Annotated in this window: 32 protein-coding genes and 1 pseudogene; 28 read left to right on the forward strand and 5 right to left on the reverse strand. The window is 72.1% G+C overall.

What is annotated here, in order from left to right; all coding sequences use genetic code 11:
• Positions 1–104: 104 nt before the first annotated feature.
• The 8 genes and pseudogenes from CSR00_RS18095 to CSR00_RS18130 form a co-directional block, all read left to right on the forward strand.
• A pseudogene (locus CSR00_RS18095) lies at positions 105–2,738 on the forward strand (non-ribosomal peptide synthetase); the annotation flags it as partial.
• Positions 2,735–3,496, forward strand: coding sequence for a thioesterase II family protein (locus CSR00_RS31820; protein ID WP_099023813.1), 762 nt, complete (start codon positions 2,735–2,737; stop codon positions 3,494–3,496). The pseudogene CSR00_RS18095 and the gene CSR00_RS31820, both read left to right, overlap by 4 nt.
• Positions 3,486–4,823: a beta-ketoacyl [acyl carrier protein] synthase domain-containing protein gene (locus CSR00_RS18105; RefSeq protein ID WP_099023814.1), complete on the forward strand. Its 1,338-nt coding sequence runs from the start codon at positions 3,486–3,488 to the stop codon at positions 4,821–4,823. The genes CSR00_RS31820 and CSR00_RS18105 overlap by 11 nt, the downstream gene beginning before the upstream one ends.
• A complete protein-coding gene (mbtD, locus tag CSR00_RS18110) occupies positions 4,820–7,969 on the forward strand; it encodes a mycobactin polyketide synthase MbtD (protein ID WP_099023815.1) in 3,150 nt (1,049 codons plus the stop codon). The genes CSR00_RS18105 and mbtD overlap by 4 nt, the downstream gene beginning before the upstream one ends.
• A gap of 64 nt (positions 7,970–8,033) precedes the next feature.
• A complete protein-coding gene (locus tag CSR00_RS18115) occupies positions 8,034–13,259 on the forward strand; it encodes a non-ribosomal peptide synthetase (protein ID WP_099023838.1) in 5,226 nt (1,741 codons plus the stop codon).
• A complete protein-coding gene (locus CSR00_RS18120; protein WP_328514730.1) occupies positions 13,256–17,983 on the forward strand; it encodes a non-ribosomal peptide synthetase in 4,728 nt (1,575 codons plus the stop codon). Before CSR00_RS18115 ends, CSR00_RS18120 begins: the two co-directional genes overlap by 4 nt.
• On the forward strand, positions 17,980–19,326 hold the full coding sequence (gene mbtG / locus CSR00_RS18125) for an NADPH-dependent L-lysine N(6)-monooxygenase MbtG (RefSeq protein WP_099023816.1): 1,347 nt from the start codon (positions 17,980–17,982) through the stop codon (positions 19,324–19,326). The genes CSR00_RS18120 and mbtG overlap by 4 nt, the downstream gene beginning before the upstream one ends.
• Positions 19,304–19,519 (forward strand): MbtH family protein, encoded by a 216-nt coding sequence (locus CSR00_RS18130; RefSeq protein ID WP_099023817.1) that lies wholly within the window; start codon positions 19,304–19,306, stop codon positions 19,517–19,519. The genes mbtG and CSR00_RS18130 overlap by 23 nt, the downstream gene beginning before the upstream one ends.
• A 131-nt stretch (positions 19,520–19,650) precedes the next feature.
• On the opposite strand, the gene CSR00_RS18135 is transcribed toward CSR00_RS18130, so the two are convergent.
• Complete coding sequence (locus CSR00_RS18135) at positions 19,651–19,959, reverse strand: type II toxin-antitoxin system VapB family antitoxin (RefSeq protein ID WP_099023818.1); 309 nt, start codon at positions 19,957–19,959, stop codon at positions 19,651–19,653.
• A 532-nt stretch (positions 19,960–20,491) separates the two neighbouring features.
• On the opposite strand from CSR00_RS18135, the gene hrcA reads away from it, so the two are divergent.
• From hrcA to era, 8 genes are all read left to right on the forward strand, one after another.
• Positions 20,492–21,538, forward strand: a complete 1,047-nt coding sequence (hrcA, locus tag CSR00_RS18140) for a heat-inducible transcriptional repressor HrcA (protein ID WP_099023819.1) — start codon at positions 20,492–20,494, stop codon at positions 21,536–21,538.
• Positions 21,539–21,571: 33 nt separating this feature from the next.
• Entirely contained in the window at positions 21,572–22,726 is a 1,155-nt protein-coding gene (dnaJ, locus tag CSR00_RS18145) for a molecular chaperone DnaJ (protein WP_099023820.1), read from the forward strand.
• Between the two features lie 25 nt (positions 22,727–22,751).
• Positions 22,752–23,504 (forward strand): 16S rRNA (uracil(1498)-N(3))-methyltransferase, encoded by a 753-nt coding sequence (locus CSR00_RS18150; protein WP_099023821.1) that lies wholly within the window; start codon positions 22,752–22,754, stop codon positions 23,502–23,504.
• A gap of 206 nt (positions 23,505–23,710) precedes the next feature.
• Complete coding sequence (locus tag CSR00_RS31640; RefSeq protein WP_176562132.1) at positions 23,711–25,765, forward strand: PhoH family protein; 2,055 nt, start codon at positions 23,711–23,713, stop codon at positions 25,763–25,765.
• 10 nt (positions 25,766–25,775) lie between these two features.
• Positions 25,776–26,312, forward strand: coding sequence for an rRNA maturation RNase YbeY (gene ybeY / locus CSR00_RS18160; protein ID WP_099023822.1), 537 nt, complete (start codon positions 25,776–25,778; stop codon positions 26,310–26,312).
• A 66-nt stretch (positions 26,313–26,378) separates the two neighbouring features.
• A complete protein-coding gene (locus tag CSR00_RS18165) occupies positions 26,379–27,764 on the forward strand; it encodes a hemolysin family protein (RefSeq protein ID WP_099023823.1) in 1,386 nt (461 codons plus the stop codon).
• Positions 27,757–28,077: a cytidine deaminase-like protein gene (locus tag CSR00_RS18170; protein WP_099023824.1), complete on the forward strand. Its 321-nt coding sequence runs from the start codon at positions 27,757–27,759 to the stop codon at positions 28,075–28,077. The genes CSR00_RS18165 and CSR00_RS18170 overlap by 8 nt, the downstream gene beginning before the upstream one ends.
• The gene (gene era / locus CSR00_RS18175; RefSeq protein ID WP_099023825.1) at positions 28,074–29,006 is read left to right on the forward strand and encodes a GTPase Era; all 933 of its coding nucleotides are present in this window, start codon (positions 28,074–28,076) and stop codon (positions 29,004–29,006) included. The genes CSR00_RS18170 and era overlap by 4 nt, the downstream gene beginning before the upstream one ends.
• A gap of 250 nt (positions 29,007–29,256) precedes the next feature.
• Here era and CSR00_RS18180 read toward each other — a convergent pair whose 3' ends face one another.
• Positions 29,257–29,805: a CAP domain-containing protein gene (locus CSR00_RS18180; protein ID WP_245906218.1), complete on the reverse strand. Its 549-nt coding sequence runs from the start codon at positions 29,803–29,805 to the stop codon at positions 29,257–29,259.
• A gap of 47 nt (positions 29,806–29,852) precedes the next feature.
• On the reverse strand, positions 29,853–31,289 hold the full coding sequence (locus CSR00_RS18185; protein ID WP_099023826.1) for an amidase: 1,437 nt from the start codon (positions 31,287–31,289) through the stop codon (positions 29,853–29,855).
• A 318-nt stretch (positions 31,290–31,607) separates the two neighbouring features.
• On the opposite strand from CSR00_RS18185, the gene CSR00_RS18190 reads away from it, so the two are divergent.
• From CSR00_RS18190 to CSR00_RS18245, 12 genes are read left to right on the forward strand one after another with little or no spacing between them, the layout of a single operon-like run.
• A complete protein-coding gene (locus CSR00_RS18190; RefSeq protein ID WP_099023842.1) occupies positions 31,608–32,321 on the forward strand; it encodes an MlaE family ABC transporter permease in 714 nt (237 codons plus the stop codon).
• 43 nt (positions 32,322–32,364) lie between these two features.
• Positions 32,365–33,219: an ABC transporter permease gene (locus CSR00_RS18195; protein WP_099023827.1), complete on the forward strand. Its 855-nt coding sequence runs from the start codon at positions 32,365–32,367 to the stop codon at positions 33,217–33,219.
• A gap of 1 nt (position 33,220) precedes the next feature.
• The gene (locus CSR00_RS18200; protein ID WP_099023828.1) at positions 33,221–34,573 is read left to right on the forward strand and encodes an MCE family protein; all 1,353 of its coding nucleotides are present in this window, start codon (positions 33,221–33,223) and stop codon (positions 34,571–34,573) included.
• On the forward strand, positions 34,570–35,598 hold the full coding sequence (locus CSR00_RS18205) for an MCE family protein (RefSeq protein ID WP_099023843.1): 1,029 nt from the start codon (positions 34,570–34,572) through the stop codon (positions 35,596–35,598). The genes CSR00_RS18200 and CSR00_RS18205 overlap by 4 nt, the downstream gene beginning before the upstream one ends.
• The gene (locus CSR00_RS18210; RefSeq protein WP_099023844.1) at positions 35,595–36,887 is read left to right on the forward strand and encodes an MCE family protein; all 1,293 of its coding nucleotides are present in this window, start codon (positions 35,595–35,597) and stop codon (positions 36,885–36,887) included. Before CSR00_RS18205 ends, CSR00_RS18210 begins: the two co-directional genes overlap by 4 nt.
• The gene (locus CSR00_RS18215) at positions 36,884–38,146 is read left to right on the forward strand and encodes an MCE family protein (RefSeq protein ID WP_099023829.1); all 1,263 of its coding nucleotides are present in this window, start codon (positions 36,884–36,886) and stop codon (positions 38,144–38,146) included. Before CSR00_RS18210 ends, CSR00_RS18215 begins: the two co-directional genes overlap by 4 nt.
• A gap of 53 nt (positions 38,147–38,199) precedes the next feature.
• On the forward strand, positions 38,200–39,330 hold the full coding sequence (locus CSR00_RS18220) for an MCE family protein (RefSeq protein WP_281259735.1): 1,131 nt from the start codon (positions 38,200–38,202) through the stop codon (positions 39,328–39,330).
• Positions 39,331–40,773, forward strand: a complete 1,443-nt coding sequence (locus CSR00_RS18225; RefSeq protein ID WP_099023830.1) for an MCE family protein — start codon at positions 39,331–39,333, stop codon at positions 40,771–40,773.
• A gap of 59 nt (positions 40,774–40,832) precedes the next feature.
• Positions 40,833–41,708 (forward strand): DNA repair protein RecO, encoded by an 876-nt coding sequence (gene recO / locus CSR00_RS18230; protein WP_099023831.1) that lies wholly within the window; start codon positions 40,833–40,835, stop codon positions 41,706–41,708.
• Complete coding sequence (locus CSR00_RS18235; RefSeq protein ID WP_099023832.1) at positions 41,653–42,537, forward strand: decaprenyl diphosphate synthase; 885 nt, start codon at positions 41,653–41,655, stop codon at positions 42,535–42,537. The genes recO and CSR00_RS18235 overlap by 56 nt, the downstream gene beginning before the upstream one ends.
• Complete coding sequence (locus CSR00_RS18240) at positions 42,537–42,992, forward strand: hypothetical protein (RefSeq protein ID WP_099023833.1); 456 nt, start codon at positions 42,537–42,539, stop codon at positions 42,990–42,992. The genes CSR00_RS18235 and CSR00_RS18240 overlap by 1 nt, the downstream gene beginning before the upstream one ends.
• Positions 42,993–43,007: 15 nt before the next feature.
• On the forward strand, positions 43,008–43,967 hold the full coding sequence (locus tag CSR00_RS18245; protein ID WP_099023834.1) for a GGDEF domain-containing protein: 960 nt from the start codon (positions 43,008–43,010) through the stop codon (positions 43,965–43,967).
• A 14-nt stretch (positions 43,968–43,981) separates the two neighbouring features.
• On the opposite strand, the gene CSR00_RS18250 is transcribed toward CSR00_RS18245, so the two are convergent.
• On the reverse strand, positions 43,982–44,374 hold the full coding sequence (locus CSR00_RS18250; protein WP_099023835.1) for a Fur family transcriptional regulator: 393 nt from the start codon (positions 44,372–44,374) through the stop codon (positions 43,982–43,984).
• A complete protein-coding gene (locus CSR00_RS18255) occupies positions 44,371–44,736 on the reverse strand; it encodes an ArsR/SmtB family transcription factor (RefSeq protein WP_099023836.1) in 366 nt (121 codons plus the stop codon). The genes CSR00_RS18250 and CSR00_RS18255 overlap by 4 nt, the downstream gene beginning before the upstream one ends.
• Positions 44,737–44,863 lie beyond the last annotated feature (127 nt).

The raw sequence follows: 44,863 nt of genomic DNA on the forward strand, positions 1-44,863 counted from the left end.
TCGGATACTTGTTTTTATCAATTACCACGCGGGAACCGAGATCTAGGCACGGAGTATCGTCGGCAGCGTCAGATGTGTATCAGCGACCGCGGCACGGTGGGCAGGGCCGGGGGGCCGGGCAGCCCGACCCCCGGCGCAGCACCCGGCACTGGCACTGGCTGGACCCCGCGACCCGCGACGCGGTGTTCGCCGCGGCGCACCGTCGCTCCATCACCCCCGCGATGGCGGTGGCCGCCTCGTTCGCCGGGGTGCTGGCCCGCTGGTCGGGCACGCCGCGGTTTCTGCTCAACCTGCCCCTGTTCGCGCGTGAGCCGCTGCACCCCGACGTCGAGCACCTCGTCGGCGACTTCAGCTCGTCGCTGCTGCTCGACGTCGATCTGCGCGACGCCCGCACCCCCGCAGACCGGGCCCGCGCCGTGCAGGAGAGCCTGCACACCACGGCCGCCCACGCCAGCTACCCGGGACTGTCGGTACTGCGCGACCTCGGCCGCGACCGCGGCCGCCAGGTCCTGGCGCCGGTGGTGTTCACCAGCGCCCTGGGCCTGGGCGAACTGTTCGACGCCGAGGTCACCGAACAGTTCGGCACGCCCGTCTGGATCCTGTCGCAGGGACCGCAGGTGCTGTTGGACGCGCAGGTGACCGAGTTCGACGGCGGCGTCCTGATCAACTGGGACGTGCGCGCCGACGCGTTCCGGCCCGGCGTGGTGGAGGCGATGTTCGCCCACCACATCGCCGAACTGCGACGCCTGGCCGACGACGCCGCCTGGGACACCGCCTGGGACACCGCCGACCCGTCACCGGTACCCGAGGCGCAACGCGCGGTGCGCGAGGCCCTGAACTCCCGCACCGCGCCACCGAGCGGAGAAGCGCTGCACGACGGCTTCTTCCGCACCGCCGAACGCCAACCCGACGCGCCGGCGGTGTTCAGCAGCCTCGGTGACCTGACCTACGCGCAGCTGCGCGAGCAGGTGCTCGCGGTGTGTGCCACCCTGCGCCGCACCGGGGTCCGCCCCGGGGACACCGTCGCGGTGCTGGGACCCAAGACCGCCGAACAGATTCCGGCGCTGCTGGGCATCCACGCGGCCGGGGCGGCCTATCTGCCCGTCGGAATCGACCAACCCGCCGGCCGGGCCCGCCGGATCCTGGAAAGCGCCGGGGTGCGCGCGGCGCTGGTCTGCGGAACCGAACTAGGGGAGCTCGCGGTGCCCGCCGTCACCGTCGCCGAGGCGATCCGCTCGGGTCGCCCCGACGCCGCGCGGACACGGGCCTGCGTCACCGATCCCGGCGAACTGGCCTACGTCCTGTTCACCTCCGGATCGACCGGCGAACCCAAGGGCGTCGAACTGAGCCACGACGCGGCGATGAACACCGTGGAATTCATCAACGGGCACTTCGACATCGGCGCCGGGGACCGCTGCCTGGCGCTGTCCACGCTGGAATGCGATCTCTCGGTGCTCGACATCTTCGGCATGCTGCGCGCCGGCGGCGCGATCGTCGTCGTCGACGAGGCACAGCGCCGCGACCCCGACGCCTGGGCGCGGCTGATCGCCGAGCACACGGTGACCGTCCTGCACTTCATGCCCGGCTGGCTGGAAATGCTCGCCGAGGTGGGCGCGGGCCGGCTGGGCTCGGTGCGGGTGATCCCCACCGGCGGAGACTGGGTGCGCACCGAGCTGGTCCGCGCCCTGCGCGAGCTCGCACCCCGGGCGCGCATCGCCGGTCTCGGGGGTGCCACCGAGACCGCCACCCACAACACCATCTGCGAACCGGGCGAGCTGCCCGAGCACTGGACCGCGATCCCGTTCGGGATCCCGCTGCCCAACAACGCCTGCCGCGTCGTGGCGGACTGGGGGGCCGGGTGGGGGGTCGACTGTCCCGACTGGGTTCCCGGCGAACTGTGGGTGACCGGCCGCGGCATCGCCCGCGGCTACCGGGGCCGCCCGGACCTGACCGCCGAACGCTTCGTCACCCACGCCGGACGGACCTGGTACCGCACCGGTGACCTGGTGCGCTACCGTCCCGACGGCGCGATCGAATTCGTCGGCCGCGCCGATCACCGCGTCAAGATCAGCGGCTACCGGGTGGAACTCGGCGAGGTCGAGGGCGCACTGAGCCGGGTCCCCGGGGTCGCGCACGCCGTGGCCGCGGCGCTGCCGGGTCCCGCCGGGCGCGACGCGCTGCTGGCGGCGCTGGTGCGCCTCGACGACCCGCGGATCACCACGGCGCAGATCGCCTCCGCGCTGACCGATCTCGTTCCGCCGCACATGGTTCCACAGCATCTCGGCATCGCCGAGACGATCCCGTTCACCCCGGGTGGCAAGATCGACCGCCGCGCCGTGGCGGAGCTGCTCACCGCGTCACTGGCCGCGGCCGGCGAGGCCGCCGACGCCGGCCGCGCCCCGGCGACGCCGCTGGAGGCCGCCCTCGCCCAGATTCTGGAGGGTCTGCTGAACCGCGACGGCGCCGGTATCGGTGCCGACGAGGACTTCTTCGCGCTGGGCGGCGACTCGGTGCTGGCCACCGCCGCGGTGGCGCGGATCCGGGAATGGCTCGACGCCCCGACGGTGACGGTCACCGACATCTTCGCCGCGCGCACCGTGTCCGCGCTGGCCCGCGTGTTGACCGAACAGGAATCCGGAGACGAGCGCCTGACGGCGGTCGCCGAGCTGTACCTGGAGATCGCGCACATGGACAACGCCGACGTCGCCGCCGAACTCGACGCGCCGCGGATCCGATGACCGGCCGGCCATCGCCCTCGGACTTCCCCGCCTGGATCAAGAGATTCCCCGGTGCGGACGCCGACACCGCCGACGGGGCGGTCCTGGTGTTCCCGCACGCCGGCGGCGCGGCGGCCGCCTACCGCACGCTGGCCGGCACGCTGGCCGAGCGTGGCCTGAACGCCTACATCCTGCAGTACCCGCAGCGCGCCGAGCGGCTGACCGACCCGGCCCCCGACACCGTCGAGGAGCTGGCCGCCGAGCTGTTCGCCGCCGGGCCGTGGGCGCAGCTGGGTCCGCTGCGGCTGTTCGGGCACTGCCTGGGATCCCTGGTGGCCTTCGAGTTCGCCCGGATCGCCGAGGACCGCGGGATCGCGGTGCGCGGGCTGTGGGCCTCGGCCGGGCAGGCCCCGTCGACGGTGGCCGAGGGACCGGCGGTGCCCACCACCGACGCCGAGATGCTCGCCGACATCGTCGATCTGGGCGGCACCGACCCGCGGCTGCTGGCCGACGAGGACTTCGTCGACCTGCTGCTGCCCGCCGTGCGCGCCGACTACCGGGCGTTCAACCGCTACACCTGTGGCCCCGAGGTGCGCATCCGCGCCGACATCCACGCCGTGGGCGGACGCGCGGACCACCGCACCGACACCGGCCACCTGCGCCGCTGGGCCGGGCACACCGGCGGCGGATTCTCCTTCCGGCAGTTCGACGGGGGACACTTCTACCTCGACGACCATCTCGACGCGGTCGCGCACCTGGTGAGCGCCGATGACGCCTAGCGACACCCACGTCCCCGAGGCCGACCCGGTCGTGATCGTGGGGATGGCCGTCGAGGCGCCCGGCGGCGTCGACAGTGCCGAGGGGTATTGGACGCTGCTGGCCGAACAGCGTGACGCGCTGGGCCCGTTCCCCGAGGACCGCGGCTGGTCACTGCGCGAACTGTTCGACGGCTCCCGCCGCGACGGCTTCACACCGATCCGCAACCTCGGCGGATTCCTCGACAGTGCAGGGACGTTCGACGCCGAGTTCTTCGGGATCTCCCCGCGGGAGGCGCTCGCCATGGACCCCCAGCAGCGGGTGGCGCTGCGGCTGGCGTGGCGGGCCTGCGAGGACAGCGGGATCAACCCCGACGACCTGGCCGGCCACGACGTGGGCTGCTACGTCGGGGCTTCCACCCTGGAGTACGGGCCCCCGCTGTCGCAGTTCTCCCACCACAGCGGGCATCTGATCACCGGCACCGCGTTGGGGGTGATCTCCGGACGCATCGCCTACACGCTGGATCTGGCCGGCCCGGCACTGACCGTCGACACGTCCTGCTCCTCGGCGCTGGCCGCGCTGCACACCGCCGTGGCCGCGCTGCGGGCCGGTGACTGCGACCTGGCGTTGGCCGGGGGTGTGTGCGTGATGGGATCACCCGGCTACTTCGTGGAGTTCTCCCGCCAGCACGCGCTGTCCGAGGACGGCCACTGCCGGCCCTACAGCGCGCACGCCAGCGGCACCGTGTGGGCCGAGGGCGCGGGAATGTTCCTGCTGCAGCGCCGTTCACGCGCCCGCGCCGACGGCCGCCGCATCCTGGCCGAGGTGCTGGCCAGCTGCCTGAACTCCGACGGCCGCAGCGCCGGGCTGACCGCGCCGCGCGAGCAGGCCCAGACCCGGCTGTTCACCCGCGCGCTGCGCAGCGCCGGACTGCGTCCCGGCGAGGTCGGCATGATCGAGGGCCACGGCACCGGAACCCGGCTCGGCGACCGCACCGAACTGCGCTCACTGGCCGCCACCTACGGCGCCGGCACGGCCGGCGAGGGCCCGTGGCTGGGCTCGGTGAAGTCGAACGTCGGCCACGCCCAGGCCGCGGCCGGGGCACTGGGCCTGGCGAAGGTGCTGCTGGCGGCCGAGCGTGCCAACATCCCGCCCACCCTGCACGTCGACGATCCCAGCCACGAGATCGCCTGGCGGGAAACCGGGTTGCGGCTCGCCCGGAAGATGACACCGTGGCCCGCCGAGGGCGGCCGGCGGGTGGGCGCGGTGTCGGCATTCGGGATGAGCGGCACCAACACCCACCTGGTGGTGTCGGTGCCCGACGGACACACCGCCGGGGCCGGCCGATGACCCTGACCCCCTGGCCCGACGGCCGGGCCCCGGTGCTGCTCAGCGCGCACGCCGTGGAGCTGCTCGGCGAGGACGCGCGGGCGCTGCTGGACTACCTGCACCGCAACCCCGGCCCGGACGTGCCAGAGATCGCCGCCCACCTCCTGGCGACCCGGCGGACCCGCCGGCACCGCGCGGTCATCAGGGCCGGTGACCGCGCCGACCTGCGCGCGGCGCTGACCGCGCTGGAGACCGGGGGCGACCACCCCCTGCTGTCGCGGCCCGACCCGCTCGGCGCCGCCCGCATCGCATTCGTGTTCCCCGGACAGGGCACCCAGTGGCCGGGCATGGGGGAGCAGGCCTACCGGCTGCCTCGGTACCGCTCCAGTGCCCAGCGCTGCGCCGAGGCGTTCACCGCCGCCGGTCTGCCGTCACCGCTGACCTACCTGACCACGGCCGCCGACCCCGACCAGTTCGGCGAGATCGAGGTCGAGGGAGCACAATTCGTGCATGCCGTCGCGCTGGCCGACGTGTGGCGCGGCTGCGGTGTGGTGCCCGACCTGACGGTCGGCCACAGCCTCGGGGAGGTCGCGGCGAGCCATATCGCCGGCGCCATCACACTGCCGGACGCGGTCGCGGTCATCGCCGCCCGCGCCGCGGTGGTCGACCGGTTCGCCGGCCACTACGCGGTGGCCGCCCTGGGCATCGGTGCCGACGCCGCGGCGGAGCTGATCGCCGCAACCGACGGCTGGCTGGAACTGTCGGTCATCAACGCGCCCAACTCGGTCGCCGTCTCCGGGGACCGCGAGGCCGTGCGCGCCGCGGTGCGGGCCGTGCGGTCCGGCGGCGGGTTCGCCCGGGAGATCACCGTCAACTTCCCGGTGCACACCAGCATCCTCGAACCCCTGCGCGCGGAGTTCACCGCCGCGCTGCCGCGGGCCGAATTCGCCGAAACCGCCGTACGGTTCATCGGCGGCACCACCGGGGAGGAGGTCGCGGCCGGGACCACGTTCGACGGCTACTGGTACCGCAACCTGCGCGATCCGGTGCGCTTCGACCACGCCGCCGCCACGGCGCTGCGCCACGGCGCCACCGTGTTCGTCGAGCTCTCCGCGCATCCCGCCCTGCTGCACCCGCTGGCAGAGATCTGCGAGGACCCCACCCGGCCCGGTACCCGGGAGGTCCTGGCGGTGGGGTCGGGCCGGCGCGACAGGGCACTGAGCGAGCAGCTCTCGGCCGGCCTCGCCGCGGTCGCGGCCGCCGACCCGGGCTATCCGTGGGCCGACCTCCGCGGCGGCGCGGGCCCCGCCGCGCCGCCGCTGCGCGGGTTCCCGCCCGCGCCGATGCGCACCACCCACCTGTGGGCCCGCCGCGACCCGCTGCCCGCACCGCCCACCGTCGTCGTCGCCGTCGAGGACTGGCAACCCCACCCCGGCGCCGCGCCCCCCGGGGTGCCGTCGCGCGCCGTGGCGATCCTGGATCTCTCGGCCGGGGACCGGTTGGCGCACGCCGTCGAGCAGGCCGTGCACGCCCACCCCGGCGCGGACGCCGTCGCGCCCGACCGGGCCGACACCCTGATCGTGATCGCGCCCGAACTGGCCGAGACCGACCCCGCACGCGCCGCGGCCGACCTGGCCGCCGGCGCCGCGGCGGGACTGCTGGGCTACACCGACCGGCTCGGGCCGCGCTGTCGGGACGTGTGGCTGCTCACCACGGGGGCCGAACGGGTCCGCGCGGCCGACCCGGTGCCGCGGCCCGGCGCCGCGGCGCTGGCGGCGGCGCACCGCAGCCTCGGCTTCGACCATCCCGACCAGGAGTTCCACCACCTCGACCTGGTGCCCGGGTTCGACACCCACCCCTTCGGGCCCGCCGCCGTCGTCGACACCGTGCTCACCGAAACGGGGGAGGTCGCGCTGCGCGCCGACGCCGGTGCGCCGCGGCGGTATCGCCGCCGCCTGCTCCGCCGCAACGACGAACCGCCCGCCCGGCAGCCGGATGCCGATCTGCTCGACGACGTCGTCATCACCGGCGGCACCGGCGCGGTGGGCCTGCACTACGCGCGCGCCCTGGCGCAGCGCGGCGCCCGGCGCATCGTGCTGCTGAGCCGTCGCGGCCTGGATCCGGCCGAGCTGGCCGCGCTGAACGCCACCGGCAACACCGAGGTCGTGGCCCCGCCCTGCGACCTGACCGACCCCGACGCGCTTGCCGCCGTCGCCGCCGAGCACGGCGGCGACGGCGCGTCGCTGGTGGTGCATGCCGCCGGTGCCGCGACGTTCGGCGCCGGCCGTGCCGGCGCGCAGTCGGCCGAGGCGGTCACTCGGGCTGTCTCCGAGGCCTGCGCCGCCAAGGTCGACGGGCTGGTCCACCTCGACGCGGTGTGGCCGCGGCGCCCGCACGCGCCGATCCTGCTGTGCTCGTCGGTGATCGGGGTGTGGGGAGGCCAGGGCGCCGCCGCCTACGCCGCCGCCAACCGCCTGCTCGACGTCGTGGCCGCGCAGCTGCGGCAGCGGGGCAGGGCGTGCACCGCCATCCGGTGGGGGTTGTGGCCGGGCACCGACGGCCGCACCGGGATTCTGGATGCGGCCGAGACCGCGCGGGTGCAACGCGCCGGACTGAGGCCGATGGATCCCGTTCGGGCCGTGGAGATCAGCCTGCGCGCCCATTCCGGCGACCCGCTGGTGCTGGCCGCCGACACCGACCGGCTGCGTCGGCTCGGGGTGACGCTGACCGCGGACCCGGACACCGAACCCGAACTCATTCCGGGACCGGAACCGGCGCGCGATGAGGCCGGGGTGCCGGGTGGCACCGATCAGGCCGGGGTGCCGGGTGGCACCGATCAGACCGGGGTGCCGGGTGGCACCGATCAGACCGGGGTGCCGGATGGCACCGATCCCGCCGGAGTGGTCCGCGCGGAGCTGGCCGCCGTCCTCGACCTCCCCGACCCCGCGGACCTGGATCTGGCGGCACCACTGTTCGACCTGGGGATCGACTCACTGCTCGCGGTCGATCTACGCAAACGGTTCACCCGGGCTGTCGGCGCCACCGTCCCGCTGGCGCGGCTGCTGGGCGGGATCACCGGCACCGAGCTGGTGGCCGACCTCGACGCCGCCTGTGCGACAGCGGCCCTCCCCGACAGCACGAAGAAAGTGGAGTTCTCGCGTGACTGAATCCAGAACCACCGAATCCACCCGAACCGCCGCGACCGAACCGGCCGACGCGCGCCTGGAGTTGATGCGCCGCCGGCTGGCCGAACGCGGCCTGCACGGCGCGTCGCGCCCCGCCGCCCAGGCGGCCCAGCCCGCCATGTCCGACGGCCAGCTGCGCATGTGGTTCGTGCAAGCCGCCGATCCCGACAGCACCCTGCTCAACGTCTGCCTGTCCTACCGCATCACCGGCGAGGTCGACCTGGACCGCCTCCACGACGCGGTCGACGCCGTCGCCGGCCGTCACGCCGTGCTGCGCACCACCTACACCGCCGACGCCACCGGCGTCCCCCAGCCCACCACCCATCCTCGGCTGCGGCCGGGATGGGCCGAACACGATCTGAGCGCGCTGGCCGACGAGGCCCGTCGGCTGCGGCTGGAGGTGGTGGCCCAGCGCGAATTCGGCACCCCGTTCGATCTCGACAGGGACGCGCCGCTGCGGATCACCGTGGTGCGCACCGGGCCCGAGGAGCTGGTGCTGCTGCTGGTGGCCCACCACATCGCCTGGGACGACGGGTCGTGGGAGGTGTTCTTCGCCGACCTGACCGCCGCCTACACCGGCGCCGCGCTGGGGCCACAGCGGCCCGCCTCGACGGCCGCGGCCGGCCCGCCGCCCGCGGCCGTGGCCGCCGACCTGGACTACTGGCGCACCGTGATGGCCGATATCCCCGAACCCCTGGAACTGCCCGGTCCGCACGGCTCGGCCGTGCCCACCGGACGGCGCTCGGCGCGGGTGAGCCGCACCCTGGGCGCCGAGACCGCGGCCCGCGTCGCCGACCTGGCCCGCGACACCGGGTCCAGTCCGTACATGGTGCTGCTGGCCGCGTTCGGCGCCCTGGTGTTCCGCTACACCCACACCGACGACTTCCTGGTCGCCACCCCGGTGCTCAACCGGGGCCCCGAACACGAGGACACCATCGGCTATTTCGGCAACACGGTGGCGATGCGGCTGCGTCCCCGCGCCGGGCTCACGTTCCGCGAACTGCTGGCCCAGGCCCGCGACACCAGCCTGGGCGCCTTCGCCCACCAACGGGTGAGCCTGGACCGGGTGGTCGCCGACCTCAACCCGGACCGCCAGCACGGCGCCGAACGGATGACCCGCGTCAGCTTCGGTTTCCGAGGACCGGACCGGCACGGGTTGCGCCCGCCGGGCGTGACGTGCCGGCGGGCCGAGCTGCGCGGTCAGGTGACCCAGCTGCCCCTGGGGTTCATGGTGGAGTTCCCCGAGGCCGGCGACACCGGGACCGGGTTCACCGTGGAGGCCGAACATCTCGTCGAGATCATCGACCCGGCGCTGGCCGGCCAACTGCTCGACCACTACGCGGTGCTGCTGGAGTCGGCGCTGGCGGCTCCCGACACCCCGGTTCGCGAGCTGGAACTGATGGGCGCCGAGGAACGCCGCCGGCTGCTGGAGATCTCCCGGGGTGAGCGGTTCGATACCCCGGCGGACACACTGGCCGGGCTGGTCGAGGCCCAGGCGGCACGCACTCCCGACCACATCGCGGTCGTCTACGAGGGCCGGGCCTACAGCTACCGGGAGATCAACGAGGCCGCGAACCGGCTGGCGCACTGGCTCATCGACCAGAACATCGGCACCGAGGACCGGGTGGCGGTGCTGTTGGACAAGTCGCCCGAGCTGATCGTCACCGCGCTGGGGGTGGTCAAGGCCGGCGCGGTGTACCTGCCCGTCGACCCCACCTACCCGGCCGAGCGGATGTCGTTCATCCTCGGCGACTGTGACGCCGCGCTGGTCATCCGCGAACCGGTGGACGGGCTCGACGGCTACCCGACGTCCAACCCCGACAACGACACCCGGGTGCGTCCGTTGCGGCCGGCCAACACCGCCTACCTGATCTACACCTCGGGGACGACGGGCCAGCCGAAGGGGGTGCCCGTCCCGCACCGCCCGATCGCCGAGTACTTCGTCTGGTTCGCCGCCGACTACCACGTCGATGCGGGCGACCGGCTGCTGCAGGTCGCCTCACCGAGCTTCGACGTGTCGATCGCCGAGGTGTTCGGCACCCTGGCGTGCGGTGCGCGGGTGGTGATCCACAAGCCCGGTGGACTGTCCGACATCGGCTACCTGACCGACCTGCTGCGCGACGAGGGCATCACCGCCATGCATTTCGTGCCCTCGCTGCTCGGGTTGTTCCTGTCGCTGCCCGGGGTCAACGAATGGCGCACGCTGCAGCGGGTCCCGATCGGCGGTGAACCGCTGCCCGGCGAGGTGGCCGACAAGTTCCACGGCACCTTCGACGCGCTGCTGCACAACTTCTACGGCCCCACCGAAACGGTGGTCAACGCCAGCCGCTACAAGGTCGAGGGCCGGCAGGGCACCCGCATCGTGCCGATCGGCACACCCAAGATCAACACCGCCATGTACCTGCTCGACGACGCGCTGCAGCCGGTTCCCCCCGGGGTGATCGGCGAGATCTACATCGGCGGAACCCATGTCGCGCACGGATATCACCGCCGGCCCGGGCTGACCGCGCAGCGCTTCGTCGCCGACCCGTTCACCCCGGGCGCACGGATGTACCGGTCCGGGGACCTGGCCCGGCGCAACGCCGACGGCGACATCGAATTCGTCGGCCGCGCCGACGAGCAGGTCAAGATCCGCGGGTTCCGCATCGAACTCGGTGACGTCGCCGCCGCCATCTCGGTGGACCCCAGTGTGGGACAGGCCGTGGTGGTGGTCCGCGACCTGCCGCAGCTGGGCAGGAGCCTGGTGGCCTACCTGACCCCGGCCGCCGGGGGCGTGGACGTCGAGCGTATCCGGGCCCGCGTGGCCGCGGCGCTGCCGGACTACATGGTGCCCGCCGGCTATGTGGTGCTCGACGAGATCCCGATCACCACCCACGGCAAGATCGACCGGGCCGCGCTTCCCGACCCGGAGATCACGGCCGCCAACGAGTTCCGCGAACCGAGCACCCCGGCCGAACGGACGCTGGCGACACTGTTCGCCGACCTGTTGGGCCGCGAGGGCATCGGCGCCGACGACTCCTTCTTCGACCTCGGTGGGCATTCCCTGCTGGCCACCAAGCTGGTGGCCGCGGTCCGCGCCGAATTCGGCGTCGACGTCGGGGTGCGCGAGATCTTCGAGCTGGAAACCGTGGCCGCGCTGGCCGGGCACCTCGACGAGCTGGCCCGCACACCCGGCGCCGACCCGCGGCCTCGGCTGGTCCCGGTCTCCCACGACGGGCCCGCGCCGTTGTCGGCGTCGCAGCTGCGCAGCTGGTTCGCCTACCGGGTGGACGGGCCCAGCCCGATCAACAACATTCCGTTCGCCGCCGAGCTGCGCGGACCCTGCGACGCCGAGGCGCTGGCCGCCGCCGTCGGGGATGTGGTGGCCCGCCACGACATCCTGCGCACCGTGTACCGCGAAATCGACGGCGTCCCGCATCAACTCGTCCAGCCGCACCGCGAACCGTTCCCGGTGCGCCGTGGCACCGGGGCCGGCGAGCAGTGGCTGCATCACGAGCTCGACGCCGAGCGTCGGCGCCCGTTCGACCTCGAACACGACCTGCCGATCCGGGCCACGCTGCTGACCCTGCCCGACCGCCAGGTGCTCTCGCTGGTGCTGCACCACATCGCCGGGGACCACTGGTCGGCGGTGGTGCTGTTCACCGACCTGCTCACGGCCTACCGGGCCCGCTGCGGCGGCCGGTCACCGGACTGGGCTCCGCTGCCCGTGCAGTACACCGACTACGGCGCCTGGCAACGCGCCCTTCTGGATCCCGAGACCGGGATCGCCGGCCCGCAACGGCAGTACTGGCAGGACCAACTCGCCGGTGTACCCGAGGAGGCCGGGCTGCGCACCGACTTCCCGCGGCCGCGGATGCCCAGCGGTGTCGGCGATTCGGTCGAGCTGACCATCGGCGCCGCGACGCGCGAGCGGCTCGCCGCGCTGGGTCGTGAGCTGGGCATGACCGAGTTCATGGTGCTGCAGGCCGCCGTGGCGGTCGTGCTGTACAAGGCAGGCGGGGGCCGCGACATCCCGATCGGCACCCCGGTCGCCGGGCGTACCGAAGCCCAGCTGGAGCAGCTGATCGGGTTCTTCGTGAACTTCGTCGTGCTGCGCAACGACCTGTCCGGCGACCCCACGCTGCGGGAGGTGTTGATCCGGGCCCGCGAGACCGCGCTGTCGGCCTACGCCAACCAGGATCTGCCCTTCGACCAGGTGGTCGAGGCGGTGCGGCCGACCCGCTCGCTGTCGCGCAACCCGCTGTTTCAGGTGGTGGTCCACGTGCGTGAGGAACTGCCCACCGCCCAGGTGATCGCCACCGGCCCCGAGGGGCCGACCAACTTCACCGCGCTGGAACCGCCGTTCGACCTGGCTCAGGCCGACCTGTCGCTGAACTTCTTCGCCGCCGCCGACGGCTACCGCGGGCGCGTCATCTACCGGCCCGAACTCTACGAGCGCGCCACGGTAGCGCGCCTCGTGGGCTGGCTGGGCCGGGTCGTGCAGGCCTTCGCCGAACGTCCCGACACCACCCTGCGTGACCTGCAGATCGGCGCCGACGGCGAACGGGACCGCATCCTGACCGAGTTCGCCTGCGGCGACCGGCCCACCCGGGTGTACCTGCTCGACGACGCCCTCGATCCCGTGCCCGTCGGTGTGGTGGGCCGGATGTATCTCGGGGACGGTCCGTTCGCCGCGGCGACATCGGCGGCCGACGCCGCGATGGTGCCCGATCCTCCCGATCCGTTTGCCGCGCAACCGGGGCGACGACTGCACCGCACGGCGATGTTGGCGCGCTGGGCGCCTGACGGCCGGCTGCAGTTCGTCGGTGCCGAGGACCAACCGCCGGCCCGGCAGTCACCGTCTGCCCGGCCGACACCGCCAGTATCCGGCGACGGCCACGGCGGGGCCGGCGCGCCGCCGCAGACCGTCACCGAGGAGAAGCTGGCCGCACTGCTCGGCGAGGTCCTCGACGCCGGCGCGGTGGGGCGCGACGACGACTACTTCGCGCTCGGGGGCGATTCCATCCTGGCGGTGCAGCTGGCCGCGCGGGCCCGCGACGCGGGCCTGGCCCTGACCGCGCGGATGGTCTTCGAGCACCCGGTGCTCGCCGATCTCGCCGCGGCGGTCGAACAGCAGGCCGGCCGCGCCGGCTCCGGCGCGGACACCGAAACCGCCGACACCGCAGAACAATCCGACGACACCCACCACGCCCCGATGAGCGCCTCCGGTCTGTCGGCCGACGAACTGGCCGCCCTGACCTCGGCGTGGGCGAGCGGAGAACACCCCTCGTGACCGAAACCTCCTTGACGACCACCGGGACCAGCACCGGGACCAGCACTGGGACCAGCACTGGGACCAGCACCAATCCCATCGAGGACGTGCTGGCGCTCAGCCCGCTGCAGCAGGGGCTCTTCTCGATGGCGGTGCTGGCCGACAACGACTACGCCGACGGCGACCCCTACGTCATCGCCATGGCCGCCGACATCACCGGCGAACTCGACGAACCGCTGCTGCACCGGTGCGCCGACGCCATGCTGGTGCGCCATCCCAACCTGCGGGCCAGCTTCGTGCACGGCGACCTGAGCCACCCGGTGCAGGTCGTCCCGGCCCGGGCCCGGGTGCCGTGGCGCACGGTGAGCGCCGCGCCCGCCGACGTCGCAGAGCTGGAGGCCGCAGAACGTCGCCGGCCCTTCGACCTCGGCCACGGGCCGCTGATCCGGTTCCTGCTGATCGCCCTGCCGCAGTCGCGGTGGCGGCTGGTGGTGGTGGCCCACCACATCGTGATCGACGGCTGGTCGCTGCCGCTGTTCGTCGGCGAGATGATCACGCTGTACCAGGGTGGCGGCGCGCTGTCGGCGCTGCCACCGGCGCCGCGGCCCTACCGCGACTACATCGGCTGGCTGGCCGCCCGCGACACCGACGCCGGGCGGGACCTGTGGCGCCGGCACCTGCACGGACTCGACGGGCCCACCCTGCTCACCCCGGCGCTGACCGGGGCGGCTGCCCCGCAGGGCATCCCGCGACGCACCGAGGTCACGTTGGATGCGCAGGCCACCGCGGCGCTGGCCGGGGCGGCGCGCCGGCGTGGCGTCACGCTCAACACCCTGGTCCAGATCTCCTGGGCGACAATCCTGTCGGCGTTCACCGACCGGGCCGACGTGACCTTCGGCGTGACGGTGTCCGGCCGGCCCGGCGAGCTGGCCGGGGTGCAGAACATGGTGGGGCTGTTCATCAACACCGTGCCGCTGCGGGTGGCGCTGGACCCCGCCGCGCCGGTCGGACGGCAGTGTGTGGCACTGCAACGCGAGGCCGCCGCGCTGCGCGAGCACAGCTACTTCCCGCACGCCGAGCTGCGTTCCCTCGGCGGGGTCGGCGAACTGTTCGACACCCTGCTGGTCTACGAGAACTTCCCGCCCGGCGGGGTGGTGGGCACCGCGGAGTTTCCGGCCGGCGGGGCGGTGTTCCGCCCGGCCGCGCTGGAGAGCCTGTCGCACTTCCCGGTGACCATCGCCGCCTACCTGGCCGACGGCGCGCTGACCGTGCTGGTGGAGACCATCGACGGAGCACTCGGACCGATGGCACCGAAGAGCCTCGGCGAGCGGGTTCTGACCACCGTGCAACGGATGGTCGACGGCTGGGAGCGGCCCCTGCGCGAGGTCTCCGTGCTCTCCGACGCCGAGGCTGCCGCGGCGCAGGCCCAAGCCGCTGCGTGCGACGGCTCGGCCCTACCGGACCGCGACGGCACGGCCCCACCGCACCGCGACGGCACGGCCCCACCGGACCGCGACGGCGGTGTGCACACCCGGTTCGCAGAGGTCGCCGCCGCGCACCCCGACGCGGTGGCGCTGAGCTGGGAGGCCGGCGGGATCGGCGGCCGGATGAGCTATGCGGATCTCGACGCGGCCGCCGAACGGCTGGCCGCCGCACTCGGCGCCGTCACGGGCCGGGAGGCCCCGGTCGCGATCAACCTGGCCCGCGGCCCGGACTATGTGGTGGCGATGCTGGCGGTCCTCAAGGCCGGTGGGGTCATCGTGCCGCTGGACCCGGGGATGCCGGCCGATCGCGTCACCGACATCCTCGAACAGTCCGGTGCCGTCACGGTCATCGACCGGGCACTGCTCGACGAGGTTCGAAACCAGGTGGTGCCCAGTGATTTCCATTCGGAACCGGTGGTCGCCGAGCGGGCCGCCTACCTGGTGTTCACCTCGGGCACCACCGGGCGCCCCAAGGGGGTGATCGGCACCCACCGGGCGCTGCTGGCCTACGCCGAGGACCACGCCCGCACGGTGTTGGCACCGGCGGCCCAGCGTCTGGGCCGGCCCCTGCGCGTCGCGCACGCCTGGTCGTTCACCTTCGACGCGGCCTGGCAGCCGCTGGCGGCGCTGCTGGCCGGCCACGCCGTGCACGTCGTCGGGGACGACGCGCAGCGCGACGCCGAGGCGCTGGTGTCGGTCATCGAGCGCTTCGAACTGGACATGATCGACACCACGCCGTCGATGTTCGCCCAGCTCAGCGACGCCGGGCTGCTCACCCGGGTGCCGCTGGCGGTGCTGGCGCTGGGTGGTGAGGCCGTCGGTACCCCGACCTGGCGGCTGATCCGCGCCGAATGCACCCGCACCGCGATGAGCGCCTACAACTGCTACGGCCCCACCGAGACCACGGTGGAGGCCGTCGTCGCCGACATCGCCGCACACCCGCAGCCCTGCATCGGCGGCCCCACCGGACCGACCGCGGCGCACGTGCTGGACTCCTGGCTGCGTCCGGTGCCCGACGGCGCGGCCGGCGAGCTCTACCTGGCCGGGGAGCAGCTGACCCGCGGCTATCTGGGCCGTCCCGCCGAGACCGCGGCCCGCTACGTCGCCGATCCGGTGTGGCCCGGCCGGCGCATGTACCGCACCGGCGACGTGGTGCGCCGAGCACCCGACGGGGCGCTGCAGTTCCTGGGCCGCAGTGACGATCAGGTCAAGATCCGCGGGTTCCGTGTCGAACCCGGCGAGGTCGCCGCGGTGCTGCACGGTCACCCGGGGGTGCGGGCCGCCCACGTGGTGGTGCGCCGCAGCCGTGGCGGTGCGCGGCTGATCGCCTATGTCGCCGCGGGTCCGTCCGCTCCGCCGGCCGCGGAGTTGCGCGCGCTGGCCGGCGCCCGGCTACCCCGGTACATGGTGCCTCAGCACATCGTCGTCGTCGGCGAACTGCCGCTGACCCCGCACGGAAAGGTCGACGAATCCGCGCTGGCCACACTCGATCTCGGCGCGGAACCCGCCGACGGGCCGCAGACCCCGACCGAGGAGCTGCTGGCCGAGCTGCTGGGGGAGGTGCTGGAGACCGAGCACGTCGACGTCACCGCCGAGTTCCTGCAGCTGGGTCTCGACAGCATCGCCGCGTTGTCGGTGGTGCAGGCGGCGCGGAGGCGCGGCATCGAGATGCGCGCCCGGCTGATGCTGGACTGCAGCACCATACGTGAGCTCGCCGCGGCGCTCGATGCCGGCCATACCGGGTCCACGCCGGCCCCACTGGACGACGACCGCTACGGCGAGGTACCGGCGGTGCCGATCATGTCCTGGATGTACGAGGCCGGCGGGTTCCGCCGCTTCACCCAGAACATGCTGATCGACCTGCCGGCGGGGGTGAGCGCCGAACTGCTCACCGCGGTGCTGCAGGCTCTGCTGGACCGCCACGACATGCTGCGTTCGGTGCTGCAGCACACCGCGGACGGCTACCGGCTGGTCACCCGTGCGCCGGGAAGCGTTGCCGCGCAGAACATCCTGCGTCACGTTCCGGACAGCGGCCCGCAGGTTCTCGCCGACGAGGCGCCGGCGGCTCTGGAGCGCATCGACCCGGTCGACGGTTCAATGGTGCAGGCGGTCTGGTTCACCGGTGCGCGGGCGCAATTGTTGCTCTGCGTGCACCACCTGGCCACCGACGTGGTGTCCTGGTACGTGATCCTGGCCGCGCTCAATCAGCTGGCCGCCCAGCTGACCTCCGGTGAAACCCCTTCGCCGGCAGCCGAATACACCACCTACCGGCACTGGGCGCAGCTGCTCGACGCACGGGCCCGCAGCGCCGAGGTGGCCGACCAGCGCGACTACTGGGCGACCCGGCTGCGGGGCCCCGACCCGGTGCTGGGCTCCCGGCTGCCCGACCCCGCCGTCGACACCTGGGGATCGCTGCGCGTCACCGATGTCACCACCGAGCCGGCGGTGACGCGCCGACTGCTCGACGGCCTGGACACCGCGGCCGGCGCCGGCGGGGCGGTGGAACTGCGGGACGTGCTGCTGGCGGCGCTGGCGATGGCCGTGGCCTCCTGGCGGCAGCGTCGCGGGCAACCCGTCGACGCCGGTGCGCTGATCGCGCTGGAAAGCCACGGCCGCGAGGACGCCCTGCTGGGCCCGGCCGTGGACACCTCGGCCACCGTCGGCTGGTTCACCTCGGTGTTCCCGGTGCGACTGGGTGCCGGTAGGCAGGCCCTCTCGGTGTCCGAGGCCCGGGCCGATCCGCGGCGGACGCGGGAGCTGGTGCGGTCGGTGACCTCCGAGCTCGCCGCGGTGCCCAACCGCGGGCTGGACTACGGGCTGCTGCGCTACGGGCGGGCCGACCCCGCGCTGGTCGGCGCCCGACACCCGCAGATCGAGTTCAACTACATCGGGCGCCACGACCTGAGCGCCGACCGCGCCGGCCGCGACACGGGCACCGCCTGGTCGATGAACACCGAACCCGCGTTCAACGGCGTGCTGCCCGCGGCGTCCGAGCCCGACCTGCCGTTGCGCTACACCTTCGACGTGATCTCGGTGGTCAGCGGCAGCGCGGCGGGACCGCAGCTGCTGACCAGCTGGCGGTGGAGTGAACGGCTGACCAGCGCCGAGGAGGCCGACGAGCTGGCGGCACTGTTCAACGCGGCCGTCGAGGTGCTCGCCGACGGGCTGGCACCAGGGGACACAGCAGTAGGGGACGCAGCACCAGGGGACGTAACAACAGGGGACGTAACAACAGGGGACACAGTGGGAGGACAGCCATGACCGGCACCCTGGCGATCATCGGCGCGGGTGCCAAGGCCGTCGCCGTCGCCGCCAAGGCCGCGGTGCTGCGGGAGATGGGGGTGGCGGCACCCGACGTGATCGCGGTGGAACGCACCGAGGTCGCCGCCAACTGGGGCCCCACCGGCGGCTGGACCGACGGCCAGCACCGGCTGGGTACCGGGCCGGAGAAGGACGTCGGCTTCCCGTACCGGTCGTCGCTGGTGCCCCGGCGCAACGCCGAACTCGACGAACGCATGCTGCGGCACAGCTGGCAGTCCTATCTGGTGGCCACCGGCCAGTTCGCCGAATGGGTCGACCGTGGCCGCCCCGCCCCGACGCACCGGCGCTGGAGCCAGTACCTGCGCTGGGTCGCGGGAAACGTCGACATGACCGTCGTGCCCGCGGAGGTGACCGGGATCGGGGTGGTCACCGACGGTGGGGTGCGCCGTTGGCAGCTGGTCGCCCGCGACACCACCGTGTCCGCCGACGCGGTCATGGTCACCGGGCCGGGGCAGGCCGAAAAGTGCATCCTGCCGGGCAATCCGCGGGTGCTCTCCATCGCCCAGTTCTGGCACCGCGCTGCCGCGCACGAGCTCATCGCGGCCGAGCGGGTCGCGGTCATCGGCGGCGGGGAGACCGCCGCGTCGATGCTCAACGAGCTCTTCCGGCACCGGGTTTCGACCATCACGGTGATCTCGCCGCAGGTGACGCTATTCACCCGCGGGGAGGGTTTCTTCGAGAACACGTTGTTCTCCGACCCGACCGGCTGGACGGAACTGACGCTGGCCGAGCGGCGGGATGCGATGGCGCGCACCGACCGTGGGGTGTTCTCCGCCCGCGTCCAGGACGCGCTGCTGGCCGACGACCGGATCCGGCACCTGCGCGGCCGGGTGGCGCACGCGGTCCCCCGCGACGGCAGGATCCGGCTGACGCTGCAGACCGACCGCGGCGCCGAACGGCTGGAGACCGTGCACGGGTTCGACCTGGTGATCGACGGGTCGGGCGCCGACGCGCTGTGGTTCGCGCCGCTGTTGTCGCAGGAGGCGCTCGACATCCTCGAACTCGGGCTGGGCGGACCGCTGTCGGGGGAGCTGCTGGCCGAGTCCATCGGCGAGGACCTCGCGGTGTCCGGCGTGGCCCCCACGTTGTTCCTGCCCGGACTGGCCGGGCTCAACCAGGGGCCCGGTTTTCCCAACCTCAGCTGCCTGGGTCTGCTCTCCGACCGGGTGCTCGCCGCCGGCCTGCGGGAGCGCACCGATCCCACGGCCACACAGATCCCCGGCACGCAGACCCAGGCCGGACAAACCCACAGGAGGGGTGATGAGCACGAATCCGTTCGATGACGACAACGGCACCTTCACGGTGCTGATCAACGACGAGGAGCAGCACAGCCTTTGGCCGGTGTTCGCCGAGACGCCGGCGGGCTGGCGGCCCGTGTTCGGCCCGGCCGGACGTGCGGAGTGCCTGGCCTACGTCGAGGAGCATTGGACCGATCTGCGTCCGCGCAGCCTGCGCGAGGCCATGGCCGGCGATTGAGGCGTCCGATTGAGGTGACCGATTGAGGTGACCGATTGCGGGCCGGCCCGCCGTGCCCCGTGCGCGCCGAACCTGGCGTTACCGAGACGAAGTGCGAGTGCCGGCCTCGCTAACGACAGGCTCGGCAACGGTCAGTAGTGGGCGGCCATGTCCATGTCGAACACCCGTGCGTGCAGCACGGTCCGGTTGCGCAGTGCCGCCCGGACCGCGCGCTGCAGGCCGTCCTCGAGATAGACGACCCCACGCCACTTCACCGCGTGCGGGAACAGGTCGCCGTAGAAGGTGGAGTCCTCGGAGAGCAGTCGGTCGAGGGCCAGCACGGTGGTGGTGGTGACGAGCTCGTCGAGGCGGATCTGCCGCGGCGGGATCTGGGACCAGTCCCGGTAGGTCAGGCCGTGGTCCGGGTAGGGCTTGCCGTCCCGGACACCCTTGAAGATCATCGGCAGGTCCGCTCCCGTGCATACCCCGGCTGGTCATGGCCCCCGCAGCCATTGCATGCAGCCAATGCATAGAGCCATTGCATGGAGAGGGTAGCCACTGCACAGAGAGGCTAGCCGACTCGGCCTGTCCACGGGATGCCCCCGGCTCGGTCCGGTCCCCGAGGACACGGCGGTATCAGCCGCGATATCACCGGCGCTATCACCTGGATGAGGTGACGTGGCCTCGCCGGCGGGGCGGCGCCGGAGGTAGTGGTGGTCGGCGAAAGTGATATCACCGGCGATGTCACATTCGCCGGCGCGGTGTGACCGGCCGCGCCCGGCTCGCCCGGGCCCCGGCGGCGCCCGATTCACCGGGGCCCCGGCGGCACCCGATTCGCCGGGCCCCGGCGGCGCCCGATTCACCGGGTCCCCGGCGGCACCCGATTCGCCGGGCCCCGGCGGCGCCCGCGGGTCCGGCCCGCCGACGCGCCCCGCTCACCGGGTATCGGTGCTGTTGGTGGCCGTAAAATAGACGCCCTAGGAGGTGCACCGCATGAGCAGTGCTGACGATCGTCGCTTCGAGGTGCTGCGCGCCATCGTCGCCGACTTCGTGGCCACCAAGGAACCCATCGGCTCCAAATCCCTGGTCGAACGGCACAACCTGGGGGTGTCCAGCGCCACCGTGCGCAACGACATGGCCGTGCTGGAGGCCGAGGGCTACATCGCCCAGCCGCACACCAGTTCCGGGCGGGTCCCCACCGAGAAGGGCTACCGCGAGTTCGTCGACCGCATCGACCACGTCAAGCCGCTGTCGGGCTCGGAGCGCCGGGCCATCCTGCAGTTCCTGGAGTCCGGGGTGGACCTCGACGACGTGCTGCGCCGGGCGGTGCGGCTGCTGGCGCAGCTGACCCGGCAGGTCGCCATCGTGCAGTACCCGACCCTGTCGACGTCCACCGTGCGCCACCTGGAGGTGGTGGCGCTGACCCCGGCCCGGCTGCTGCTCGTCGTGATCACCGACACCGGCCGCGTCGACCAGCGCATCGTGGAACTCGGCGACGCGATCGACGACGCCCAGCTGTCCCAGCTTCGCGAGCTGCTCGGGCAGGCGCTGGACGGCAAGAAGCTCTCGGCGGCCTCGGTGGCCGTCGCGGATCTGGCCAGCCGGCTCGACCCCGGGCCCAACGGTCCCTACAACGCGCTGGGCGACGCCGTCGGCCGGGCGGCCACCGTGCTGCTGGAATCGCTGGTCGAGCACCGCGAGGAACGGCTGGTCATGGGGGGTACGGCCAACCTGACCCGCAACACCGCCGACTTCGGCGGGTCGCTGCGCTCCATCCTGGAGGCACTCGAGGAGCAGGTGGTGGTGCTCAAACTGCTGGCCGCTCAGCAGGAGGCCGGCAAGGTCACGGTGCGCATCGGACAGGAGACCGAAGCCGAGCAGATGGCGGGCACTTCGGTGGTCTCGACGACGTACGGCACAATGGAGACGGTCTACGGCGGCATGGGTGTGCTCGGACCCACTCGAATGGACTATCCGGGAACGATCGCCAGCGTCGCCGCCGTTGCTCTGTACATCGGAGAAGTACTGGGGACCCGTTAGGGCTGCCCCCAACGACGTGAATTGTGGGGAAGCGTGGCACGCGATTACTACGGTCTGCTCGGAGTGAGCCAGGGCGCAAGCGATAGCGAGATCAAGCGCGCCTACCGCAAGCTTGCTCGTGAGCTGCACCCCGACATCAACCCCGACGAAGCGGCCCAGGCGCGGTTCAAGGAGATCTCGGTCGCCTACGAGGTCCTCTCTGATCCCGAGCGGCGCCGCATCGTCGACATGGGCGGCGACCCGCTGGAGAACGGGGCCGCGGCGTCCGGCGGGTTCGGCGGGTTCGGCGGTCTCGGCGACGTGTTCGAGGCGTTCTTCGGCGGCGGTGCGGCCACCCGCGGCCCGACCGGCCGGGTGCGGCCGGGCTCGGACTCGCTGCTGCGCATGCGCCTGGACCTGACCGAGTGCGCGACCGGCGTCGCCAAGCAGGTCACCGTCGACACCGCGGTGCTGTGCGACCTGTGCCACGGCAAGGGCACCAACGGCAACTCCACACCGGTCACCTGTGACACCTGCGGCGGCCGCGGTGAGGTGCAGAGCGTGCAGCGGTCCCTGCTGGGCCAGGTGATGACGGCGCGTCCGTGCCCCACCTGCCGCGGCGTGGGCGAGGTCATCCCGGATCCCTGCCACCGCTGCGGCGGCGACGGCCGGGTGCGCGCCCGCCGCGAGATCAGCGTCAAGATCCCGGCCGGGGTCGGCGACGGCATGCGGGTGCGGCTGGCCGCCCAGGGCGAGGTCGGACCCGGCGGCGGGCCGGCCGGCGACCTGTACGTGGAGGTGCACGAGCAGCCGCACGAGGTGTTCGTGCGCGACGGCGACGACCTGCACTGCACCGTCGAGGTACCGATGGTCGACGCGGCGCTGGGCACCTCTGTCAGCGTCGAGGCGATCCTCGACGGGCTCACCGACCTGTCGATCCCGGCGGGCACCCAGCCCGGGGCGGTGGTGACGCTGCGCGGTCACGGCATGCCGCACCTGCGCTCGGGTGTGCGCGGTGACCTGCACGCCCACATCGACGTCGTGGTGCCCACCCACCTGGACGGCCGCGACAGCGAACTGCTGCACCAGCTGAAGGAGAACCGCGACCGCGACACCGCCGCGGTGCGCTCGCAGAACGCCGCCCCGAACCACGGCGCCCACAACGGGGGCCTGTTCAGCCGGCTGCGCGAGACGTTCAGCGGTCGCTGAGCGGCCACCCGGGAACCGCCAGGCCATGTCCGGGCCGCTCTTCTACACCGAGCACGTGCCCGACGCCGGCGCCACCGCCGTCCTCGACGGCGACGAGGGCTTCCACGCCGCGTCGGTGCGCCGCATCCGCGTCGGGGAACACATCACCCTCGGCGACGGTGCCGGGGAGCTCGCCGACTGCGAGGTCACCGCGACCGAGAAGCGCGGACTGAGCGCACGGGTGCTGTCCCGGCGCACCGTGACCGTTCCCGCCCCGGCGGTGACCGTCGTGCAGGCCATCCCCAAGTCCGAACGCTCCGAGCTGGCGATCGAGCTGGCCACCGAGGCCGGGGCCGACGACTTTGTGGCCTGGCAGGCCGCCCGCTGCGTGGCCCGCTGGGACTCCGGGCGCGCGGACAAGGGTCTGCGGCGCTGGCGGGCGGTGGCCCGGTCGGCGGCCCGACAATCCCGCCGCGCCCACATCCCGCCCGTCGAGGGCGTGCTGACCACGGCGGCGCTGACCGATCTGGTGGCCGACCGGGTCGCCGCCGGCGGACTGGTCCTGGTCCTGCACGAGGCCGCCACCGGGCCGCTGGCGGAGCTGCGCTGTGCCGATGCGTCCTCGATCACGCTGGTCGTCGGGCCCGAAGGGGGGATCACCGAGGAGGAGGTCGCGGCGTTGACCCGGGCCGGCGGGCACGCCGTGCTGCTGGGCCCGACGGTGCTGCGGACCTCGACGGCGGCGGCGGTGGCGCTGGGGGCGCTGGGTGTACTGACCCCGCGATGGGGGAACGCCTGAGGCCGGGGCGGCGTTGTTCCAGTGTCGGTCCCGATCTCGGCCCCGACCTCGGCCCCGATGTCGATCCCGATGTCGAACCGTTATGCCGCGTCGGACCCCGGCGGTAAACTGAGCCGACTTGCCGGCACCACAGCACACCCGAAGCACACCCCAAGCACACCCGAAACAGCACAGAAGCAGCACAGAAAGCAGGCACCAAAACCCACGTGACGCCCCGCGAAACGAACGCCGCCGCTTCCGGCACCACAGTGCGCAGCACCATCGATGTTCCGCCCGATCTCGTGATGGGCCTGCTCGGCTCCGCCGACGAGAACCTGCGCGTCCTGGAAGACAGCCTGGACGCCGACCTGCACGTCCGTGGCAACGCGGTCACCCTGTTCGGCTCGCCCGCCGAGGTCGCCGTGGCCGAACGGGTGGTCACCGAACTGATCGCCGTGCTCGCCGGCGGCCAGCAGCTCAGTCCCGACGCGGTGCGGCGCAGCGTGAGCATGTTGACCGGCGAGGACGACGAGTCTCCGGCCGAGGTGCTCACCCTGGACATCCTGTCGCGGCGCGGCAAGACCATCCGGCCCAAGACGGTCAACCAGAAACGCTACGTCGACGCCATCGACGCCAACACCGTCGTCTTCGGGATCGGCCCCGCCGGCACCGGCAAGACCTATCTGGCCATGGCCAAGGCCGTCAAGGCGCTGCAGACCAAGCAGGTCAACCGGATCATCCTGACCCGCCCGGCGGTCGAGGCCGGGGAGCGGCTGGGGTTCCTGCCCGGCACGCTGAGCGAGAAGATCGACCCCTATCTGCGTCCCCTGTACGACGCCCTGCACGACATGATGGATCCCGAGGCCATCCCCAAGCTGATGGCCGCCGGGGTGATCGAGGTGGCGCCGCTGGCGTACATGCGCGGTCGCGCCCAACCGCTGTCCACCAACGTGCTGACACCCCGCGGTTTTCGGGCGATCGGCGACCTCGAGGTGGGCGACTTCGTGATCGGCTCCGACGGCCGACCCACCGAAGTGCTCGGCGTCTATCCCCAGGGATTCAAGGAGATCTACCGCGTCACCACCCAGGACGGGGCGTCGACCCTGGCCTCCGGCGACCACCTCTGGTCGGTCTACACCCGGGACGACCGCCGGCGCGGTAAGTCGGCCCGCGTGCTTCAGACGAAGGAGATGATCGGCAACCTGCGCGCTGCGCACCACCATCGCTACGAGTTGCCGATGCTGAGCGCCCCCGTGGAATTCGCCGACACACCCGTCCCGCTTGATCCCTACGCACTCGGGTTGCTGCTCGGCGACGGGTGCCTCACCTGCCCGACGACCCCCAGCTTCTCGACCGAGGACCCCGAGCTCGCCGAGGCGTTGCGGGCCACGCCGGGTGAGGTCATCACGGTCGAGAACCCGGTGACGGGGGCGCTGCGTCGCCTGGGGTTGGCGGGGTCGCACTCCGACACGAAGTTCGTCCCCGGGGACTATCTCCTCAACTCCGCCGCGGTACGCCTGAGCGTTCTGCAGGGGCTGCTGGACTCCGACGGTGGAGCGGTCACCGAACGGGACCGCACCTGCCGGATCCAGTTCACGACCGTGTCGGATCGATTGCGCGATGACGTCGTCTTTCTGGTGCAGTCACTCGGCGGGGTGGTCTATCACCGGAGCCGACCCGCGTCGGGACGCAAACCCGGCCCGGCCGGGGGACGCGACGTGCATCACCGGTGTGACGCCCACATCCTCGACATCCGCCTGCCGGAGGGGCTCGCGCCCTTCCGGCTGGCCCGCAAGGCGGCCAAGTACGAGGCCACCGGCGGCGGTCGACCGATGCGGTACATCGACCGGATCGAGCCCGAAGGTACCGGGGAGGCCGTGTGCATCCAGGTCGCGGCGGCGGACTCCCTCTACGTGACCGAGGACATGTTGCTGACGCACAACACCCTCAATGACGCGTTCATCATCCTCGACGAGGCGCAGAACACCACGCCGGAGCAGATGAAGATGTTCCTGACCCGGTTGGGGTTCGGTTCCAAGATCGTCGTCACCGGCGACACCACCCAGGTGGACCTGCCCGGCGGCGCCCGCTCCGGCCTGCGGGCGGCCGTGGAGATCCTCGACGGTATCGACGACATCCATGTCGCCGAGCTGACCAGCGCCGACGTGGTGCGCCACCGGCTGGTCTCGGAGATCGTCGACGCCTACGAGCGCGCCCAGGACGGCGGGGGTCAGCCGGTGAACCGGGCCGCGCGCCGCGCCGGCGGGCGGTCGCAGAAGTGACGGGCCCCGCATGAGCATCGAGGTGTCCAACGAGTCGGGTGTCGACGTCTCCGAGGAGGAGTTGATCAGCGTCGCCCGCTTCGTGATCGCGGCGATGAAGGTCAACCCGGCCGCCGAGCTGTCGATGGTGCTGCTCGACACCGCCGCCATGGCCGATCTGCACATGCGCTGGATGGATCTGCCCGGGCCCACCGACGTGATGAGCTTCCCGATGGACGAGCTGGAACCCGGGGGCCGTCCGGACGCGCCCGAACCGGGCCCCTCGGTGCTCGGCGACATCGTGCTGTGCCCGCAGTTCGCCGCCGATCAGGCCAAGGCCGCGGGGCATCCGCTGGAACACGAGCTGGCGCTGCTGACCGTGCACGGTGTGCTGCACCTGCTGGGCTACGACCACGCCGAGCCCGACGAGGAGAAGGAGATGTTCGGGCTGCAGCGCCGGTTGCTCGAGGACTGGTACGCCGACCAGGCCGAGCTGTACCGCCGGAATCGGCAGAACGAGAAGGACCGTCGGCTGCTCGACAAGTCGCGCTACTTCGATGAATCGTGATCAGCGACGAATACGTGATCAGCGGCGAATACGTGATCAGCGACGAATTGTGAGTAGCGACGAATCGTGAGTGGAGTGGCGCCGCTGTTGGGCGCGATCGCGTTGGTGGCTCTGGGTGGGCTGTTCGCGGCCATCGACGCCGCGGTGAGCACGGTGTCGATGGCACGCATCGAGGAGATGGTGCGCGACGAGCGGCCCGGCGCGGTGCGGCTGGCCCAGATCGTCAACGAACGACCCCGCTACATCAACCTGGTGGTGCTGCTGCGCATCGCCTGCGAGACCACCGCCACAGTGCTGCTGGTCGCCTACCTCGGCGGGCACCTCGGGCTGCGCTGGGGCCTGGTGGCCGCGGCCGGGACCATGATCGTGGTCAGTTTCGTGGCGATCGGGGTCGGGCCCCGCACCGTCGGCAGGCAGAACGCCTACACCATCGCGCTGGCCTCGGCGCTGCCACTGCACACGATCTCGATCCTGCTCACCCCGGTCAGCCGGCTGCTGGTGCTGCTGGGCAACGCCCTGACCCCGGGCCGCGGGTTCCGCAACGGTCCCTTCGCCTCGGAGATCGAGCTGCGCGAGGTCGTCGACCTGGCCCAGCAGCGCGGCGTGGTGGCCGACGACGAGCGCCGCATGATCCAGTCGGTGTTCGAGCTCGGCGACACCCCGGCGCGTGAGGTGATGGTGCCGCGCACCGAGATGGTCTGGATCGAGTCGGACAAGAACGCCGGCCAGGCCACGTCGCTGGCGGTGCGCAGCGGGCACTCCCGGATTCCGGTCGTCGGCGAGAACGTCGACGACATCGTCGGCGTGGTGTACCTGAAGGACCTGGTGGGCCAGACCTATTACTCCACCACGGGCGGCCGCGACGTCACGGTGTCCCAACTGATGCGCCCGGCGGTGTTCGTCCCGGACTCCAAGCCGCTGGACGAGCTGCTGAGCGACATGCAGCGCAGCCGCAACCACATGGCGTTGCTGGTCGACGAGTACGGGGCCATCGCCGGCCTGGTCACCATCGAGGACGTGCTCGAGGAGATCGTCGGCGAGATCGCCGACGAGTACGACGTCGACGAGGTCGCCCCGGTGGAGGAGCTGGGCGACCACCGGTACCGGGTGTCCTCCCGGCTGTCCATCGAGGATGTCGGCGAGCTCTACGACGTCGAATTCGACGACGACCTCGACGTCGACACCGTCGGGGGGCTGCTGGCGCTCGAGCTCGGCCGCGTCCCGCTGCCCGGCGCCGAGATCGTCTCGCACGGCCTGCGGCTGCGCGCCGAGGGCGGGCATGATCAACGTGGCCGGGTCCGGGTCGGGACCGTGCTGGTCAGCCCCGTCGAACCGGTCGCCGACGAGGAACCCCGGGAGGACCGCAAGCGCGACCAGCGACGACGAGACGACAGGAAGCGCGACGAGAAGAAGCGCGACGACGAGAAGGGGACGGCCGACCGGGATGACTGAACCACTCGACGCCGAGGACGCCAAGCTGGTGGTGCTGGCCCGCGGATCCATGGCGCGGGCCGAGAGCGGCAGCGGCGCGGCCGTGCGCGACCTCGATGGGCGCACCTACGCCGCGGCACCGGTGGGGCTGACCGCGCTGACCCTGACCGCGCTGCAGGCCGCCGTGGCCGCCGCGGTCTCCAGCGGCGCGACCGGGTTCGAGGCCGCCGTGCTGGTCGGCGGGTCCGCCGACGATGCCGGCGTGGCCGCCGTGCGCGAACTGTCGTCGGGGGCGGCCGTCATCGTCACCGACCGGTCGGGGACGCCACGGTGAGCGACGCCACGGCGAGCGCAGCGGACACGGCGAGCGAATTCCGGTCGGGCTTCGTCTGCTTCGTCGGGCGCCCCAACACCGGCAAGTCGACGCTGACCAACGCGCTGGTGGGCGCCAAGGTGGCGATCACCTCCAACCGGCCCCAGACCACCCGGCACACCATCCGCGGGATCGTGCACCGCGAGGACTTCCAGATCATCCTGGTCGACACCCCGGGGCTGCACCGTCCGCGCACGCTGCTGGGCGAGCGGCTCAACGACCTGGTCAAGAGCACCTACGCCGAGGTCGACATCATCGGGCTGTGCATCCCCGCCGACGAGGCCATCGGACCCGGGGACCGGTGGATCTACCAGCAGATCCGCGACGTCGCCCCCAGGACCACGCTGTTCGTGATCGTCACCAAGACCGACAAGGTCTCCCGCGAGCGGGTCGCCGCGCAGCTGGTGGCCGTCGAGGCCGAGTTCGGTGCGCACGCCACCGAGATCGTGCCGGTCTCGGCGACCGCCGGGGAGCAGATCGACGTGCTGACCGGGCTGCTGGCCGCACAGCTGCCGCCGGGCCCGGCGTTCTACCCCGACGGCGAGCTCACCGACGAGCCCGAAGAGGTTCTGATGGCCGAGCTGATCCGCGAGGCCGCCCTGGAGGGGGTGCGCGACGAGCTGCCGCATTCGCTGGCGGTGGTCATCGAGGAGGTGGAGCCCCGCGAGGGGCAGGACCTCATCGACGTGCACGCGGTGTTGTTCGTCGAGCGCGACAGCCAGAAGGGGATCGTGATCGGCAAGGGTGGGGCCCGGCTGCGCGAGGTGGGCACCGCGGCGCGCACTCAGATCGAGAAGCTGCTGGGCACCAAGGTGTACCTGGATCTGCGGGTCAAGGTCGCCAAGAATTGGCAGCGCGACCCCAAGCAGCTCGGGCGCCTGGGGTTCTGAGGGCCCTGAGGGTTCTGCGGGCGGGCGGACCCGCCCGCCGTGACATCGCCGGTGATGTCACTTCCGGGGATGCGATGTCGACACCCGGCGGCGGCGCCGGAGTCGGGACAACACGCCGGCGAAAGTGATATCGCCGGTGATGTCACTTCCGGGGATGCGATGTCGACACCCGGTGGCGGCGCCGGAGTCGGGACAACACGCCGGCGAAAGTGATATCGCCGGTGATATCACCCGGTCGGGGCGACCGCCGCTACGGCGTCCAGCCCGGGACCTGGCCGAACTGCCGCTCGGGGGCCATCACCGGCGCGGCGGTGTCGCCCTTGCCGTACACGGCCACCACCACGCTGCGGTCGGGGAAGTGGTTCTCCGACCACACCCCGATGTCGATGTTGGAGCAGTCCGACATGATGCCGTAGTAGTCCGGCCGGTAGTACCACAGCTTGAGCACGTCGAGGTTGTTGATCGCCAGCGCCGGGTTGATCGCCGTGGTCTCGGCGACCGCACCGGCATACCCCGCGTTGCGTGCCCGGTCGGCCACCGTGGACCCGTCGGAGCCGACGTCGCCGTTCAGGGCCGGGTTGTTCAGCACGTCGTTGGTGTGCCACTGGGCAGCCAGCCGCAGCTTGGGGTTGACCTTGATCTCGGTGGAGCAGCCGGCCTTCTGCTGGATGGTGTACACGTTGGCCACCACCCCGTCGTTGAGTCGCCGGTTGTCGGCCGCCGCCGTTGGACTCGCCAGCAGCGCGCCCACGCTGCCCGCCGCGGCGATCACCGCCACGGCCGCTTGCCGTTTCACCATGGCTAGGGAGCCTACTTCAGTCCACGCGGGCCGTGTGCAGCTATCGCTCACTCCGGCCGGCGCTCCCACCAGGGCTCGGGTTCGTGGGCGCTCCACCCGGCGGTGGCCTCCAACTCCGCGGCCAGCGACACCAGCAGCGGCTCGCTGTTGGCCGGGCCCATCAGCTGCACCCCGATCGGCAGCCCCTCGGAGGTGAATCCCGCCGGCACGTTGATCGAGGGCCAGCCCAGCACGTTCCACGGCCAGCAGCCCGGGCAGGCGGCGATCATCTTCCGGTCGGTGGCGTTGGCCCCGAGCCCGTCGAAGGCGGTCACCCGCGGCGGGGGCTGGGCGGTGGTCGGCGCCAGGAAGACGTCGACCGCCGAGAACACCGATCCGATCCGGCGCTGCAGCGCCGCCTCGCGGGCGCGGGCGCGGCCGAGCACCCGCTGCGACAACGCCCGTCCCATCAGCATGTTCGCCGTCGTACGCCGGTCCAGGTCGACCGCCCCGCCGACCCGGTCGGCCCAGTCCAGCAGCCCGGCCGTCGAGCGGGACAGGAAATTCCACGACAACGACACCCCGTAGTCGGGGTTGCCCTCGAGCACGGTGTGCCCCAGCCCGCGCAACCGATCGGCCACCCCGTGCAGGGCGGCCTCGATCTCGGGATGCAGGGTGGCGCGCATCCCGGTGAACGGGAAGCGGGTCGAGACCGCCACCCGCAGCGAGCCGGCGGCCATCCCGACGTGGTCGGACACCGACACCGGCGGAGGCCTGTGCCGATCGCCGTCGACGTTGCCCGAGACCGCGTCGAGCACCAGGGCGGCGTCGGCGACGGTGCGGGCCAGCACCCCGTTGACGGTGATGCCGTTGAACGCCTCCGGCAACGGCCACGTCGAGATCCGACCCCGCTGCGGCTTGATGCCCACGAGGTTGGTCCAGGCCGCCGGGATCCGGACGCTGCCGGCACCGTCGGAGCCGATCGCGGCGGCCACCAGGCCCGCCGCCACCGCCGCGGCGCTGCCGCCCGACGAGCCGCCCGGGGTGTGCTCGCGGCTCCACGGGTTGCGGGTGTGCCCGAAGCCGGGTCCGCTGGTGAACGGCCACTGGCCGAACTCGCAGGTGTTGGTCTTGCCGACGATCACCGCGCCGGCCGCGCGCAGCCGGCGCACCACCTCGGCGTCGGAAGTCGCCGGATTGACCCACCCGTGGGTGCCGAAAGCGGTTGGTACACCGGCGATGTCGACGTCGTCCTTGACCGCGATCGGCACGCCCAGCAGCGGCGAACGGTCCCCGGCGCCGCGGCGGCGGTCGGCCTCGGCGGCCTCGGCGGTCGCCGAGGCGTCCAGCACCACCCGGAACGCGTTGAGGCTGGGCTGACTCTCGGCGATCGCCCGCAGCGCCCGGCGGGTCAGTTCCTGCGACGTCACGCTCCCACTGGCCATGCGGTAGAGCTGGTCGGTCAGCGTGGGAAAACGGGAGGAACGCGATGTAACCATCACCATCCGACAGTAGCCGCGCGCGTTGCAGCAAACTTGGCCCAATCCCGTGGGCCGATCCGGGTCTTAACCCCAACGGGGGAGGTTTATCCCTCTTGGTGGAGCAGTCACAGGCGCCGTGACCTCGCTAATGTTTCCGCCCATGCCGCCCTGCAACGATGCCTGCCTCCTTGTTCCGGGCGGTTGTGCGGCGATGCTAGCAGCGCTTCGAGCAACCCCACGGCGGGTCGGGGTGGACGCGTCGGCCACCCCGGCGGTGCAGTCGTGGTGACCACCCAGCTCCGGGTCACCGGGCCGCTGCGGACGTTGGGCGGGTTCTTCGCGATGGCGCTGGACACGGGCGTGCTGATGTTCCGGCCGCCGTTCGCCTGGCGCGAATACGTGATCCAGACCTGGTTCGTCGCGCGGGTGTCGGTGCTGCCCGCGCTGATGCTCACCATGCCGTACTCGGTCCTGCTGGTGTTCACCTTCAACGTGCTGCTCAACGAGTTCGGGGCGGCCGACTTCTCGGGCACCGGCGCCGCGATCGGCACCGTCAACCAGATCGGGCCGATCGTCACGGTGCTCGTGGTCTCCGGGGCCGGGGCCACGGCGATGTGCGCCGACCTGGGCGCGCGCACCATCCGCGACGAACTCGACGCGCTGCGGGTGATGGGCATCAATCCCGTGCAGTCGCTGGTGGTTCCGCGGGTGCTCGCGGCCACCACGGTCTCGCTGTCGCTGGCGGCGACGGTCATCATCGTCGGCCTGGCCGGAGCCTTCTTCTTCTGCGTGTTCATCCAGGACGTCGCCGCCGGGGCCTTCGTCTCCGGGCTGACCCTGCTGACCGGCGTGGGAGATGTGATCGTCTCACTGGTCAAGGCCGCGCTGTTCGGCCTGGCCGCCGGGCTGATCGCCTGCTACAAGGGCATCTCGGTGGGCGGCGGCCCGGCCGGGGTGGGCAATGCCGTCAACGAGACGGTGGTCTTCACGTTCATGGTGCTGTTCGCCATCAACGTGATCGTCACCGCCGTCGGTATCCAGTTCACGGTGTCGTGAGGCCAACCATGCCGTCACCGCGGGGGTTGCTCAGGGGGTCACCGTGAGCGCCGCCGCGCCGAGCGGGGCCTTCGGCCGCCTGCAGCGGGCCGCCGCGGACTTCGCCGCCGCCTGGAACCGGCTGGGCGCCCAGACCCGCTTCTACGCCCAGACGCTGGCGGCCATCCCCGACGCCGTCGTGCACTACCGCACCGAGGTGCTGCGCCTCATCGCCCAGATGGGGCTGGGCACCGGCGCGCTCGCGGTGGTCGGCGGTACGGTGGCCATCGTCGGGTTCCTGACCATGACCACCGGGGCGCTGGTGGCCGTGCAGGGCTACAACCAGCTGGCCTCGGTGGGCTTCGAGGCACTGACCGGGTTCGCGTCGGCGTTCTTCAACGTGCGGCTGATCGTTCCCGGCACCACCTCGGTGGCGTTGTCGGCGACCATCGGGGCGGCGGCCACCGCGCAGCTGGGCGCCATGCGCATCAACGAGGAGATCGACGCGCTGGAGGTCATCGGGATCCGCAGCGTGACCTACCTGGCGGCCACCCGGGTGCTCTCCGGTGTCGTGGTGGTCATCCCGCTGTACTGCATCGCGGTGATGATGGCGTTCCTGGCCGCCCGCTTCGGCACCACCGCCATCTACGGGCAGGGCTCCGGGGTCTACGACCACTACTTCAACACCTTCCTGAGCCCCACGGACCTGATCTGGTCGTTCTTCCAATCGCTGGCCATGACGGTGGTGATCATGCTGGTGCACACCTTCTACGGGTTCACCGCCTCGGGTGGGCCCGCCGGCGTCGGGGAGGCCGTCGGGCGGGCGGTGCGCACGTCGATGGTGGTGGCCGCGGTGGAAATCGTGATGATCTCGCTGGCCGTGTACGGCCAGACCGGCAACTTCAACCTGGCGGGCTGACATGGAACCCCGGCCCGGCGCACAGCGCATCGCCAACGCGTGGTGGACCGCGATCCTGCTCGCGGTGGTCGTGACGTTCGTGGCCGTCACCGGCGCCGTCTTCGCCGGCACCTTCCGCTCCGTGGTGCCGGTGACGCTCACCGCCGAGCGGTCCGGTCTGGTCATGGCCACCAACGCGAAGGTCAAGATGCGCGGGGTCGAGGTCGGCCGGGTCAAGGACATCCGCGGGGGCGGCGGGCGGGCCGAACTGCGGCTGGACATCTATCCCGACCAGATCCGGTTCATTCCGGCCAACGTGGGGGCCCGGATCCAGTCCACCACCGCCTTCGGTGCCAAGTTCGTCGACCTGGTCTATCCGGCCGACCCGGCACCGCAGCCGCTGGCCGCCGGTGCCGTGCTGCGTTCGGACAACGTCAGCACCGAGGTCAACACCGTCTTCGAGAACATCTCCGATCTGCTCGCGGTGGTCGACCCGGCCAAGCTCAACGCCGTGCTGACCGCGATCGCCGAGGGCGTGCGGGGACAGGGGCAGCGCATCGGCCAGGCCACCACCGACCTCAACCAGGTGCTGGCGGCGCTCAACGCGCGCAGCGACACCATCCGCGCGGACTGGCAGTCCTTCCGGCGCCTGAACGACACCTACGCCGCCGCGGCCGCCGACATCGTGACCGTCCTCGACGGCGCCGCCACCACCAGCACCACCGTGGTCGACCATGCGGTTCAGCTCAACGCGTTGCTGCTCAACGCGATCGGACTGGCCGGCGCGGGAACCGAGCTGCTGACCAGCAGTGCGCCGAGCCTGGTGGGCCTGATCAACGCGCTGGCTCCCACCACCGCGCTGTTGGAGCAGTACAGCCCGACCTACACCTGCTGGCTGCAGGGCACCACCTGGTATCTGGAGAACGGCGGGTATGACGCCTGGGGCGGAATCGACGGGCGCACCGTGCAACTCGACGTCGGCCTGCTGCCCGGCAACGACGCCTATCGCTTCCCGGACCACCTTCCCGTCGTCGCGGCCAGGGGCGGGCCCGGCGGCGCGCCCGGCTGCGGGTCGCTGCCCGACGCGTCGCAGAACTTCCCGGTGCGCCAGCTGATCACCAACACCGGCTTCGGCACCGGCCTGGACATCCGGCCCAACCCGGGCATCGGGCATCCGTGCTGGGGCAACTTCTTCCCGGTCACGCGGGGGATCCCGCAGCCCCCGAGCATCCGTCAGTGCCTGCCCGGCCCGGCGCCCGGGCCGATCCCGTACCCGGGGGCCCCGCCCTACGGTGCGCCGCTCTACGGCCCCGGCGGGGTCCCCCTGTGGCCGGGGGTGCCCGCGGCCCCGCCGACCGGACAGGAGACGCCGTGAAGGACGACTTCCGGGGGGCGGCCCGGCGGCTGGCCGTCTTCTTGACGGTGTGCGCCCTGGGCACCTTCGCGCTGCTGGCGATCTTCGCCGAGTTCCGCTTCGGCGGCGGCAGGAGCTACGCCGCGGAGTTCACCAACGTGTCGGGGCTGAAGAACGGTGACATGGTGCGCATCGCCGGGGTGGAGGTCGGCCAGGTCGAAGCGATCTCCTTCAACGCCGATGCCACGGTGAGGGTCTCGTTCACCACCGACGACTCGGTGACGCTGACCGGCGGGTCGCGCGCGGTCATCCGCTACGACAACGTCATCGGTGGCCGCTACCTGGCGCTGGAGGAGGGCGCCGGCGGGGCCGGCCCGCTGCGGCCGGGCGCCACCATCCCGGTGACCCGCACCCAACCCGCGCTGGACCTGGACTCGGTGATCGGCGGATTCAAACCCCTGTTCCGGGCCCTGGATCCCGAGCAGGTCAACCAGCTCAGCGGCCAGCTGATCGCCGCCCTGGAGGGCCAGGGCCCCACCATCGCCGGGTTTCTCAGCCAGGCCGCGGCGGTGACCACCACGCTGGCCGACCGCGACCGGCTCATCGGCGAGGTGGTCGACAACCTCAATGTGGTGCTGGGCTCACTGGGCGGGCAGTCCGACCGGCTCGACAAGGCCGTGGTGTCGCTGTCGGAACTGGTTGCGGGCCTGGCCGCCCGTAAGACCGACATCACCAACGCCGTGGCCTACACCGACGCCGCGGCCGCCTCGGTCGCCGACCTGCTCGCCCAGGCGCGCGAACCCTTCACCGCAGTGGTGCACGAGACCGACCGCACCGCCGCGATCGCGGTGGCCGACAGCGACTACCTGGACAACCTGCTGGCCACGCTGCCCGACAAGTACCGCGCGCTCAACCGGCAGGGCATCTACGGCGACTTCTTCAGCTTCTACCTCTGCGATGTGGTCCTGAAGCTCAACGGCAAGGGGGGACAGCCGGTGTTCGTCAAGGTCGCCGGCCAGGACACGGGCAGGTGCGCTCCGCGATGAAATCCTTCGCCGAACGCAACCCGGCCGTGCTCGGCGCCGTCGGGGCCGGGCTGGTCTCGGTCGTCGTCATCGGGGCGCTGCAGTACCAGAATCTACCCCTGGTCAACCAGAACCATTCCTACACTGCCTATTTCGCCGACGCAGGCGGATTGTTCACCGGTGCCGGCGTGGAGGTGTCGGGCTATCCCGCCGGGAAGGTGTCGTCCATCGTCCTGGACGGGGCGCAGGTACTGGTGACCTTCACCGTCGACGACGACATCCACCTCGGCCGGTCCACCGAGGCCGCGATCAAGACCAAGAGCCTGCTGGGCACCAAGGTCCTCGACGTCACCCCCCGCGGCGGCGGAGCGCTTACCGGCACGATCCCGCTGAGCCGCACCACCTCTCCGTACCAGCTGCCCGACGCTCTGGGTGACCTTGCCGACACCATCAGCGGGTTGGACACCGACCAGCTGTCGCAGTCGCTGGCCGTGGTCTCGCAGACCTTCGCCGACACCCCCGAGGCGCTGCGCGGCGCCGTCGACGGGGTCGCACGCTTCGCCGACACCCTCAACCGCCGCGACGCCCGGTTGCGCACCCTGCTCGACAACGCCGCACGGGCGACCACGGTGCTGGCCGGCCGCAGCGACGCGATCGTGCGCCTGGTGCACGACACGAATGCGTTACTGGCGCAGCTCAAGTCCCAGAGCGACGCCGTCGATCGGATCTGGGACCACCTGACGGCGCTGTCGGACCGGCTGGCCGAGTTCATCGACGACAACCGTGCACAGCTGCGCCCGGCGCTGGACAAGCTCAACGGCGTGCTGACCATCGTCGACGGCCACCGTGACCAACTCAAGGAGTCGGTGAAACTGCTCAACAGCTACGCCATGTCGCTGGGCGAATCCCTCTCGTCGGGACCGTTTTTCAAGGCCTATGTCAGCAACCTGCTACCCGGCCAGTTCGTGCAGCCGTTCGTGGAGGCGGCGTTCTCCGACCTGGGCCTGGACCCGAGTGTGCTGCTGCCCTCGCAGCTGAGCGACCCGCAGACCGGCCAGCCCGCGACACCGCCGCTGCCGCTGCCGTTCCCACGCACCGGCCAGGGCGGCCCGCCGGCGACCGATCTGCCGGCCGCCATCACCGGTCACCCCGGCGACCCGCGCTATCCCTACCGGCCTCCGTTGCCGGCGCCACCACCCGGCGGGCCGGCGCCCGGACCGCCGGCAGGTCCCGAACCGGGTGCCGGGCCGGTGCCCACCCCGGCCCCGTCGCCGGTGTACGTGCCCGCACCCGACGAGGTGGCACCGTGACCGCGGTGCTGCGGCGTGGCCGGGCGGTGCTGGCCGGGCTGCTGGTCGTGCTGGTGGCCGGCGCCGCGGTGACCGTGGCGCGCCACTGCGAGCACGTCGGGAAGACCTGGCTGGTGGCCTATTTCGACAACAGCAACCTGCTGTTCGCCGGTGACGACGTCCGCATCCTGGGTGTGCCGGTGGGCCGTGTGGAGACGATCGAGCCGGAGCCCACCCGGGCACGGGTGACATTCTGGGTTGACGAGGACCACCCGATCCCCGAGGACGTCAAGGCGGTGATCCTGTCCCCGCAGCTGGTCACCGGTCGGGCCATCCAGCTCACCCCGGCCTATCGTGGCGGACCCAGGCTGCGCAGCGGCGCCGTGCTCGGCCGGGACCGCACCGCGGTGCCGGTGGAATGGGACGACGTGCGCGTGCAGCTGCAGCGCGTCACCGCGCTGCTGGCGCCCACCGAGCCCGGCGGGCTCAGCACCCTGGGCGGGTTCGTCGACACCGCCGCGGACAACCTGCGCGGCCGGGGTTCGGCCATCCGGGACGCGGTCGTCAAACTCTCCCAGACACTCTCGGCGCTCGGCGAGCACAGCGACGACATCTTCACCACGTTCACCAACCTCTCGACGCTGGTCTCGGCGCTGCGCGACAGCGCCGACATTCTCGAACAGCTCAACCGCAACATGGCGACGGTGACCGGCCTGATCGCCGACGACCCGCACAAGGTGGGCCGCGCGGTGCGCGGGCTCAACAGCGTGGTCTCCGATGTGCGCGACTTCGTCGCGGACAACCACGAGGCGGTGGGGACGGCCACCGACACCCTCGGCTCGATCAGCGCCGCCCTGGTCGACAGCCTCGATGACCTCAAGCAGACCCTGCACATCGCCCCGACCGCGGTCGCCAATTTCTACAACATCTACGAACCGGCCAACGGCGCGCTGACCGGTGCGCTGGCGGTCAACAACTTCGCCAACCCGCTGGGCTTCATCTGCGGCGCGATCCAGGCGGCCTCGCGGCTCGGCGGCGAACGGGCCGCCAAGCTGTGCGTGCAGTATCTCGCGCCGATCGTGAAGAACCGGCAGTTCAACTTCCCCCCGCTGGGGGAGAACCTGCTCGTCGGCGCCCAGGCCCGCCCCAACGAGGTGACCTACAGCGAGGACTGGATGCGCCCCGACCACATTCCGGACCCGGTTGCGGACCCGGTGCCCACCGACCCGTCGGCGGGGTTGTCGGGACTGCTCGTTCCGGCCGGGGGAGGCGGGCGGTGAGGCGCCGCGGCGTGTGGCGGCGGGCTTCGGCGGCCCTGGCGGCCCGGGCGGCGGTGCTCGGTCCGGTGGTCGCTGTCGTGCTCACCGTGGCCGCATCGGCCGCGGTGTCGGGCTGCAGTCAGTGGCGTGGGCTCAACACCCTGCCCATGCCCGGCACCCAGGGCGGCGGCCCGGGCTCCTTCGTCGTGCAGGCTCAGCTCCCCGACGTCAACAACATCCAGCCGAACTCGCGGGTCCGCGTCGACGACGTCGATGTCGGCACCGTCACCGGGATCGAACGCCAGGGCTGGCACGCGCTGGTGACCATGCGGCTCAACGGGGGCGTGGCGCTGCCCGCCAACGCCACCGCCGCGATCGGGCTCACCAGCCTGCTGGGGTCGCTGCACGTGGAGCTCGCACCACCGCGCGACGCCGCCCCGCGGGGCCGGCTGCACAACGGATCGCTGATCCCGTTGTCGCACGCCGGCGCCTTCCCCAGCACCGAGCAGACCCTGGCCGCGCTGTCGATGGTGCTCAACGGCGGCGGGCTCGGACAGATCCAGGACATCACCGAGGCCCTGAGCACCGCATTCCGTGGCCGGGAACAGGATCTGCGCGGGCTGATCGCCGGGCTGGACACGTTCACCCGCGACCTCGACGACCAGACCGGCGACATCATCGCCGCCACCGACAGCCTCAACACCCTGGTCGGCACCTTCGCCGCCCGGCAGCCGGTCCTCGACCGTGCACTGGCCACGGTGCCCGAGGCGCTGGCGGTGCTCGACGGGGAACGCGAGCACCTCGTCGAGGCGGCCGACCGGCTGGCCGCCTTCGCCGCGCTGTCGGCCGACACCGTCAACCAGTCCAGGGAGAACCTCGTCAAGGAGCTGACGGACCTGCGTCCGGTGTTGACGTCGCTGGCCGACGCCGGTCCGAGCATGACCCGCGCGCTGAGCCTCATCCCGACGTTCCCGTTCCCCAACGAGACCATCGAGACGTGGCAGCGCGGCGACTACGCCAACCTGACCGCGATCTTCGATCTCACCCTGAGCCGCCTGGACGCCGGACTGTTCACCGGGACCCGCTGGGAGGGCGATCTCACCGAACTGGAACTGCAGTGGGGCCGCACCGTCGGCCAGTACCCCAGCCCCTACACCAAGTCGAATCCCCTTGTGGTTCCCTACCGGTGGGATCAGGGGCCCTAGATGCGGCTGAACCGGAAGATGAAGATCCAGCTGGCCGTGTTCACGCTGATCGCCCTGGCCGCGATGTCGGTGATGACGCTGCACTTCATCAAGCTGCCCGCGATGTTGTTCGGCGTGGGGCGCTATCAGGTGACCGTCGAACTGCCCCGCACCGGCGGCCTCTACAGCGGGGGCAACGTCACCTACCGCGGCACCGAGGTCGGCCGGGTCGACGCGGTCGCGCTGACCGCCACCGGCGTGCGGGCGGTGCTGTCGCTGAAATCGGGCATCGACATTCCGTCGGACCTGCGTGCGGAGGTGCACAGCCAATCGGCGATCGGGGAGCAGTACGTCGCGCTGGTTCCGCGGGGGCCCGGCCCGCCGCTGCGCGACGGCGACGTGATCCCACTGGCCGAGACGTCGGTGCCCCCGGATGTCAACACGCTTCTCGCCGACGCCACCGCGGGGCTGCAGGCGATCCCGCGCGGCGATCTGAAGACGGTGATCGACGAGTCCTACACCGCCGTCGGCGGATTGGGGCCGGAACTGGCGCGCATCGTGGCCGGCTCCACCGACCTGGCGATCGACGCCCGGGAGAACCTCGACCCCCTGCTCGGACTGATCGACACGGCCCGGCCCGTGCTGGACTCACAGACCGACACCGCGGCGGCCATCGATTCCTGGGCGTCGAACCTGGCCACCGTCGCCGCCGACCTCAAGGAGAACGACGGCGCGGTGGCCGGGCTCATCGACCGGGGCGGGCCCGCCGCCGACCAGGTGCGGGCGCTGCTGGCGCGGGTCCGTCCCACGCTGCCGACGCTGCTGGCCAACCTGGTCAGCGTCAACGACGTCGCGGTCACCTACCGTGCCGACCTGGAGCAGTTGCTGGTGCTGTTCCCGCAGGTGATCTCGGCCGGGCAGGCCGGCATCATCGCCAACCGCGACACCAAGCAGGCCTACCGCGGCCAGTACCTGAGTTTCAACCTCAACCTGAACCTGCCCCCGCCGTGCACCACCGGGTTCCTGCCCGCGCAGCAGCAGCGCAACGCCGCGCTGGTCGACTACCCCGAGCGACCCCCCAACCTGTACTGCCGGGTGCCGCAGGACTCGCCGTTCAACGTGCGGGGGGCGCGCAACACCCCGTGCGAGACGGTGCCGGGCAAACGGGCGGCCACCGTCGCGATGTGTGAGAGCGAGCGGGGCTACGTGCCGCTCAACGACGGCTACAACTGGAAGGGCGACCCCAATGCGACCCTGACCGGTCAGCCCGTCCCTGAGCCGCCGCCCGGGCCGGCGGAGGGGCCCGCCCCGCCGTTGGCGATCGCCGACTACGACCCCGCCACCGGCAGTTACGTCGGCCCCGACGGCAGGCTGTACACCCAGGGCGACCTGGCGGCCGGCTCACCGGGCGGGGTCCCGGGGCCGAAGACCTGGCAGTCGATGCTGGTGCCGTCGGCGCCGTGAGGCGGCCACGCCCGGCGCGCATCCCCGGTGATGTCACCCGGTGGTGAGACACTGGTCCGATGCGGCTGTATCGGGACCGGGCGGTGGTGCTGCGCCAGCACAAGCTCGGCGAGGCCGACCGCATCGTCACCCTGCTGACCCGCGAGCACGGGCTGGTGCGTGCGGTGGCCAAGGGCGTGCGGCGCACCCGCAGCAAGTTCGGCGCCAAGCTGGAGCCGTTCGCGCACATCGACGTGCAGCTGCACGCCGGGCGCAACCTCGACATCGTCACCCAGGTGGTGTGCCTGGACGCGTTCGGCACCGACATCGTCCGCGACTACGGCCGCTACACCAGCGCCTGCGCGGTGCTGGAGACCGCCGAGCGCCTCGCCGGGGAGGAGCGGGTCCCGGTGCCCGCCCTGCACCGGCTGACCGTCGGCGCGCTGCGGGCGGTGGCCGACGGCACCCGCCCGCGGGAGCTGCTGCTCGACGCCTACCTGCTGCGGGCGATGGGCATCGCCGGCTGGGCGCCCGCGCTGACCGAGTGCGCGCGCTGCGCCGCTCCCGGCCCGCACCGGGCCTTCCACGTCGCGGCCGGGGGCAGCGTGTGCGTGCACTGCCGGCCGGCCGGGTCGAGCACCCCGCCGCAGGGGGTGCTCGACCTGATGGCCGCCCTGCACGACGGGGACTGGGAACACGCCGTGGCCGCCCCGGCGTCCCACCGCGGCCAGGCCAGCGGGCTGGTGGCCGCGCATCTGCAGTGGCACCTGGAGCGGCAGCTGCGCACTCTGCCTCTGGTTGAGCGCGCCCTGGTCGAGCGCACCCTGGTCGAGCGTGGACAGCGGGTCGATCGTGCGGTCGCCGAGCATCGCGTCTCGCTGGTCGGGCAGGATATGCCCCATGGCGACCAAGAAGCCGGGCAAAACGGCCTACCCCCAGCTGCCTCCAGCGCCTGACGACTACCCCTCGTTCCCCGACAAGTCGACGTGGCCGGTCATCTTCCCCGAGTTGCCGCCGCGGACCAACGGCCGGTTCTCCCGGCCGCCCCAGCACACCTCCAAGGCGGCGGCCCCGCAGATCCCCGCCGGCCAGGTGCCCCAGCACGTCGCCGTCGTCATGGACGGCAACGGCCGCTGGGCCACCCAGCGCGGGCTCGGGCGCACCGAGGGCCACAAGATGGGCGAGGCGGTGCTCATCGACATCACCTGCGGGGCCATCGAGCTCGGGATCAAGCACCTGACGGTGTACGCCTTCTCCACCGAGAACTGGAAGCGCAGCACCGAGGAGGTGCGCTTCCTGATGGGCTTCAACCGGGAGGTGGTGCGCCGGCGGCGGGAGAACCTCGACGCCATGGGGGTGCGGATGCGCTGGGTGGGCTCGCGCCCGCGGATGTGGCGCAGCGTCATCAAGGAGTTCGACATCGCCGAGCAGATGACCGTCGACAACGACGTCATCACCGTGAACTACTGCGTCAACTACGGCGGGCGCACCGAGATCGTGGAGGCGGCGCGGCAGCTGGCCGCCGAGGCCGTCGAGGGCAAGATCAACCCGGCCCGGATCACCGAGGCGGCCTTCGCCAAACACCTGCACCGCTCCGACATCCCCGACGTCGACCTGTTCATCCGGACCTCGGGGGAGCAGCGGGCGTCGAACTTCCTGTTGTGGCAGGCCGCCTACGCTGAGTACGTGTTCCAGGACAAGCTGTGGCCGGACTACGACCGGCGCGACCTGTGGGCCGCCTGCGAGGAGTACGTGTCGAGAAACCGTCGGTTCGGCAGGGCCTGATGCCGGCCGGGGAGTCGTTGCGGCGCCGGTTGTCCTCGGCGCTGGCCGAGGTGGCCACCGTCGTCGAGGAGGACGACGGTGCCCTGACCGTCAGCCACGAGGGCACGGTGGCCTCGCTGCGGGTGGTCGACATCGCCGACGACCTGGAGATGGTGTCGCTGACCCAGCCGCTGGCGTGGGATCTCGCACTGACCGCCAAGACCCGTGAGCGGGTCTCCGAGCTGGCCAGCGCCACCCTGCTGGGCACCGTCGCGCTGGTGGAGAAGTCGGTGCCGACCGCGGTCAACGGTGGGTCGCCGGCGTCGTCGACCCGCCGCTCGAAGGTCAAGAAGGTGGGGGATGTGTTGCTGCGCTATAACTTTCCCGGTGCCGGTCTGACCGACGAGGCGCTGCGGACGCTGATCCTGATGGTGCTCTCCGCCGGCGCCGACGTACGCCGGACGCTGGCCGGCTGACGGCGGCCGACGCCGATGGCCGACGATCGGGGTCCCGATTTCGGGGCGGGGCTGCGCCAGCGGATGCTGGTCACCTACCTGGTGATCCTGCTGGGCCTGTATCTGTTGGCCGTCGTCACCGCCCGCTGGGTGGACACCCCGCCGTCGCGGGCCCGCGGCGAGGAAGTGGCGGTGGCACTGTGCCTGGTCGGGCTGGGGCTGGCGATCCCGGTGCGCGGCCGGGTGCCCACCTGGCGCTACGGGCTCAGCGTCGTGTCGGCGGGTGCGGCGCCGATCGTGCCGCTGCTGTTCCACGACCGGATCGAGGGACAGGTGTGGTCGGTGGTCCCGCTGATGTTCATGGCGGTCCATCTGCGGACCTGGCACCGTCCGGCGGTGGCGCGGGCGGCGGCCGCGGTGATCGCCCTGGTCGCCGCGGCGGCGCTGGTGACCGGGCCGGCCCCGGTGCCGCGGCTGTGGCTGGTGCTCTACGTGGTGTCGATCCTGGGTGCCGCCGAGGTGTTCGGGGTGCTCAATTCGGCGCTGCTGGACGCCGCCCTGCGCGACCCGCTGACCAGGGTGTGGAACCGTGCGGGCATCGAACACCGGGCCGAGCGGACGGCGTCGCGGGCGCGGCGCAAGGGGGAGCCGCTGGCCGTGCTGGCCTTCGACGTCGACGACTTCAAGGGCGTCAACGACCGCGACGGCCACGCCGCCGGGGACCGGGTGCTGACCGGGCTGACCCGGCGCTGGGTGGCGCGGTTGCCCGAGTCGGCGATGATCGGCCGGGTCGGCGGGGACGAGTTCGTGGTGGCCGTGCCCGGCTACGACGAGGCGCGGGCGCGCCGGCTCGCCGAGGACCTGGTCGACGGACACACGGTGCGGGTGACCTACGGCGTGGCCGTCGGGTCGGCCGAGGGGGAGGGATTCCCCGCGCTGTTGGAGGCCGCGGACGCGGACCTCTACCGCGCCAAGCGCGAGCGCAAGAGCGGGTAGCCGCGAGCCGGTGCTCAGCCGCGGCAGCCCGCGCAGGTGCCGAAGATCTCGACGGTGTGGCTGACGTCGGTGAAGTCGTGTTCGGCGGCGACACCGGCGGCCCAGTCCTCGACCTCGGGGCCGGCAACCTCGACGGTGGCGCCGCAGTCGCGGCACACCAGGTGGTGATGGTGGTGCGCCGAGCAGCGCCGGTACAGCGACTCGCCGGTGTCGGTGCGCAGGGTGTCGACGAGCCCGGCCGCCGACATCGCCTGCAGGGTGCGGTAGACGGTGGTCAGGCCGATGGTGTCGCCGCGCTGGCGCAGCTGCTCGTGTAGTTCCTGCGCGGAGCGGAAATCCTCGACGGTGTCGAGCAGTTCGGTGATCGCCGCGCGCTGGCGGGTGGAGCGGGTGGCGGGTCTGGTCATCGGTGCTCCTCGGCGGCGTGGGCGACGGCGTCGAGCACGATGTGGGCCAGGTGGTGGTCGACGAGGCGGTAGAGCACCTCGCGGCCGGAGCGTTCCCCGGCGACCACCCCGGCGGCCTTGAGGATGCGCAGGTGCTGGCTGACCAGGGGTTGCGGGACGGCCAGCGCGTCGACGAGCTCGTGCACGCAGCGCTGGGATTCGCGCAGCTGCAGCACGATCGCGATGCGCAGCGGGGCGGCCAGGGCGCGCAGGATCTCCCCGGCCGAGTCGAGGATGTCGCGGGGCGGCATCTCGGGGAACGGCGCGTCACCGTGCTGGTGGTCGGGGCCGGGCTCCAGGCTGCCCTCGGTGGCGGTGGTCATGGGGTGTTTCCTTCGTATCGGTCTGCGCCCGCACTCGGGATATTATTGGAAACCGTTTTCAGTTGTCTTCCACTCTTACATGCACGATCACGCATGTCAAAGGGCCGCGCCGCGCCGCGCCCTACCC

This window comes from Mycolicibacterium palauense (genome assembly GCF_002592005.1).
Classification (GTDB): Bacteria; Actinomycetota; Actinomycetes; order Mycobacteriales; family Mycobacteriaceae; genus Mycobacterium; species Mycobacterium palauense.

What these genes read in the sequence shown, in the direction of transcription:
- CSR00_RS18235 (WP_099023832.1), top strand. Translation starts at nt 41,653, where the DNA reads ATGGCGACCAAGAAGCCGGGCAAAACGGCCTACCCCCAGCTGCCTCCA.
- hrcA (WP_099023819.1), top strand. Translation starts at nt 20,492, where the DNA reads ATGAGCAGTGCTGACGATCGTCGCTTCGAGGTGCTGCGCGCCATCGTC.
- CSR00_RS18150 (WP_099023821.1), top strand. Translation starts at nt 22,752, where the DNA reads ATGTCCGGGCCGCTCTTCTACACCGAGCACGTGCCCGACGCCGGCGCC.
- CSR00_RS18200 (WP_099023828.1), top strand. Translation starts at nt 33,221, where the DNA reads ATGGAACCCCGGCCCGGCGCACAGCGCATCGCCAACGCGTGGTGGACC.
- CSR00_RS31820 (WP_099023813.1), top strand. Translation starts at nt 2,735, where the DNA reads ATGACCGGCCGGCCATCGCCCTCGGACTTCCCCGCCTGGATCAAGAGA.
- CSR00_RS18190 (WP_099023842.1), top strand. Translation starts at nt 31,608, where the DNA reads ATGGCGCTGGACACGGGCGTGCTGATGTTCCGGCCGCCGTTCGCCTGG.
- ybeY (WP_099023822.1), top strand. Translation starts at nt 25,776, where the DNA reads ATGAGCATCGAGGTGTCCAACGAGTCGGGTGTCGACGTCTCCGAGGAG.
- CSR00_RS18180 (WP_245906218.1), bottom strand. Translation starts at nt 29,805, where the DNA reads ATGGTGAAACGGCAAGCGGCCGTGGCGGTGATCGCCGCGGCGGGCAGC.
- mbtD (WP_099023815.1), top strand. Translation starts at nt 4,820, where the DNA reads ATGACCCTGACCCCCTGGCCCGACGGCCGGGCCCCGGTGCTGCTCAGC.
- mbtG (WP_099023816.1), top strand. Translation starts at nt 17,980, where the DNA reads ATGACCGGCACCCTGGCGATCATCGGCGCGGGTGCCAAGGCCGTCGCC.
- CSR00_RS18135 (WP_099023818.1), bottom strand. Translation starts at nt 19,959, where the DNA reads ATGATCTTCAAGGGTGTCCGGGACGGCAAGCCCTACCCGGACCACGGC.
- CSR00_RS18130 (WP_099023817.1), top strand. Translation starts at nt 19,304, where the DNA reads ATGAGCACGAATCCGTTCGATGACGACAACGGCACCTTCACGGTGCTG.
- CSR00_RS18255 (WP_099023836.1), bottom strand. Translation starts at nt 44,736, where the DNA reads ATGACCACCGCCACCGAGGGCAGCCTGGAGCCCGGCCCCGACCACCAG.
- CSR00_RS18250 (WP_099023835.1), bottom strand. Translation starts at nt 44,374, where the DNA reads ATGACCAGACCCGCCACCCGCTCCACCCGCCAGCGCGCGGCGATCACC.
- CSR00_RS18210 (WP_099023844.1), top strand. Translation starts at nt 35,595, where the DNA reads ATGAAATCCTTCGCCGAACGCAACCCGGCCGTGCTCGGCGCCGTCGGG.
- CSR00_RS18170 (WP_099023824.1), top strand. Translation starts at nt 27,757, where the DNA reads ATGACTGAACCACTCGACGCCGAGGACGCCAAGCTGGTGGTGCTGGCC.
- CSR00_RS18225 (WP_099023830.1), top strand. Translation starts at nt 39,331, where the DNA reads ATGCGGCTGAACCGGAAGATGAAGATCCAGCTGGCCGTGTTCACGCTG.
- recO (WP_099023831.1), top strand. Translation starts at nt 40,833, where the DNA reads ATGCGGCTGTATCGGGACCGGGCGGTGGTGCTGCGCCAGCACAAGCTC.
- CSR00_RS18240 (WP_099023833.1), top strand. Translation starts at nt 42,537, where the DNA reads ATGCCGGCCGGGGAGTCGTTGCGGCGCCGGTTGTCCTCGGCGCTGGCC.
- CSR00_RS18245 (WP_099023834.1), top strand. Translation starts at nt 43,008, where the DNA reads ATGGCCGACGATCGGGGTCCCGATTTCGGGGCGGGGCTGCGCCAGCGG.
- CSR00_RS18105 (WP_099023814.1), top strand. Translation starts at nt 3,486, where the DNA reads ATGACGCCTAGCGACACCCACGTCCCCGAGGCCGACCCGGTCGTGATC.
- CSR00_RS18115 (WP_099023838.1), top strand. Translation starts at nt 8,034, where the DNA reads ATGCGCCGCCGGCTGGCCGAACGCGGCCTGCACGGCGCGTCGCGCCCC.
- CSR00_RS18185 (WP_099023826.1), bottom strand. Translation starts at nt 31,289, where the DNA reads ATGGTGATGGTTACATCGCGTTCCTCCCGTTTTCCCACGCTGACCGAC.